Origin of the sequence: Streptomyces sp. NPDC052687 (assembly GCF_040678395.1) — a bacterium.
GTDB lineage: Bacteria > Actinomycetota > Actinomycetes > Streptomycetales > Streptomycetaceae > Streptomyces.
This window is the reverse complement of record NZ_JBFATR010000056.1, coordinates 1-43,381: the sequence shown is the minus strand read 5'-3', so window position 1 is coordinate 43,381 and position 43,381 is coordinate 1. Positions and strand designations below refer to the sequence as shown.

Below are 43,381 nucleotides of genomic sequence, written 5' to 3'. Positions count from 1 at the left end.
GAGGTGTTCGTGGCGGGGGTGGATGTCGACTGGTCGCCGTGGGTGGGCGGTGGTCGGCTGGTGGACCTGCCGACTTACGCCTTCCAGCACCGGCGCTACTGGCAGCCGCCCGTCACGGGCACCGACGTGGGCTCCGTCGGACTGGACACCGTACGGCACCCGCTGCTGGGCGCCGCGGTGGGTCTCGCCGGTGGCGACGACGTCGTCGTGACCGGCCGGATCTCCCGGACCACCCACCCATGGCTGGCGGACCACGCCGTCTTCGGCACCGTCATCCTCCCCGGCACCGCCTTCGTCGAGCTGGCGCTCCGCGCCGGTGACGAGGTCGGCTGCACCGGCGTCCGGGACCTGACCCTGCACGCCCCGCTGGCCCTTCCCGAACACGGCGAGGTCGACCTTCAGGTGCAGGTCGGCGCCGCCGATGTCACCGGCCGACCGGTGGACATCCACTCGCGGCCGCACGGCTCGCGGGAGTGGACCCATCACGCGAGCGGCGTCCTCGTCGAGGAGCCCGCCGCGCCGTCCGGGCTCGCCGGGGAACTGTCCGGTCCCGCCTGGCCGCCCGCCGGGGCACGAGCCCTCGACGCGGTCGCCCACTACGACGCCCTGGCCGAAGCCGGACTGGAGTACGGCCCGGCCTTCCAGGGACTGTCCGACGTATGGCGGTCCGGCGACGCGATCCTCGCCCAGGTCACGCTGCCCGGGCGGCAGGCGGAGGACGCGGCGGCGTTCGCCCTGCACCCCGCCCTGCTGGACGCGGCGCTCCAGGCGGCCGCGCTGGACGGCACCGGGAACGGGCCCGTCCGGACTCGGCTGCCGTTCTCCTTCGGCGCCGTCACCCTGTACGGGCGGGGCGCCAACGAGATACGGGTCCGGGTCAGCCCGAGCGGTCCGGACACGTTCACGGTGGAGGCCGCAGACTCGGCCGGAGCGCCGGTCGTCCGAGTCGACTCCCTGCTGGTGCGTCCCGTGATCGCCGAGGATCTCACCACCCCGGACAGCAGCGCCCGCATGCTGCTGTCCGTAGAGTGGACCGAGGACGACCGGCCCCCGGTCGGCGAGCCCGACACGACCGCGTCGGAGCCGACCCTGCTGAAGGTCACCACCGGCGCCGGCGCCGGTGATCTGTCCGCGCGCGTGCGGACCGTGCTGCACGACACGCTGCGCGCGGTGCAGGAGTGGCTGGCGCAGGACCACCCCGCCGGGGCACGGCTGACGGTCGTGACCCGCCGGGCCGTGCTGACCGGCGCTGAGCCGGAGGGCACGCCGATCGACCTCGCCCACGCCTCGGTGTGGGGCTTGGTCCGGGCCGCTCGCGCGGAGAACCCGGGCCGCATCGTCCTCGTCGACATCGACGCCGACACCGACGGCGCCGACGACCTCGGCGGCGTCGACGAGGAGACCCTGCTGGCCGCCGTCCGCTCCGGCCTGCCCGAGTTGGCGATCCGCGCCGGCCGTATGTACGTGCCGAAGCTGCGCCACCAGACCACGGAACCGGCCGGCGACGCCCTCGACGCCCTCGGCACGGGCACCGTCCTGATCACCGGCGGGACGGGCGGGCTGGGCGCCCAGGTGGCCCGGCACGCCGCCCGACTCGGCGCCCGCCATCTGCTGCTGCTGTCCCGGCGCGGACCCAACGCCGATGGCGCGGCGGCACTGAGTGAGGAACTCGCCGCCGCCGGGGCCCGGGTCACCGTCCTGGCCTGCGACGTGGCCGACCGCGACCAACTGGCGCAGGCGTTGCGGGCGATCCCCGAAGAGCACCCGCTGACCGCTGTCGTGCACTCCGCGGGAGTGCTGCACGACGGGGTGATCGAGTCGGTCGACGCCGACACCCTGGACGCGGTGCTGCGGCCCAAGGCCGACGCCGCCTGGCATCTGCACGAGCTGACGGCCGACACGGACCTGTCCGTCTTCGTGGTCTTCTCCTCCGTCGCGGGTGTCCTCGGCGGGGCGGGCCAGGGCGGCTATGCCGCCGCCAACGCGTTCCTCGACGCCCTGATGGAGCACCGCCAGCGCACCGGCCGGGCCGGTCTGTCGCTGGCCTGGGGCCTGTGGTCCGAGGCCACCGGAATGACCGGGCACCTCGACGAGGCGGACCTCGACCGAATCAGCCGCGGCGGGATCACCGCCCTCGGCACCAAGCAGGGGCTGGCCCTCCTGGACACCGCGCTGACCCGGCACACGAGCGCAGGGGAGGCCGGACCCGCCGTACTGGTGGCGGCCGCGCTCAACCTGCCCGTCCTGCGCAGTACCGAACCGGGCCTGCTGCCCCCGTTGCTGGCCGGGCTGTTCCCACCGCGCCGCAGGGTCGCCGCCCGCGGAGCCGGAGCCCGCGCCGGCGCGCCGGTGGCCCCGACCTCCCGGGAGGCGGTCGTGGAACGACTGCGATACCGGTTCGCCCGCACGATGGGCTTCGGCACCGACGAACTCGACACCGCCGCACCGCTGGTCGGGCAGGGCCTGGACTCCGTGATGGCGATGCAGATCCGCAGCCTCGTCGAGGCGGACTTCGGCCAGGCCCTGCCGGTCGCGGCCATGTTCAACGGCGCGACCATCGAGACCATCGCCGACACCCTCCTCGCCGGAGCGGCCGACGCCGCCGGCGCCTCGGGCGCGGACACGGTCGCCGCCGACTCGACGGACACCGCCGTCGTCGCGGAGGTCGAACGGTATCCCGCCACCCGGGACGTCGTACGACTGCTCCGCGCCGAGCAGCACGGTACCCCCGGCGTCACCCACCACATCGGGCTGGCCGTACGGCTCCCCGAGCCGACCACGCCGGACCGCCTCAGCGAGGCGCTCACCCGGCTCGCCGGGCGGCACGCCGCGCTGCGCACCGCGATTGTCGCGGACGCCGACGGCGGGCAGCGGCTGGAGGTCCATCGCACTCCGGCCGCCGACCTGCTGCGCTGGTCGGCGGTGGCGGACGGCACGGATGCGGACGAGCGGTTGTGCGCGCTGATGGAGCCGCCCTTCGACGTGGCCCGCTCCCCACTGTGGCGGTTCGAACTGCTCGCCTACCCGTCCGGCGACCAGGTGCTCGTCTTCGGCGCGCACCACGCCGTCTCCGACTTGGCGTCGCTGATGCTGGTCGCCCACGGCCTCGGCGCCGAACTCGGCGGTCAGGCACCGCCCGCCGCCGTCACCAACCGGGACATCGAGCTGCTGCTGCGGGCCCAGGCGTCCGGCCCGGCCGACGGGCAGAAGGTCACCGGCGACTGGCGCGCGGACTTCACGGGCGCCCGGCGGCTCGATCTGGAACTGGCCCGCCCGCGCCCCGCGGAGCGGTCCTTCCGGTCGGCCATGCACCTGGCGGACCTGCCGCCGGAGCTGGCGCGGCGGGTCGCGGACCGGGCCACCCGCCTCGGGGTCACACCCGCCGCGTTCTGGCTCGGCGCGCTGACCGTGCACCTCTCCCGCCTCCGCGGACACGACAGGTTCGTGCTGGCCGTACCGGTGGACACCCGCATGCACGTGGGCGCGCTCGACGCCGTCGGCTACTTCGGCCTGCCCATCCCGTTCCCCGCCCAGGTCGCGGCGGGCGACACCGGCACCGACGTACTGCGGCGCACGGACCACCGGCTCAGCCGGGTGCTGGAACGGGGCGTCACCTTCTTCGACGCCATGCCCGCCCTGGTCGAGGAGGGGCTGTACCGCAAGGGCGCGCCCCTGGTCGAGGTGTACTTCAACTACATGCCGCCGCAGGCCGGCGCGGCGGAGGGGCTGCGCATCCTGCCCGCGGGCACTGGCTACTCCGACCTGGACCTGATGGTGACCGTGATGCCGGGGCTCGAGAAGCTGGGACTGGAGTACAACACCGACGTCCTCGACGAGACCAGCTGCGCCGCCCTCGCGGCCGGTGTCCTGGCGCTCGCCGCCGAACTCGCCGACGACCCCGACGCCACCGTCGCCCCGTCCCGCGCGGACACCGCCGCGACGGCCACCGCGGCCGTACCGCTTCCCGGACCCAGGACCGCACCGGACAACACGTCCGCGTCAGGCAGCGGCTCGGAGCCGGACACCGACACCGCTACGGCGCGGCGGACCCAGCGCGGCGAACCCGCCGCCGACGGCGCACCGGCCGGCCGGATCGCGATCGCGGCCACCTTCGCCCTCGGCAACCTCCCGGCCATGGTGGAGGTCGCCCTGGAGGACGCAGGCGTCGACGGCGGGCCCTTCGAGGTGGCCGAGGCGCCCTACCACCAGGTGCTGGCCAGCCTGCACGACCCGGGCAGCGTCCTCGCCCAGCCGGGGACCGCCGCCGCCCTGGTCCTGCTCCGGCCCGGCGACCTCACCCGCTTCGCCCCGGCCGACAGCGACCTGCTCGACCAGCTCGCGCAGGAGTACCCGGCCGCGCTGCGCGCCCTGGCCGAGCGCACCCGCACCCCGCTCGTGGTGGTCTTCCTCCCCGAGCGGGCGCGGGACGAGCGGCTGCGCGAGTGGGAACGGCAGGTGACGCGGCAGCTGGCCGAGCAGCCCGGCATCGCCGTGCTGTCCGCCGACTCCTGGGCCGGCGAGTACCCCGCCGACGGCTTCGAGGACATCTTCGACCAGCACACCGACGACATGGCCCATCTGCCGTTCCAGGAGGAGTTCCAGGCGGTCGTCGCACTGCGCCTCGCCGACGTGGTGTGGAACATCCGCCGCAAGGCGCCCAAGGTCATCGTGGTCGACGGCGACGAGACGCTGTGGGGCGGCATCGCCGGCGAGATCGGCCCCGAGAACGTCGACCTCACCGGCCCCCGAGCACTGCTCGCCCAGCGGCTGCTGCAGTGGCGGGCCGCCGGAGTGCTGCTCGCGCTGGTCTCCAACAACGACGAGGAGACCGTGCACAGCGTCCTCGACCGGCCGGACAGCCCGCTGCACCGCGAGCACTTCGCGGCCATCTCCGCAGCGTGGGAGCCGAAGTGGACCCGGATCCTGCGCATCGCCGAGGAGCTGCGCCTGGGCCTGGACAGCTTCCTGTTCCTCGACGACAACCCGGTGGAGATTGCCGGAGTGCGTGCCCAACTGCCCGAGGTCCTCTGCCTGACCTGCCCGGACGCCGGTGAACTAGCCGACTTCGTCACCCGGTTGTGGCCCATGGTGCCGCGCGCGGCGACCACCGAGGACGCCGCCCGGGCCGAGTTCTACCAGCAGGAGCGGATACGCGACGCGGCCCGGGCACAGTTGGGCTTCACCAAGTTCCTGGAGAATCTCCGGCTCGAACTCGACATCGAGCCGGTGTCCGGCGAAACGGCCCAACGCACCATCCAGCTGAGCCGGCGCACCAACCAGTTCAACCTCCGGCCCCGCCCGCTGGACGCTGCCGCACTGGAGCAACTACAGCAGGACGGCGAGGTATGGACGGCGACCGCGCGCGACCGGTTCGGCTCCTACGGGCAGATCGGCGTGCTCGCCGTCCGCCCGGACGGCGACGCGCTGGAGGTGGTCGCCTGGATGATGAGCTGCCGGGTGCTCGGCCGGGGCGTGGAAGACCGGCTGCTGGCCTGGCTCGCCGACCGGGCGGACGCACTCGGGTGCACCACGGTGCGCCTCGTCGCCGACAACACGCCACGCAACATTCCGGCGCGGCGTCTGGTCTCCCGCCTGGGCGGCGGCGAGGTCGACGCGCCGCGGCTGGAGACGGAGGTGGCACCGGCGCAACTCCGGGAGTTCCGTTCCTGGGACCTCGGATCGGAAACCGCAGCGGAGGTCAGCAATGTCTGAGGCGGGCAGCGGCATCAGCCGCAACCGCAGTGTCAACCGTCGGCCCGACGAGGAGGTGATCGAGCGGCGCGGGGCGGGCCGTACGCAGGCGGCCGATCTGCTTGCCCGCTTCCGCAAGTCGGCGGCCGGGCCCGCCGCGTCGCAGCCGGCCGGCGGGGCCTCGCGGCCCCGCAGCCCCGAGCAGCTCGCCACCGCCATCGCCGACCTGGCCGCCCGCTTCCTGCCGGGCGGCGCGGGCGACGTCGACACGGACCTCTTCGACGCCGGCCTGTCCTCCGTCGACGCGGTGGAACTCGTCGCGCTGATGGCGCGGGAGCTGGACGTCCGGATGAGCCTGGACGACGTCTTCGCGGACGCCCGGCCCCGCCGCCTGGCGCGCCGGGCCGGGACGGCGGGGGCGGACGAGCCGTCCGCCGGCCCCGTCGAGGCCCTTCCCGCGGTCCGGCCGACGGCCCCGTCGGCCGGCCAGGAAGACACGGCAGCGGCCGAGCCCGTGGACGACGAGGAACTGCAGATGATCCTCTCCGACCTCGCGCTGGCCGACCGGCTGCCGTTCAGCCGGCAGGCCGAACGCGTCGAGCCGCGCCGCATCCTGCTCACCGGGGCCACCGGCTTCCTCGGCAGCCATCTGCTGCTCGACCTGCTGCGCCGGGGCGACGCGGACGTGGTGTGCCTGGTGCGCGCCGACGACGACGAGGCCGCCGAACGGCGCCTGGGCGAGGCCCTGGCGAGCTTCGACCAGCCGTGGTCCTTCGAGGTGCGGCGCCGGGTCACGGTGCTCGCCGCGGACATCCGCCGGCCACGGCTCGGCCTGTCCGAGGAGCGCTGGCAGAACCTCGCCCGGGAGGTCGACTCGATCGTCAACGTGGCCGCCGCCGTGGACTTCCTGCGTGGCTACCCCTCCCTGCGGCAGACCAACGTGGTCGGCCCGCTGCACCTGGCCGAGCTGGCGATGACGGGACGGCCCAAGCCCGTGCACCACATCTCGTCCGTCGCCGTCTTCAACGAGGTCGGCATCGCCACCATGGGTGAGGACGACCCGGTCGCGCACGTCGACCGGCTGTTCGCGGGCTACGACAAGTCCAAGTGGGCGGCGGAGGCCGCGCTGCGGCGGGCCCGGGAGCACGGACTGACCGTCACGTTCCTGCGCCCGGGTGCGATCGGCGGCCACACCCGCACCGGCGTGTACAACCCACGCGATCTGAGCACCGGCTTGATCGGGGCGATCTCCCGCTTCCGCACCGTACCGGCGTTCCGGTACATGAACCTGGCGCCGGTGGACTGGATCAGCAAGGTCGCCGCCGCGATCGTGTTCGACCCGCAGGCCTGGGGCCGCAACTACAACCTGACCGGCCGCGCCGAGACCCTGCCGGAACTGGTCAAGGACATGAAGCTGGGCGGCATGAACGTCCGGGCGACCGGCTGGCAGGAATGGCGCGAGGATCTGATGCGCCGCCAGAAGGAGGATCCGGTCCCGGAACTCGACTTCCTGGTGCGGATCCTGAGCAGCCCGACCGCCGTCAAGCTCTTCGAGGCCCTGATGTTCGGCCCCGCGGCCGGCACGGACCGCACCGAGGAGTTCCTGGCCCGCCACCGGCTCCCGCTGCCCGAACGCTTCGGGGCCGAGGCCCAGCTGAAGGCGTTCGAGCGCATGGCCCGGGACGGGGTGGCCCGGCTGCCCAGCCGCGAGGACCCGCCGTACCTGTCGTTCCGGGAACGGATGAAGGGCTACGTCGGACCGGTCGGGGAGCAGCCCGACACCGCCTGCCGGTTCGCGTTCACCCTGTCCATCGCGAGCATGTACCAGGTGGTACGGCACCGCAGGGTCGACGTCCGCGGCGAGGTCACCTGCGAGCGCCTGCACCCGGAGCCGCTGACCGTGCTGGACGGCGAGATCTGGGTCCGCCCCGACGAGGGCATCCCGCAGCGGCACAGCAACGACCATCCGCTGCTGCGCTACCGCCTGACCCTGCAGGACCGCGACGGCGGCCGCTGGTGGCTGGAGGGCTGGAAGACGGCCCGCGCCCGGCACGACTTCTGGAAGCAGACCCGTACGCTGGAGGTCACCATCGGCCGGGAGGGCGAACCGGCGAGCATCGCCGGTGTGCTCCAGGTGCCCGGCAAGAGCTATGTGCCCGACCAGATCGACGGCATCCGGGTCGACCCCCGGCTGTCGTCGCAGGAGCAGCGGCTGGCCAAACTCACCTGGCTGGCGTGGTTCTTCGTCCAGGTCGGCATGGGGCTGGCGGAGCCGTCGATGCGCGCCGCGGCCGAGCTGCTCGACCTGCGGCGGGACGCCATCGACCGGGACAAGGACAAGCTGCAGCGCAAGTTCAGGAAGCTGATGATCCAGAGGGAGCAGATCCGATGACGCTGAGGCCTCTTCACCATGCTCTGGCCGCCAGGGTCGAGGACGTTCCGTTCACGGCCTCCGACGGCACCCGGCTCGGACTGACCCGGGTGGCGGCCGACGACGGCGTCGACCGTCCGGCGGTCCTGGTCCTGCACGGCCTGACCGCGTCGTCGGACATGTTCCTGCTGCCCGAGACCCGCAACCTGGTCGATGTCCTGCTGGACGCGGGCTACGAGCCGTGGCTGCTCGACTGGCGCGGCAGCTGCCGGCTGCCGTACAACGAGGGCCGGACCCGCTACTCCTTCGACGACGTGGCGCTCTACGACATTCCCGAAGCGGTCTCGCTGATCCGGCAGCGCACCGACGGCCGCCCGCTGCTGGTGGTCGCGCACTGCATCGGCGCGATGTGCCTTTCGCTGAGCATGGCGGCCGGTCTGGTGCCGGGACTGGCCGGCGTGGTCGCCCAGGGCGTGTTCCTCACCCCGAAGATGTCCTGGAAAACCCGGGCGCGCCTGCACTTCGGCGGGGAGCTGCTGCGCTCCCGCTTCGTCAACATCCCCACCGACATCAAGAAGGTGGGACTGTGGTCGAAGCACTCCCTGATCTTCGCGGAGGTCTCGCTGGGCGCCGAGTGCAAGGACCCCAACTGCCAGATACTGCACAACGACTCCTGGGGCGTCGGCGGTTCGCTGTTCGTCCACGACAACCTCGACAAGCGCACCCATGACCGCCTGGCCGACCTGTACGGCACCGTGCCGATGTGGATCCTGCCGCACCTGCGCAGCATCGAACTGGCGCACACCATGATGCGGTACGACGACAGCGACGGCCGCTACGCCGCGCTGCCGAAGAACGCGCTGGACAACGCGGACCGTTTCGAGGCCCCGCTGATGCTGCTGTCGGGTGACGACAACCGCTTCTGGTACGACTCCAACAAGCTGTGCCACGAGATCCTCACCAGCCGCCACCCGCAGTTGGACGTCCGCTATGTCGAGGTGCCCGGCTACGGCCACCTCGACGCGTTCATCGGCCGCAGCGCCGCCCTCGACGTGTTCGGGCACATCGTGGACTTCCTCGACGAGTGCCGGGCGACCGGTGACCGCCCCGCGGCCGCCCGTCCCGTCGCCGCACCGGGCGCAGGGGTCCGATGACCTCGGACACCACTCCGTCGGCGGCGGCCGGCACCCGGCGGGGCGATGCTCCGCCGGGTCTCGGCCTGGTGCTGCCCGTCATCGTCGTCGCGGTGTTCACAGTCCCGCTGTCGGTGTCCGGGACGGCCGTGTCCCTGGGCGCCATCGCGGGCGACCTGGGCCCGTCGTCGCTGGGGGAGCAGTGGGCGCTCAACGGGTTCACCCTCACCTTCGCCTGCTCGACGCTCGTCTGGGGTTCCGTCGCCGACGTCGTCGGCCGGTGGCGATCCCTCACGGCCGGACTGGTCGTCTTCGGCATCGGCTCGGCCGTCAGCCTCGTCGCGGTGAACTACCTGATGCTGGACTCGGCCCGGCTGCTGGCGGGGGCCGGGGCGGGCGCCGTGTTCTCGGTGGGCACGGCGATCTTGTCGTCGGTCTTCACCGGCGCGCACCGCACCCGCGCGTTCGCGCTGCTGGGTTCGGTGGCGGGCCTGTCCCTCGCCTTCGGCCCGACCCTGTGCGGCCTGCTCACCGAGGCCTTCGGCTGGCGCCTCGTCTACGGCTTCCAGCTTGGCTTTCTGCTCATCGCCTGCGCCGGCATGCCCCTGATCCGCCGCGCGACCGCGCACGAACGGCGGCGCGCGGTACGGATCGACGCCGCCGGCGGGCTTCTCTTCTGCCTGGCGACGACGCTGCTGCTCGGCGGCATGGTGCTCGGCTCGGAGGCGGGCTGGGGCTCGCTGCCGTTCCTGCTGTGCACGGCCGCCGGACTCGGCTGCTACGGGCTCTTCGGCCGCGTCGAGAACACCGTGCCGAGCCCTCTGCTGAGCCTGCGGACCCTGCGCAACCGGCGGTTCTCCAGCATGACGCTGGTCGTCGCGGTGTCGTCGTTCACCTTCACCAACGCCGTCGCCTACCTGCCGGTGTTCTTCCAGGGGGCCTACGGCTCCTCACCGGGCGCCAGCGGCGCGTTCCTGATGTTCCTCACCCTGCCCGTCCTCGTCGCCCCGCTGATCGCCGGGCGGCTGGTGGCCAAGGGGACGGCCGTCGACCGCATCATGGTCTGGAGCATGGCCCTGCTGGTCGCGGGCCTGGTGGTGACGGGCGCGCTCGCACCGCAGGGTCTGGCCTGGATGGCGCTTCCCATGGCGGTCGTCGGTATCGGCTTCGGCCTCCAGGCCGGCCTCGTCGACGGCGAGGCGCTGGCGCAGCTGCCGGAGACCGAGGCGGGCATGGCCGCCGGGTGGATCAACACCGTCCGGCTCGGCAGCGAGGCCGTGGGCGTGTCCCTGTTCGGCTCCCTGTTCGCCAGCTTCGTCGGCAACACCACGCACGGCGACCCCGAGGGATTCGCCGCGATCACCATCGGCTCCACCGCCCTCGCGGCGGTCGTCGCGGCGGCCGCGGTCGTCCTGATGTGCCGCGACCGCCGGCCTGCCCGCCCGCCGACCGACACGGCGGACGCCGACGACCTCTGACAGACCGCGCTCCGACGACGCCTTTGCTCCTCGAACTCGGTCCACGACGTATACCAAGTCGAGCGCAACAGCGAGGGCGAATAGGCGCAGGCTATCTTCCAGTTCGGGTCGGCCAGGAAGGGCGATCACTCCGTCGGGGCGGCACTGGCGGATGGTGGCGAGGATAAGGATGGTCAGTGCGCTGAGACCTCTACTGGCATGTCGGTGACTGCGCTCGCCACGCATTTGACCTGCTGGCTCTCAGCGAGGACAGCCTTCACCAGTTCGGGAGGAAGCGCGTCCAGGACGTCAACGAGGTCGTCCAGTTCAAGGACGGAATGCTCGCCAGACGCGGACCGTTTTGTCTTCGACGGCCACAGTCTGCACCGTTGAAGCGGCCGTACCACGCATTGACGCCACGCGCGGGTGCCGATTGAGGGCGCCGCGAGGTGATCGTGTCGGCCTCTTCCCCGAAGGCACACAGGCCGGTGGTTGCTGTGGGGAGCGCCAAGCCCAGGTCGGGGCGCAGCCCCAGCTTCTTCGCGGTTCGGACGACCTTGCCGCGCGTCATGCTGAGCGTGATCTCGTCACGGATTGCCGGCAACCACCCGGCCGCGGTGGATGTGGGCTCCGGGCACACAGGGGAGGAATGAGATATGAGCACTCACAGCACCCCCAACCGGTCACTTATTTGTGAGAGTGGGACATGCTGGGCACGAGCGGATTTGGTCGGGTGTGCTGGTGTCCGGGCGGCCTCATTTGTCATCGGCTGATCGTCCGGAACGCGCCCTACCGGGACCCCGGCCCGCGCTCGCGCACGGCCGACGACAACCGCTTCGAGGGGGTGGGCATCCCCGAGGCCAGGCACACGGCCATGGGCTGGCCGGTCGTCCCGCACACCCTGCGCGACCCGCTCACCGGCCTGCGCGAGCGCTACGGGGACGCGCTGCCGCCGGTCCACATCACGGAGAACGGCTGCGCCTAGGACGACGTACCGGCGCCCGACGGAGCCGTCCACGACCCCGACCGGATCTCCTACCTGGACGGCCACCTCCGGGCCGTGGCAGCCGCGATTGCCGACGGTGTCGACGTACGCGGCTACTACGTCTGGTCGCTCCTCGACAACTTCGAGTGGGCGTACGGGTACCGGAAGCGGTTCGGTCTCGTGTACGTGGACTACGCCACCCAGCGGCGTATCCCCAAGGACAGCTACCGCTGGTACCGGGACTTCGTCGCCACCGTCACCGGCGGCGGCTGAGCCGTCGTACGCGACCGGCGGCACCCTGACGCCCGCCGGTCATGTGGTCAGGAGCGGCCGGCGGTGGCGGTCTCGCTGTCGGGATACAGGGGGAAGATCTGGTCCAGGCCGACGATGTGCAGCACGCGCAGCGTGTGGTGCGGAACGGCGGCGAGCGCGATGTCGGCCTGGGCGGCGTCGGCGTGGTTGCGGGCGGCGATCAGGGCGGTGATGCCGCTGGAGTCGCAGAACTCCAGGCCGGCCAGGTCCAGGACGAGGCGCTGGCCCGGTTGGAGGTCGAGCGTGGTGAGCCGGGCGCGCAGCTCGGGGGCGTTGCTGTAGTCCAGGTCGCCGATGATCTCCAGGACGGGACCGGTCCGGGTGTCTCGGGTGGTGATCTTCAGTGTGCTCATGTGGCAGTTCTTGTCGCGGGGCGGGGACGGGCGGGGAGGTCGGCGGGGGCGCCGAGGGCCAGCAGGGCGGTGTCGTCGTCCAGTCCGTCGCCGAACCTGTTCAGCACCTCGGTCAGAGCCTGGACGACGGCGTGGGGGGAGGTGTCGGCGTGGCCGGTGGCGAAGGTGAGCAGACCGTCGTCCCCGTACAGGGTGGAGCGGTCCTTGCCGGTACGGGCCTCGGTGAGGCCGTCGGTGTAGAGCAGGAGGGTGTCCCCGGGCTGGAGGACGGTGCGGGCGGCGGTGAAGCGGGCCTCGGGCAGGACCCCGACGAGGAGGCCGCCGGGGGTGGGCACGTAGTCGGCCGTGCCGTCGCCGCGCAGGAGGAGCGCGGGCGGGTGGCCGCCCGAGGCGAGCCGGACGGTGACCTGCCCGGTCGCGGGGTCGGCTTCGAGCGTGCCGAAGATGGCGGTGCAGTAGCGCGGATCGCCGCCGGCGGCGTACCGCTCGTGCAGCACCTTGTTCAGGGTGGTCAGGGCGGAGACGGGGTCGGCGTCGTGCAGGGCGGCGGCGCGCAGGGTGTACCGGGTCAGCGAGGTGAGCGCCGCGGCCTGCGGGCCCTTTCCGCACACGTCGCCGAGGAAGAACCCGAAGCGTTTGCCGTCGACGGGGAAGACGTCGTAGAAGTCGCCGCCGAGCCGGTCCGGGGAGGCGGTGTGGTAGTAGGCGGCCGTCTCCACGCCGGGAACGGCCGGCAGGCTGTCGGGCAGCAGCGACTGCTGCAGGACGGCGAGCGCGTCCTGCAGCCGGGCGCGGTCGGCCTCCGCCTGCCGGCGGGCTTCCTCGGCCGCCTGCCGGCGGCGCAGCAGTTCCTCCTCGTAGGCGCGGCGGTCCCGGGCGTCGAAGAGGGTGGTGCGGATCAGCAGCGGCTCGCCCGTGCTGCCGTGCTTGATCGTCGCGGAGACCAGCACCGGTATGCGCCCGCCGTCGGCCTGCTTGAGCTCCAGGGCGATGCCGCTGATCTCGCCCTGCATCCGCAGCAGGGGCGCGAAGTGGGTCTCGTGGTAGAGCTTGCCGCCCACGGTCAGCAGGTCGGTGAACCGCATCCGGCCCACCACCGCCTCGCGGTCCATGCCCAGCCAGTCCAGCAGCGTGGCGTTGATCTTCGCTATGGTGCCGTCCATCAGCGTGGACAGGTAGCCGCACGGCGCGGACTCGTACAGATCCTCGGCGCTGTCCTCCAGCAAGGTCGCGAACGCCGCGTAGGAGTCCTTCTCGTCGTCGGCGTCCTGCGGGTCGGGCTGCTGCTCGCGGCACATCATCGCAGGGTCGCCAGCCACTCCGTGATCGCCTGATTGGTGGCCTCGGGCGCGGACAGGTGCGGGCAGTGCCCGGTGGCGTCGAGCGTGACCAGCGTGGAGCCGTCGATCGCCTGGTGGACGAAGGCACCGACCTCGCGGGGGGCGATGGCGTCCTGGGAGCACTCCAGGATCAGCGTCGGGACCCGTACGGTCTTCAGGTCGTCCCGCGAGTCCGACAGGAAGGTGGTCCGCGCGAAGACGCGCGCCATGTCCGGGTCGGTGGCGCAGAAGCTGTTCTTCAGCTCCTCGCCGAGTTCCGGCCGGTCGGGATTGCCCATGATCAGCGGTGCCATCGCGCCCGACCAGCCGAGGTAGTTCGCCTCCAGCGACTCCAGCAGCTCGTCGATGTCCTCGGCGCTGAAGCCGCCCCGGTAGCCGTCCTCGTCGACGTACCGCGGGGACGGCGCGACCATCACCAGCGCGCCGATCCGCTCCGGAGCCAGGCCGGCGGCCAGCACCCCGATCATCGCGCTGACCGAGTGACCCACGAACACCGCGTCGCGCAGGTCCAGGGCCTCGCACACCTCGACCACGTCCCTGGCGTATCCGTCCAGGGACGAGTACCGGTCCTCCGAGAACGCGGACGAGTCGGAGCGGCCCGAGCCGACGTAGTCGAACAGCACGACCCGGTGGTCCGGGGCCAGCGCAGGGACGGTCAGCCGCCACATGTTCTGGTCACAGCCGAACCCGTGGGCCAGCACCACCGTGCGCCCCTGCGGGTTGCCGGTGACGGTGACGTTGTTCCTGCGGACGATATCCATAACGCCAGTGTCGCAGGTGAGCGGCGCTTACCGGCCGCCGGCAAGGGAGGGAGGTCGTGCGCGGAGCGGCCGTCGAGGCGTTCGGACATGCCTGCGGGGCCCGGCCGTACCGGCGGGGCCCACGCAGGGAAACCGCGTTCCGAGGATCGGAACTGTGGGTCAGATCACCATCGGTACCAGCGGCCGCGTCCCCCGTCGGCGCTGGTGGAGCGCATGACGAAGCCGAGGAGCCACAGCACCAGGACGGCGATGGCGACCCACCAGAGGATCTTGACGGCGAAGCCGGCGCCGAAGAGGAGCACGGCCAGAAGCAGAACGAGAAGCAGGGGAACCATAGTCATCGACCTCCTGGCGGAGCGTGTGCCCTGCGATTCCCTGCTCATGCGCCGAACGGGACCTTGTTTCTGCAGGTAAAGCCGCACACGGGAGGAATGCCGGCCGCCGTCCGGGGTATGCGCGGTCTGCCGGGCGCCGGAGGGGCGCCGGTGACACTGAGCGACTGGGAGGGGTTATCTCATGACCGCGACGACGACCGAGCGGACTGCCGAGCGGACGGTGGACGTTCCGGAGATCGCGGACCCGGCCACGGTCGCGCCGCAGGACGCCCGGGAACTGTCGAAGGTGTTCTTCGACCAGCTGACGGTGCTGGAGGAGGGCACGCCGGAGTACCAGTACGCGCGCAACACGCTGATCGAGATGAACATGTCCCTCGTCCGTTACGCGGCCGGCCGGTTCCGCAGCCGCGGCGCGGACGAGATGGAGGACATCGTCCAAGTCGGCATGATCGGCCTCATCAAGGCGATCGACCGGTTCGAGCTGTCCCGCGGAGCCGAGTTCACCTCGTTCGCCGTTCCCTACATCGTCGGGGAGATCAAGCGGTTCTTCCGTGACACCACCTGGGCCGTGCACGTGCCGCGCCGGCTGCAGGAAGCGCGCGTCCAGCTCGCCCGCGCCAACGAGGAACTGCGCAGCCGGCTGGGCCGTAAGCCGACCACCAAGGAACTGTCCGAGCTGATGTGCCTCCCCGAGCACGAGGTGGTCGAGGCCCAGCTGGCCTCCAACGGCTACAACTCGGCCTCCCTGGACGCGGCGATCAGCGGCAGCGAGGACGGCGAGGCCGTGCTGCAGGACTTCATCGGCAACGAGGACGCCGCCCTCGAACTGGTCGAGGACTTCCACGCGCTCGCCCCGCTGATCGCCGGGCTGGAAGAGCGCGACCGGAAGATCATCCACTGGCGCTTCGTGGAGGAGCTGTCCCAGGCCGAGATCGGCGCCCGTCTCGGCATTTCCCAGATGCAGGTCTCGCGCCTGATCAGGCGCCTCCTGGGCCGCCTGCGCGCGGGCATGTCGACCACCGAGGCGTGACCACCGGCTGCTGCCGCTCCCCCCGGTCGGCGGGGAGCGGCAGGGGGCCGGTCAGGGACCGAGGGGGCCGACAGGGTCGACCGGACCGACCGGACCGACCGGACCGACCGGACCGACCGGACCGCCAGCGCCGACAGGACCGCCAGGACCGCCAGGTCCGCCAGAGCTGAAGTTGATGTCGCCGATCGCCTGGAATACCCGACTGTTCCGGCCCACGGCGTACCCGATGTTCGCGTGGGAGCCGCCCGACGGCCGGCGCGCGTCGGGCAAGAGGGGATACAGCCGCTCGTCCCGGACGCGCTCCAGCTCCCGGGTCAGATCGGGATCTCCGGCCACCAGCCGTTGCAGCCGTCGATCCCACTCCTCGGCGAGGCCCTCCTCGGTCCGGCCGTCCTGAGTCCGCCGCGCCCGCAGCACCTCCTCGCGCACCTCGGCCAGCTCCCCTTCGACGGCCGGCACCCGCTCGGGATGCCGCCGCCGCCACAGGTCGAGCACGGCGGCGCGCGCCTGCTGCCAGGCGTCGGTCGCCATCGCCGCGATCAGGGCGGTTCCCGCCGACATGATCATCGGATCCACTGTGTCTCCCCATCCCTCGTGACTCATCGCGCGAGCTGCCAGACGACGGCGTCCACTTCGGCGGCGGGGCTGATGTCGCCCACGATGTCCGTGACCGTCAGCCGGGCGACGCGCCCTTCGTCGGTCCTCACGCACAGCACGGTGCCCTGCCTGACGGGCGCCATCGACGACCCCACGGTGTCCGCCAGCTCGGCGCAGTCCCCATGGCCCGGTTCCCGCCCCGCGTCCTGCCAGGGAGCGACGGTGCCACCGCCGGTCGTCATGGCGTTCAGCGTGCCGAGATATCCCAAGGCGAGGTCGCTGCCGAGCATGGACGTCCCCTTGCTGGGGGGATTCGCGTCCAGCTCCATACCGTCGATGCCGAGCCGTAGGGCGCCGCGCCACTGCTCGCCGGGCGGGGCGTCCGGTGCCGTCTCCGGGGCGGCGTCCGGGGCGGCCTCCGGCGTCGCGTCCGGTGCCGCCTCCGAGGTGCCCTCCGAGGCGGCCTCCGGGGCCTGCCCGCCCGGTCCGCTCCCGGCGGAGGACGCCCGGTCGCCCGAGCCCCCGGCCGTGCGCTCGCCCGCGACGGCGTACACACCCAGTGCCCCCACGGCGGCGGTGACCAGCACCGCCAGGACCACCCAGCCCGTACCGCGGTCGTTGCGGACGTGCGTGACCGTACTGTTGAAGTTGCCGCCGGCCTGGAACACCTGATGTCCCGCCGCCGCACTGTTGGTTCGCCGGACGTCGGACTCGCCACCGGACATGCCGCACCCCCCCTGGGCCTCACGCCTCGTGCGCTGGAAGCGTAGGGCACGGGACTGACACAGGATCAGGTTTTGCCCGAACTCGTCCCGTCCGGCCCCGGCTGCTTGACGCCCAGGCCGGTCCGGCTGCGCGCGTTCATCTCGGCGAGCCGTGCGCGGAGCAGCTCCTCGGCCGTCAGCGGCCGCACGCGCGCCGGGTCCGCGTCCCACTCCCGGCCGCCCGACAGGGGCCGCAGCTGGAGATACGGTCCCTCGTGGCCCATGACGACGCCCACGCGGTCACGGACGGTGTCCCGGACGGCGGTACCGGGAGGCGGCACGCTCACCGAGCGGCACCCTTGGCGATCACATCGGCGAGCGCGCGGGCCACCGGAGCCGAGCAGACACCGAGGTGGATGAGCGCGTACCCGGCGGCGGCGTGCGTGCGCACGTCCATCGCCGGCAGCTGGATACCGGCGGACGTCAGGGCGGCGGCCAGCGCGTCCCGCGCGGCGGTGGCTTCGTGGATCTTCGGTGTCGGCATCGGCTCTGCCCTTCCATGGCGAACGGCCTGCGGGTCCACGCGCGGTGAATTACCGTGCGTAGTTGAGGTGTTACGACAATGCCTCCCGGCCCGTCCGGGACGTGCCGCCGACGCGGTGCGGTTCCCCGCAGGCCGGCGCACGTTCCACACCTTCCACAGTGCTTGAGGGAGTCACCTTGCCGCAGCGACGCCTCGTCACCGGCCGCAGTCAGGAACCACGCAGGCGGTTCGCCGAGGAGTTGCGCACCCTGCGCTCCCAGCGCGGGGAGAGCCTGCGGCAGCTCGGGGAGCGGCTGGGCTGGGACTGGTCGCTGTTCGGCAAGATGGAGAAGGGCGAGACGCTGGGCGGACCCGAGGTCGTCCAGGCGTTGGACCAGTACTACGGGACGCCGGGCCTGTTGCTGGCGCTGTGGGAACTGGCGCGGGCGGACAAGACGCAGTTCCGTGAGCAGTACCGGGAGTACATGGCGCTGGAAGCCGAGGCGGTCAGCCTGTGGCACTTCGCGGTGAGCGTGGTGCCGGGCCTGCTGCAGACGCCGGAGTACGCGGGGGAGCTGCTGGCGGCGGGCGGCTTCAGGGGGCTTGAGCTGGAGGCACAGGTCAAGGCCCGGATGGGGCGACGTGAGCTGCTGGAGGGGGAGGACGCGCCGCCGTTTCGGACGATCCTGTCGGAGGCCGTCCTGCGCACCCCGCTGCGGCACCCACCCGCCTGGCGCGAGCAGTTGGAGTACCTGCTGGAGGTGGCGGACTGGGAAAACGTGACCCTTCACGTGTTGCCGTTCAGCGCCGGCCTCTATGGGCTGGACAGCACGGACGTATGGTTCCTGCGACAGCCCGCCGGACATACGGTGGCTTACACCGAGAACGCACACCGTGGCGAACTGATCGAGGAACACGGCTCCGTCGAGCGCCTTCAACGTGCCTACGATGCGGTACGCGACATGGCCATGTCCCCCGCCGAGTCGCGGAAGTTCATCCTGCGCATGTTGGAGGAAGTACCGTGCGACACCTCGCCTTGAACGCCGCGACCTGGCGCAAGAGTTCCTACAGCAACTCCGACGGCGGCGCCTGCCTTGAGGTCTGCGGCGACTTCGACGCCGTCGTCCCGGTCCGCGACAGCAAGCAGATGAACGGCCCCGTGATCGTCTTCCCCGCCGCCGGCTGGGACTCCTTCGTCTCGGCCGTTCAGCGGGGCGAGTTGCGCGCCTGACCCCGTGCGACCGGCGGAGCCCTCGTCCCCGCCGGTCGGCCGGAGTGTCAGCTGGTCGCGCAGGTGGTGCCGTTGAGGGTGAAGCTCGTCGGGGCGGTGTTCGTGGCGCCCCGGTTGCCGGTGAAGCCGACGGTGACCGAGCCGTTCACCGGGATCGTGGCGGTGTAGGACGCGGCCGCGACCTTCACCGCGGAACCGGTCTGGGTCGGGGTGCCGCCCCACATGTTGGTGATGGTCTGGCCGTCGGGGAACGTGAAGGCCAGCGTCCAGCCGCTGACCGGCGCGGTGCCGGTGTTGCGGATGGTCAGCTCGCCCTGGAAGCCGCCGGGCCACTGGTTGGTCACGCGGTAGCCGACCGCGCAGCCGCTGCCGGGCGTGCCGGTGTCCTTCTCGGTGGTGACGGTGACCGTGGCGGAGCGGGTGGAGCGGTTGCCCGCCGCGTCCTTGGCGTAGACCGCGAAGGTGTACGACGTGCCGGGGGTCAGCGAGGAGACGGTGACGCGGTTGGTCGTGGTGGACGCGGCGGCCGTCTCGGTGGTGCCGCTGACGCGGACCACGTCGTAGCCGGTGACGGCAACGTTGTCGGAGGCGGCGGGCCAGGTCAGGGTGACCGAGGTGGGGGAGACCGCGGAGGCGGTGGGGGTGCCGGGCGCGGTCGGGGCCTGGGTGTCGGGGCCGGTGCCGCCGAAGACCGTGGCCTCGCGGGAGGTCTGCGCGATGCCGTTGGCGCCGTGGAAGATGCGCTGGCCCCAGGAGCTGAGCCGCGCCGGGTCGAAGTCGATGGCCAGGTCGAGGACGGGATCGGTGTTGCCGCTCCAGGACCAGGCCAGGTAGCCGAGGTCGAGCTGTTCGGCGGCGGCCATCATGGTGTCCTCGTCGGGGTCGCCCCACTGGTCGGGCGGTCCGCCGAACTCACCGATGACGATGGGGAGTTCCGCGTTCACGAAGGCGTTCAGGTAGTCGGTGATCTCCTGGGCCGTGTCGTAGACGCTGTACATGTGGATCGAGAAGATCAGGTTGCCCGTGGGGTCGGCGGCGTAGACCGACTGGGCGTTGGCGCGCATGACGCCCTGCCAGTCCTGGCCCCAGTTCGGCGCGTCCACCATGATCGTGTGCTGGAAGCCCGCCGCGCGCAGCTTCTTGACGGCGGCGATCGTCGGCTCGGTCCAGCCCTGCGGGTTGGTGTTGCCCCAGGGCTCGTTGCCGATGTTGACGATGACGTAGTCCTCCTCGCCGGCCAGGACGTCCTTGAGGCTGATCCAGTAGTCCGCGGCGTGGTCGAGGGTTCCGGCGGCGGCCTCCTCGCCGTAGCCGGTGGTGTCGTGCACTTCCAGGACGCAGATCAGCCGGTTGGCCTTGCAGTCGTCGACGACGGCCGCGACATCGGCGGGGCTGTTGCGGGTCCAGCGGTGGCCGTCGGAGAGCACGACCCGGACGGTGTTGGCGCCCAGCTTCTTGATGTCGGCCAGCGACTGGGTCTCGCCCGGGTACCAGGTGTGGGCGTGGTTGACGCCGCGCATCACGAAGTCGTTGCCGTTGCCTTCGAGGAGGCGGCCGCCGGAGATGTGCAGACCGGTGGCGGCGGCGCTCGGGGTGCCGGGGGTGCCGGGGGTGCCAGAGGCGGCCGGCGGGGACTGCGCGTGGGCGGCGGTGGCCGGGGCGAGCGTGAGCAGGCCCAGGAGGGTGGCCAGCGCGGTCAGGGTGGTCAGTACGGCGCTTCTTGTCGTTCTCACTACGACTCCAGGGAGTGAGGCAAGAAACCTGCGGGTGGGGTGGGAGGGAGCCATGAGCATGTGGGAGCGCTCCCATGAGACGTACCCCATGAAGCCATTGCGCCAGGAACACGTCAAGAGTGGCGGAAGAAAGGGGGTGGGGTGGGGGAGGGGTCGTCCATTGCGTACCGCCCGGTTTATTTCCAAGAGCTTGCAAAACCGCCTGGGTGGTTTTATTGTGCCCGTCGGACGCGTGAATTGACCGCTTTCGCGCTCCCGGCCCCGCAGGTCGGGGATGGTTCGGCCGGGCGCCGGCTCATCGCTCCATGCGGGCTACAGGATTACAAACCTTCCGGTCTCTTCTCGGTCCGGGAGGTGACGGAGGGGTGCAGTGGCACAGCAGGAGCGGGCCATCCGTACGCGCCAGAAGATCGTCATGGCGGCGGCGGAGCTGTTCGACGAGGTCGGCTACGAGGCGGCGACCATCGCGGAGGTCCTGAAGAGGTGCGGCGTGACCAAAGGTGCGCTGTACTTCCACTTCTCCTCCAAGGAAGAGCTCGCCCAGGAGGTGCTGGCCGGGCAGGTGTCCGCGCTGCCCCCGGTCCCGCCGCAGGAGCTGTATCTCCAGCAGAGCCTGGACGAGGCGCTGCTCCTCGCCCATCTGCTGCGCATCGGTGACCCCATGGTGCGCGGCAGCATCCGTCTCACCGTGGACCAGGGTTCCCCCCAGGACGGGCTGGACCGCAGGGTGCCGATGCAGGGGTGGATCGACCACAACGGGGAGGTCCTGGCCCGGGCGAAGGCGGCCGGCGAACTGCTGCCGCATGTCGACGTGGACTCCACGGCCATGCTGTTCACCAGCAGCTTCACCGGTGTGCAGGTGTTGTCCAAGATCATGACCGGGCACGCGGACATGGTGGAGCGGGTGACGGACCTGATGCTCAACCTCCTGACCGCCATCGCCGTTCCGGGCGTCCTCGTCCGGCTGGACTTCGCCCCCGACCGCGCGGAGCGGGTCTACGAGGAGGCCCTCCGTCTGCGCGGAGACGAGCAGCCGGCCGCGGGTGCGGCGGCGAGCGCGTGACCTTCGGCCGTATGGGCCGTCAAGTTCTCGACTGGGGAAACCGCGCACCCAGTCTCTTTCCGGGGTGGGCCGGGCGGCCGTCATTGCCGTACCGGAGGCAGGTGACCTGCTCGCTGGGCGGGCGGTAGACCGACCGGGCTGTCGAAGCCGCCGCCCTCGTCTCTTCCCGCCATCATAACCAGACTGCTCCCGCTGTTTCTGAAGCGAGCCTGGATCGGGTGTTGAGCAGCGAGTCTGCGCTGTGTGCGCCCGTTTTCTTCGTGTTTGCCCCCTTTTAGTGATGCCCTGCCGGGAGGTGGTGGCCATTCCGCTGCCGTCGATCCTCACGCCCGCCCTTGACAAACGGCGGCGACGGTTTGTTTTCTGGGAGCCTCGTCACAACCCCGCAAACGGAAGGCGACGTATGTCTGCCGAAGCTCCCGCCCGGCCTGTCGGGTCCCCGCAACGGCCGGGGGTGAAGATGGCACTGCTGGCGTTCTGCATGCTCGTCTTCTCCGTCGACTACAACATCGTGTACGTGGCGCTGCCCGAGATCGGCCGAGAGGTCGGCTTCTCCGCGCAGTCCCTGCAGTGGGTCGTCAGCGCCTACTCCGTCGGTCTCGGCGGCGCCCTGCTGCTCGGCGGCCGCGCGGTCGACCGGCTGGGCGCCCGCCGGATGCTGGTCCTCGCCCTCGCGCTGTACGCGCTCGCCTCGATCGCCGGCGGTCTCGCCACCGAACCGGGCCTGCTCGTCGCCGCGCGCGTCGTGCAGGGCCTCGGCGGCGCGCTGCTCTTCCCGGCCACCCTGTCGCTGATCAACACCAGCTTCGAGGAGGGCCCGGTCCGCAACCGGGCGTACGCGGTCTGGGGAACGGCCGGCGCGTCCGGCGCCATCATCGGCTCCCTGGTCGGCGGTCTGCTCACCGACTACCTGGGCTGGGCCTGGGTGTTCTTCGTCAATGTGCCGCTGTGCGTGCTCGCCGTGGCCGGCTGCTACGCCTGGCTGGCACCCGACGCCGGCAGCGGTGACTCCCGCGCGTTCGACGTCCCCGGCGCGCTGCTCGCCACCGCCGCGTCCACCCTGCTGGTCTTCGGCCTGATCAACGGCCCGGAGGCGGGCTGGAGTTCCGTCCGGACGCTGACCACGATCGCGGTCGGGTTGGTCCTCGGTGTCGCGTTCTTCGCCGTGGAGGCGAAGGCCGGCGACCCGCTGGCCCCGCCGCGGCTGTTCGGCTACCGCGGTCTGCTCACCGCGATGCTGATCATCTTCGTCTTCCAGGGCGCCATCAACACCCTGCACTACCTGTTCTTCATCCAGCTCCAGGACGTCCTCGGCTACAGCCCGCTGGAGGCCGGCCTCGCGTTCCTGCCGATGAGCGCGGTCGCCATGCTCGGCTCCGGCAAGCTGCTGCCGGCCGTCGTCAAGCGCTGGGGCGTCCGCGGGGCGCTGTTCTCCGGCCTGACCGGGGTCGGCGCCTCGATGATCGTCCTGTCGCTGACCATGTCCACCGACACCGGCTTCCTGCCGCTGCTCCCCGCCGTCCTGCTGTGGGGTCTGTTCGCCGGCATGATCTACCCGGCGATGTTCATGGCCGCGGGCTCGGACGCCGCCCCCGACGAGCAGGGTGTCGCGTCCGGCCTCACGCAGACGTCGGCCCAGATCGGCGGCGCGGTCGGCATGGCCCTGCTCATCGCCGTCGCCAACGCCGGCCTGGACCTGAGCGAGGGCGCCGCCAACCCGGTCGGCGACGTGGTCGACGGCCTGCGGCTGTCCGCCCTGGCCGGCGGCATCGCCGCCGTCGCCGGTGCCTTCCTGGCCTTCCGCATCAAGCCCCCACGGGCCGCGCGGCAGGACCGGTCCGCCACCGAGGCACCCCCGGAACCCGAGACCGTCCACTCCGCGTGAAGGTGGCGGTGCCGGGCAGGTCATCCGTCTGCTGGCCGGGTCAGGGTGTGATCGGGGATCACTCCGGGGCGGACCCTGATGTTCGGGCGTGCGCCCGCTGACAGGGTGAGGACATGACCTCAACGCGTATGTCACGAAGGGCCTTCGCGGGCGTCGCCCTGTGGGGGACGGCCGCGCTGGCCACCACCGCGATGCTGCCCGCACGCCGCGCCGACGCCTCGCCCGCACAGCACCCGCCGCTCCCGCCGCTCCCGCCACTGGATCCGATCGCCCTGCGGGCCGCGATCGACGATCTGGAGCATCCGCCGTCCACCGCCGCCCAGTTACGCGTGGGCGGCCCGGCCGGCCGCTGGTACGGCACCTCGGGCGTGGCCGACATCCGCACGCCACGGCCGGTGACGGCCCGTCACAGAGTCCGCATCGGCAGCATCACCAAGGTCTTCGTCGCCACGGTGATGCTGCAGCTGGCAGCGGAGGGCCGCGTCGACCTGGACGCCTCGGTGCGGCGCCTCCTGCCGGGACTGCTGCCGCGCCGCTTCGCGGCTGTCACCGTGGCCCACCTGCTGAACCACACCAGCGGACTGCCCGACCACGTCGGCATACCGGAGCCGAAGACCCCGGAGGAGGTGCTGCGCCACCGCTTCGATCACTGGACGCCGCGGGAGTGGGTGGCGACGGCGACCCACGGTCCGCTGAAGTTCGATCCGGGCACCCGGCAGGAATACCGCGGCATCAACTACGTACTGGCCGCGCTGATCATCGACCAGGTGACCGGCCGCCCGTACGGGGAAGCCGTCAAAGACCGCATCATGCGTCCGCTGGACCTGGCGCACACCGTCGTGCCCGGCGACGACCCGCACATCCACGGCCGGCACGTGCACGGCTATCTGCGCATGACCGACGGCAGCCTGCGGGACATCACCGCCTACGATCCGTCGTCCATGCGCGGTGAGGGCGACATGATCTCCACCACGACCGACGTCGACCGGATGCTCGCAGCCCTGTTCTCCGGCGAACTGCTCCCGCCCGAACCGCTTCGGCTGATGTTCACGCTGCCGCCGAAGGACGTGCGCATGCTGGACGGCTCCCCGGCCCGCTACAGCACCGGCCTGCAGCAGGCCACCGTCAACGGCGTCACGCTCTGGGGCAAGACCGGCGAGACGTACGGCTACAAGAACGCCGCGTTCTCCACCCGGGACCAGCGGCGCCGCTTCGTGCTCGCCTACCATCCGACGACCGCCCGCGACGGCCAGGAGAGCCAGCTGATCGCTCGCGTCGCCGACCTGCTCACCCGCAGCACCAGCGCCGAAGGCACAGCGCTCGGCCTCTGAAGCACCGAGGAAGTACCGAGGAGTACGGCGGCGAAAGACGCATCACTCTCTGTCGCGCACCGTGTCGCTGTTGGGCCGAACGGGTGACTTGGCGTAAGAATTGGCTGGTGCAGGCGATGAGTGCGAGTCAGATCGGGGGGAGCCGGTGAACCGTCACGGTCACGACGTCACCGATGAACAGTGGGAGGGGCTCGCCCAGGTCGTGCCGCTGAGAGGCCGCGACGCGTGGCCGTCCGCGGTGAACCACCGCACGCTGCCCGACGCCGAGACGGAGACGCGCCGCCGGTTCGTGGTGCTGCGGGTCAACGTCTTCGCGGACGCCCGCGAGGTCGCCGAGACCCTCATGTCCGGCATCCCGGTCCTCCTCGACCTCACCGGCGCGGAGACCGAGGTCGCCAAGCGCGTCCTCGACTTCAGCACCGGTGTCGTCTTCGGCCTGGCCAGCGGAATGCACCGCGTCGACCGCAACGTCTTCCTCCTCACCCCTCCCGGTACCGAGGTCCAGGGCCTGATGGAGGGCGCGAGCCTGCCCGGCGTCTGAGCCGGCCCACCCGGTCGCCCGATCGTAGGAAGCCCCCCAAGCGGAACGATTCACCCGCCGACGGGGGGCTACGGTCCGGACATGGCTGTTTCCTCCGGCGCGTCCACGCCCGGCACCCGAGGTCCGTCCCCGTGGGAATCCGGCGCACCGGATCGCCCGCCCCGTCCGCTGCGGCCCCATCTCAGTGAGTTGCGGCTGTCCGCGTTCGCCGGGCACCGGGGGGTCGCGCTGCCGTTGGGGGCGGTGACGTTGCTGGCCGGGCCGAGTGGGGCGGGCAAGAGCAGTGCGTTGCGGGCGTACGAGGCGCTGGCGCGGCTCGCGGGGGGCGTGCCGGTGGGGGAGGTGTTCCGGGAGCCGGTGGCGTGCGTGCCCGAGCGGATGGCGCCGGACGCGCAGGGCAGGCGCGGTTTCCGGATCGGCTGTACCGCCGACGGGCCCGAGGGCCCGGTCCGGCTGGACCTCGCGGTCCAGGCCGAGCCGGAGCTGCGGATCGTGGGGGAGCGGCTCACCGCGCGCGGGGTGGTGCTGCTGGAGACGGCGCTGCGCGACCCGGCCCGGCACGTGGTCCAGGCCGCCTGGCACACGGGCGGTCAGGCCCCGGTCGTCCGTGCCCCGCTGCCCGACGACCGGCTCGGGACCGCGCTGCTGCCGCTGCGCGTCGCGGGCACGACCGACGGAGAGCGCCACGTGCTGGCCGCCGCGGAGCAGATGGTGGTCGCCCTGCGGTCCGTCTTCGCCTGCGATCCGCTGCCCGACCGGATGCGGGCCCCCGTGCCGGCCGGTTCCGGACGGCTGCTCGGCGGCTGCGACAACCTCGCCGACGTACTGTGGCGCACCCGCGCGGAGTGCGCGCGGCGGCACGACCGGTTCGTGCAGGAGGTGGCCGCCGGCTGCGCCGGACCCGTCGTGGACGTGTTCGCCGAACCGGCCGGCCACGGCACCGTGCGCGCCGTGCTCGACCGGGGCGACGGCCTGCGCACCGACTTCGCGCGGCTCGGCGACGGCGAACTGCGGTATCTGGCTCTGGCGTTGGTGCTGCTGACCGGACCCGGTGTCCTGGAGGTCGACCCGCCCGGCGAGGTGCCCGCGGCGCTTCAGGCGCTGACCGTGCTCGCCGACGGCCTCGACCGGCAGGTGGACGCGGCGCAGCGGCGCGCGCTGCTGCGGCTCGCGGCGGGGTCCGCGCGGGACGGGCACATCCGCCTGCTCGGCGCGGTGAGCGACGCGTCCTGGGCGACCGGGCAGAGCGGGGTGACGGTGGTACATCTGAAGGCGTGATCTCCCGAGAACCGCACGAGCAACCCCGGACACCCCGGACACCCCGGACATCTCGAACGCCCGAAGCACCCCAGGCATCTCAGCACCCGCCGCATGAGGGGCAGATGCCTTCGCGTGAACCGCTCGACGTGCCCCGGCTGCAACGCCGGCTCGCCGAGTTCGCCGCGGCCCGCGACTGGCAGCCGTACCACACGCCCAAGAACCTGGTGGCCGCGCTCAGCGTGGAGGCCTCCGAACTGGTCGAGATCTTCCAGTGGCTGACCCCGGAGGAGTCGACGCGTGTGATGTCCGACCCGGACACCGCGCACCGCGTCAGGGACGAGGTCGCGGACGTACTCGCCTATCTGCTCCGGCTCTGCGACGTGCTCGGCGTCGACCCGCTGGCCGCTCTCGACGCGAAGATCGACCGCAACGAGCAGAGGTTCCCCGCCCCGGAATGATCTGATCCGATATTACTCTCCGCAGTCAATATCTGAGGCGAATCCGAATTGTTGTCCACAATTTCCGTCTTCCTCTGGCCTTTTGCCTCGCCGACCCTCACTCTGGGTAGTGAACCAGTGGAGACGGGCGGACGCGCCGAAAGCGCGTCGGGACAGACGGGGAAGCGCATGGAGGCGGTGCGGCTCATCCTGACGAGCAGGCGTGCCCTGGCGGCGAGCGGCGAGGTGCCGCAGATCATGACGGAGGTGTGGCAGGCCCAGGCGCTGGCGCAGGCGATCGGCAGCCGCCTCGCCGTCTTCGGCCCGCCCGAACTACGCGGCGAGGCACTGGGGTTGACGGAACTGGCGGGCCGGGGCTGCGGGGTGCTGGAGACCCCGGATCTCGCCCCGGGCGAACTGCGCGCGGCCCAGCTGACCGAACTGGGCGACGCCCGGCGGGCGCTGACCCACCTCGGCGGACTGCTCGGCGAGGTCGGCATCGCCCTGGTCGGCATCGCCTGCTCCGCGCCCGACGAGGCGACGTACTGGCAGTGCATGGAAGCCATCGACGCGGCGGACGAGTCCCGCGACCGGGTCCGCGAGCTGCTGCGCAGACTGGCGGACCGAGAACAGGCGATACCCCAGCGGGAGGCGGGCTGAGTCCCGCGCTCCCGCGAATCGGCTCCCGCCGGGTGCGGACAGCTGCCCGCCGTGGTGCTCGGCTCGCCATGGTGCTCGGCCGGCCATGGTGCACCGCCCGCCAATGTGCTCCACGCCGTCTCGCGGCGGGTGCGGGCCGTGCGGGGCTGGTCGCGCAGTTCCCCGCGCCCCTGAGGGAGTTCCTGCACCGGAGTGAGAGCGGGACCCCCGAGTGAGAGCGGGACCCCCGAGTGAGTGCGGGACCCCCGAGTGAGTGCGGGACCCCCGAGTGAGTGCGGAACCCCCGAGTGAGAGCGGGACCCCCGAGTGAGTGCGGAACCCCCTCTCCACCCCCTCTCACGCCACGGGAGGCTCCGCCCCCTGGCGGCTCCGTTCCTCGGCGGCCCCCGCCGGCTCGCGGCCCGCCGCCTGGAGGTCCGCGTTCAGCGCGGACAGGTTCGCGTTCAGGGCCGCCATCAGCTCCTCCATCTGCTGCAGCAGCCCTTTCGGCTGGGCGGACCCGTCCTGCTGCGGCTCGGCTTCCTCGGACATGACGGCCTCCTCGGCCCGCGGCCCTCAAGGGGCCGGTACGGGGCGCCCCGGCGACGACACGCCGGTGCGGGAACCGGGCGGTCCGGCTCCGCCCGAGCCAACGATCACCACCAGACCGGGTCACTGGCCCGGGCACGTCCCCGCGCCGCGGTTGACGTTTTTCACCCGCCCGGGGACGACGGGGGCACGGCACGGCGCGGGGGCGCCCACCGGACCCCGCACCACCCCGCCCGCACCCCGGCGAGGCAGGATGGACCCATGGATCTTCGAATCTTCACCGAACCCCAGCAGGGCGCCAGCTACGACACCCTGCTCACCGTGGCGAAGGCCACCGAGGATCTCGGGTTCGACGCGTTCTTTCGTTCCGACCACTATCTGAAGATGGGCTCCGTCGACGGCCTGCCCGGTCCCACGGACGCCTGGATCACCCTCGCCGGACTCGCCCGCGAGACCAAGCGCATCCGTCTCGGCACGCTGATGACCGCCGCCACCTTCCGGCTGCCCGGTGTCCTCGCCATCCAGGTCGCCCAGGTCGACCAGATGTCCGGCGGCCGGGTCGAGCTCGGACTGGGCGCGGGCTGGTTCGAGGAGGAGCACACCGCGTACGGGATCCCCTTCCCGAAGGAGAAGTTCGGGCGCCTGGAGGAGCAGCTGGCGATCGTCACCGGCCTGTGGGCCACCGAGCCGGGCAAGACCTTCGACTTCCAGGGCACGTACTACGACCTCAAGAACTCGCCCGCCCTCCCCAAGCCCGCCCAGCGCAAGCTGCCCGTCCTCATCGGCGGTCACGGCGCCACCCGCACCCCCCGCCTCGCCGCGCGGTACGCCGACGAGTTCAACATCCCCTTCGCCTCCCTCGAGGACACCGCCCGCCAGTTCGGCCGGGTGCGGGCCGCCGCCGAGGAGATCGGCCGCAAGGCCGACGACCTGGTCTACTCCAACGCCCTCGTCGCCTGCGTCGGCAAGGACGACGCCGAGGTCGCCCGCCGCGCCGCCGCCATCGGCCGCGAGGTCGACGAGCTGAAGCTCAACGGACTGGCCGGCTCCCCGGCCGAGGTCGTCGACAAGATCGGCCGGTACGCCGAGACCGGATCGAGCCGGATCTACCTCCAGATCCTCGACCTCGACGACCTCGACCACCTGGAGCTGATCGCCTCGCAGGTCCAGTCGCAGCTGTCGTGACAGCTGTCGTGACGGTGCGCCGGGTACAGCCGGAAATAACCGAAGGCGCAGGTCCGGTCGGGTGTGCGATCGTATGACGGTCGTCCTGCCCAAGCCCCCAGGATCACCACCCTGGGGGCTTTCGCGTACGGCACACCGTCCGACACCGACACCATCCGCCAGCCGGAGAGGCCCTCCGCATGTTCCTGACGATCAGTACCACCGGCACGCCCGGACGCCCGGCCACCGACCTCGGCTACCTGCTGCACAAGCATCCCGGCAAGGCCCAGGCGTTCTCCACCTCCTACGGCACCGCGCACGTCCTCTACCCCGAGGCGGACGAGCAGCGCTGCACGGCGGCGCTGCTGCTGGAGGTCGACGCGGTGGCACTGGTCCGGCGCGGCAAGGGCAAGGGCCGCGGCGGCGCCCCCGACGCGGCGCTCGCGCAGTACGTCAACGACCGCCCGTACGCCGCCTCCTCGCTGCTCGCGGTGGCCATCGGCGCCGTCTTCTCCAGCGCCATGCGCGGGGTCTGCCACGCCCGGCCGGAACTGCCGGAGCAGGCCCGGCCGCTGCGCGTCAAGGTGCCCGCGCTGCCCGCCCGCGGCGGCCCCGACCTGGTCCGCCGCCTCTTCGAGCCGCTGGGCTGGACGGTCACCGCCGAACCCATCGCCCTCGACACCGAGTTCCCGGAGTGGGGCGACTCCCGGTACGTACGGCTGACCCTTGAGGGGCACACCCGCACGCTCGCCGAGGCGCTGCGCCACCTCTACGTCCTCCTGCCGGTCCTGGACGACGCCAAGCACTACTGGGTCTCCGCCGACGAGGTCGACAAGCTGCTGCGGGCCGGCGAGGGCTGGCTGGCCGAGCACCCGGAGCAGAAGCTGATCACCAGCCGCTATCTGACGCGCCGCTGGTCGCTGACCCGGGAGGCGATGAGCCGCCTGGAGCTGGTGCGGCTGGCCGAGACGGACGACACCGAGGTGGAGTCCATCGACAACGCCGTCGCCGCGGAGACCGGGGCCGAGGCGGAGATCGAGGCCGAGGCAGGTATCGGGGCCGAGGCGGGTATCGGGGCCGAGGCGGGTACCGAGGACGAGGCCGCGGTCGTGCCCGACGGCACCACCGAGCCCGCCACCGCCACAGCGGACCCGTCGGACGCCACGGACGCGGCGGACACAGCGCCCGCAGCCGACAAGCCCGTCCCGCTCGCCGTGCGGCGCCGCGAGGCGATCGTCGCCGCGCTCACCGCGTCCGGCGCCGCCCGCGTCCTCGACCTGGGCTGCGGCGAGGGGCACCTGGTGCAGACGCTGCTGAAGAACCCCCGGTTCACCGAGATCGTGGGCGTCGACGTGTCGACACGCGCCCTCACCATCGCCGCCCGCCGGCTGAAGCTGGACCGCATGGGGGAGCGGCAGGCGTCACGCGTCACGCTCCTGCAGGGCTCGCTCGCCTACACCGACAGCCGGCTCAAGGGCTACGACGCCGCGGTGCTCAGCGAGGTCATCGAGCACGTGGACCTGCCCCGGCTGCCGGCCCTGGAGTACGCGGTGTTCGGCGCCGCCCGCCCCCGCACGGTCCTCGTGACCACCCCGAACGTCGAGTACAACGTCCGCTGGGAGAGCCTGCCGGCCGGCCACGTCCGCCACCGCGACCACCGCTTCGAGTGGACCCGCGAGGAGTTCCGCACCTGGGCCGCCGCGGTGGCCGCACGGCACGGCTACGAAGTGGAGTTCCGGCCCGTGGGCCCGGACGACCCCGAGGTCGGACCGCCCACCCAGATGGCCGTGTTCACCCTGACCACCACCAGGAACGAGAAGGAGGCGAAGGCAGCATGACCGAGACCCCGAAGGGACGGGTCCTCCCCGTCACCGACCTCTCCCTCGTCGTGCTCGTCGGCGCCTCCGGCTCCGGCAAGTCGACGTTCGCCCGCAGGCACTTCAAGCCGACCGAGGTGATCTCCTCCGACTTCTGCCGCGGCCTGGTCGCCGACGACGAGAACGACCAGAGCGCGTCGGCGGACGCCTTCGACGTGCTGCACTACATCGCGGGCAAGCGGCTCGCCGCCGGCCGCCGCACGGTCGTCGACGCCACCAGCGTGCAGAAGGAGTCCCGGCGCCAGCTGCTCGACCTGGCCAAGCGGCACGACGTGCTGCCGATAGCCATCGTGCTCGACGTGCCCGAGGAGGTCTGCGCCGAGCGCAACGCCGCCCGCACCGACCGCGCCGACATGCCGCGCCGGGTCATCCAGCGCCACATCCGCGAACTGCGCCGCTCGGTACGGCACTTGGAGCGCGAGGGCTTCCGCAAGGTGCACGTGCTGCGCGGCGTCGCGGAGGTCGAGCACGCCACCGTCGTCACCGAGAAGCGGTTCAACGACCTCACCCACCTCACCGGCCCGTTCGACATCATCGGCGACGTGCACGGCTGCTCCGCGGAACTGGAGGCGCTGCTGGGCAAGCTGGGCTACGTCGACGGCGTCCACCCGCAGGGCCGTACCGCCGTCTTCGTCGGTGACCTGGTCGACCGCGGCCCGGACAGTCCGGGTGTGCTGCGCCGCGTGATGTCCATGGTCAAGTCCGGCAACGCGCTGTGCGTGCCGGGCAACCACGAGAACAAGTTCGGCCGCTACCTCAAGGGCCGGGGCGTGCAGCACACGCACGGGCTCGCCGAGACGATCGCGCAGATGGAGGGCGAGAGCGAGGAGTTCCGGCAGGAGGTGCGCGAGTTCATCGACGGACTCGTCAGCCACTACGTCCTCGACGGCGGGCGGCTGGTGGTCTGCCACGCCGGCCTGCCGGAGAAGTACCACGGCCGCACCTCGGGCCGGGTCCGCTCGCACGCCCTGTACGGCGACACCACCGGTGAGACCGACGAGTTCGGGCTGCCGGTGCGCTACCCGTGGGCCGAGGACTACCGGGGCCGGGCCGCCGTGGTCTACGGCCACACCCCGGTGCCGGAGGCCACCTGGCTGAACAACACCATCTGCCTGGACACCGGCGCCGTCTTCGGCGGCAAGCTCACCGCGCTGCGCTGGCCGGAGCGGGAGCTGGTCGACGTACCGGCGGAGCGGGTCTGGTACGAGCCGGTGAAGCCGCTGCGCAGCGAGGCGCCCGGCGGGCACGACGGGCGGCCGCTGGACCTGGCGGACGTGGCCGGCCGGCGGATCGTGGAAACCCGGTACGCGGGCCGGATCTCGGTGCGCGAGGAGAACGGGGCCGCCGCGCTGGAGGTCATGAGCCGCTTCGCCATCGACCCGAGGCTGCTGCCGTACCTGCCGCCGACCATGGCGCCGACCGCGACCAGCCACGAGGACGGCTATCTGGAGCACCCGGCGGAGGCGTTCGCGCAGTACGCCCGGGACGGTGTCGCGCGGGTCGTGTGCGAGGAGAAGCACATGGGCTCGCGGGCGGTGGCGCTGGTCTGCAAGGACGCGGAGGCCGCGCGGAAGCGGTTCGGGGTGGGCGGCACCTCCCCTGCGAGCGGGGCAGGGCCGACCGGCTCGCTGTACACCCGCACCGGGCGCCCCTTCTTCGACGACGAGACGGTCACCGAGGCGATCCTCGGCCGGCTGCGGGAGGCGATCGACGCCGCCGGGCTGTGGGCCGAGCTGGACACGGACTGGCTGCTGCTCGACGCCGAGCTGATGCCGTGGTCGCTGAAGGCGTCCGGACTGCTGCGCAGCCAGTACGCCGCGGTCGGCGCCGCCTCCGGGGCGGTGTTCCCGGACGTGCTGTCGGCGCTGGAGGGCGCCGCCGCGCGCGGGGTCGACGTGGGCGGCCTGCTGCAGCGCCAGCGTGAACGGGCCGCGGACGCTGCCGCGTTCACCGCGGCGTACCGACGCTACTGCTGGACCACCGACGGACTGGACGGCGTGCGCCTCGCCCCGTTCCAGATCCTGGCCGTGCACGGGCGCAGCCTCGCCGGACTGCCGCACGACGAGCAACTGGCCCTGCTGGACCGGCTGGTGGAGCACGACGGCACCGGACTGCTGCAGACCACCCGGCGGCTCTACGTCGACACCGGTGACCCGGAGTCGGTGCGGGCCGGTGTCGACTGGTGGCTGGAGATGACCGGGCGCGGCGGCGAGGGCATGGTCGTCAAGCCGGTCGGCGCCCTCGTGCGCGACGCGCAGGGGCGGCTGGTGCAGCCCGGCATCAAGTGCCGCGGCCGGGAGTACCTGCGGATCATCTACGGCCCGGAGTACACCCGCCCGGACAACCTGGCCCGTCTGCGGCAGCGGTTCCTGAACCACAAGCGGTCGCTGGCGATCCGCGAGTACGCCCTCGGCCTGGAGGCCCTGGACCGCCTGGCGGACGGCGAGCCCCTGTGGCGGGTCCACGAAGCGGTCTTCGCGGTCCTCGCCCTGGAGTCCGAGCCGGTCGACCCCCGGCTCTGAGCCGGTCCGGCGGCGGTTTCCGGCCAGGTCGCCCTCGTGAAGGGGGCGATCTCGGCCGGACCCGCCGCTCCCGTCGGCCCGGTCCCACTCGTCCCTGGTTAACCGCTGGTTGCCGTGCTAACTTCCGGACGGTCAGGCAGGCGTAACCGGCTCAGGGGGAAAGTCGGTGGTGACAGGCGCGGGTTTCGGTACGGCGGGTGAGCCGGACGACGAGGCCGCGCGCGCCCGGGGCCTGGAGCTTCTCCTACGGCTGACCGACGCGTTCTGCGAACTGGGCTGCATGGCGGACCCACAGGAGCGGACGCAGTTCGCACTGGTTCTCGGCGAGCATCTGAACCGGCCGGTCGACATCCGCGGCGTCAAGCTCCGCGAAGACGTGGTGAGGCTGATACGTGCGGCGCTGAACGTGCCGAACGGCGAGCGCGTGCTGGTCACGGTGGTGAGAATCTTCGAGGGGCCCGCCGCGGCCGACGAGCTCCACCGGCTCATCGAGCCGGCCGCCCCGCCCGCCCCCGAAGTGCCCGGCCCGCTCTCCGGCCACGACGAGGCCACCGCTCGCGCGTTACTGGCCGAGGCCCGGGCCCAGGTGCCCGCGACCCGCCTGCGTGACGGCCTCGTCGAGGAACTCAACGGCCTCCAGCTCCCCGACGGCCTCACGCCCGAACAGCTCTTCACCCATGTCGTCGAGTGGAGCACTCAGCTCGACGGTCTGCCGCCCGCCGTGCTCCTGGTCGACCACGCCGCCCGGCTCGCCCCCGCGCCCCACCGCGCCGCCCTGACCGCCTGGGTCGACGGCTGGGCTCACCGCGCCGGACTCACCGAGGCGATCCGCCGGCGCCGCGCCGACCGGGCCGCCGTGACCAGCGACCCCGACGTCCCCCGCTGTCTGATCATCGCGGTCGAACCCACCCGGGACGGGACCGACCAAGTCGTCGTCCGTACCTGGCTCAACACCGTCGCGGGTCACTGGGACCCCCAGCCCGGGGAACCGTCCGTCACCACTCTGGACGGTCTGGGACGGGCCGTGGAAATAGCGCTCCAGCAGGGCGCCCGGCTCTGGGCCGCACAGCGCGGGCCCGATCCGGGCGGCCGCGACCAGCAGCCGCCGTACATCGAGTTCGTCCTTCCGTACGACCTGCTCAACCATGATGTCGCCGGCCTGCCGGTGCGCTCCGGCGACGGGCGACCACTGCCGCTGGGCCTGAAGTACGGCGTACACCTGCGCAGTCTGGAGCGGATGCGGACGGACGATGTCCTGGTACGAAGCCAGTGGCGCGAGCGCTGGCGGGCCCTGCGCCGGCATGGCGTCGCCGTGCACGGCTGGAGCGGAGCGGACGCACAGCGGCTCGACGCGTGGCAGATGTCCCTCGCCGGGGAATCCAGACACACCGCGGTGGTGTTGGACGCACCGGCGGACGACTTCGCGCGGGAGGCGCTGAAGGCGGCCATCGCGGAGGGGATCGGGTTGGCGGTCTGGGATCGCAGGGGGGTGTTCGTGGAGGAGCGGCGGGAAGTGGTCACAGCCGTCTTCGCCTCCGTACCGACATCGGCACAGATACCGATGGCCATACACCGCCTGCGCCAGAAGGCCGAACTCCACAGCCAGCCGCACCTGCTGGGCAGACACATCGCGTTCTTCTGGGACGACCCGACGCGTCCCGTCGACCTCCACCCCATCGACCACGACGACCTCGCCAGCTAGGAGGCACCGGGATGACCGTGCAGGAGCACACGGAACCAGGCGGCTGGCGCGTCTTCCACGCCACCGGCCGGGCGCCGCAGGTGTCGCCGGCACTGCCCGAACCGCCTCCCTGGCGCCGGTTCCGCGGCGGCCCGCTCCAGCCGGCCCCGCCGGACGACCCGGAGGCCGCCGAGCGCCGGCTCGGCCCCGGCGAGATCACCCCGCAGCTCGGCCCGGACGAGATCGACACCGTCAACGCCGCCCTGCTGCTGCGCCGCCCGTTGCTGGTCACCGGTCCGCCCGGAGTGGGCAAGTCGACGCTGGCCTACGTCATCGCCCGCGAACTGGGGCTCGGAAGGGTCCTGGAGTGGAACGTGGTCAGCCGCACCACCCTGCGCGACGGCCTCTACAGCCACGACGCGATGGGCCGCGCCCAGGCCATCGCCGCCTGGCAGGCCGGACTGCGCGACGCGGCGCCACCGGACTCCGAACACAGCGACGCTCAACTCCCGCCTGTACTGGGCGACTTCATTACGCTCGGCCCGCTCGGCACGGCGCTTCTGCCCTACGATCGACCCCGTGTGCTCCTCGTCGACGAACTCGACAAGAGCGACATCGACCTGCCGAACGACCTGCTGCACGTCCTGGAGAACGGAAGCTATGACGTCCCGGAACTGGTGCGTGACGCCGCCGGGGTCGCCCGCGTCCACACCGACGACCCCGGCGGGTACGCCGTGGTGCGCGACGGGCGGATCGAGTGCCGGGAGTTCCCGATCGTGGTGATCACCAGCAACGGGGAGCGGGAATTCCCGGCGGCCTTCCGCAGGCGCTGTCTGCCGCTGGAGATGCGGGTACCCACCAGGGAGCAACTACTGGCCATGGTGGAAGGACATCTCGGCATGCGTCCGCAGGGCACCGAGGAACTGGTCGACCTCTTCGTCCAGCGGGTCCAGGCAGGGGGCACCCACTCCCTGGACCAGCTACTGAACGCTGTCCATATGACTACGGCGGGTGGTTTCCAGAGCGACGGTCACGGGGTTAGGCTCGTGGAAATGCTCCTCCGCGACCTCGCGAAGGGCCGCTGAATGAACGGCTTTCCCAGGGAGCACGCATCCGGACGCGGCGACAGCGCCCACGCCTCGGGCTCGTCGCCTCCCTCGGCGTACCCGGAGCCCAACGGGTACGCGGGCGAGGACGAAGGCACGCCGCGCGACTCGCCGTACCACGACCACGCACAACCGTACGCCGAAGCGGAGGAGCTTCCGGGCTGGCGTGAGGTCGCCGACGCCGTCTGGCTCGCCGCCTACTGGGACCGCCACGGTGGCCCGACCGGCCCCGGTCGCGAGAACGCGTCCGGCAGGCCAGGCCCCGAAGCGCCCTTCGTCGAGGACGCCGCCCGTCCCCGGACACACCCCTCCGACGGCGCCGAACCGTCCGCCCTCGGCGTCGAACCGGACGTACGCCCCGTCCGGGGGCCCGGCGGGAGGCCGTCCCGCGATCCGGCCGCCACCACCGGCCCGCCGCTGCCGCCGCGTCCAGCACGCCGGTTAGCCGTTCCCGACCCCCAGGTGCCGTTCACGCTGCACGTCGGACGCCCCCTGCTGCCCGAGGCCGAGCCGGCGCCGCTCCCGTCCGGCCGCACGACGTTGCTCGCCCGCGCCCTGCACCGGATGGCCCGCCGCGTGCCCGACCGCGTCACCCTGGAACTGGACGAGGAGACCACAGCCGAGCAGGGGGTCGTCGACGGCTTGTGGCTCCCCTTCCTGCGTCCCGCCCGGACCACCGCCTTCGACCTGGTGCTGCTCCTCGACGACGCCCCCACCATGCGGATCTGGGAGGACACCACTGCCCGCCTCGCCGAGGCCGCCGAACAGAGCGGCGCCTTCCGGGGCGTGCGCGCGGTCCGGGTGCACCTGCCGCGCACCGGTGGTGCCACCCTGCGCTGGGGTGCCGGGCAGGCTGCCACCGACCCCGCCGAACTCATCGACGGCCGCGGCGGGCGCATCTTCCTCGTCGTCACCGACGGGCTCGCCCACGGGTGGGCCGGATCCGCCGCCGACGCCCTCCTGGGCCGGCTCGCCCACGCCGGGCCCACCGCGCTGGTGCATCTCCTGCCACCCCACCTGCGTCACCGCACCTCCCTCTACCCCTACCAGGCGGTACTGGAGGCCGGCGGCTTCGGCGCTCCCAACGACGGCCTCGGACACTGGTCGCCGGCCGACGGACCCGACCCGCTGCGTCCGCTGCCCGCCGGGGGCGACGATTGCGTGCCGGTGCCCGTGCTGTCCATGAAGCCCGGTTCCCTCGCCGCCTGGGCCGACCTCGTCACCGGCGACCGGGGAGTGCGCCGCCCGCTGCCCGTGGTCCTGGCGGGCACCTTGACCAAGGGAGCGCCCGCGCCCGGACTGCGCGCTCCTCGCCGCCCGCGCGCCGCCGTCCGCCGGTTCCTCACCCTCGCCAGTCCCGCGGCGCGCCGGCTCGCCGTCCAACTGGCCGCCGTCCCGCTGGACTTCGACCTCATCGAGCAGCTGCGGCGGCGGACCATGCCCGAGACGGGGCCGGATCATCTCGCCGAGATCCTGATGGGCGGGCTGATCGACTGGGACAGCGACGGCGAGGGCCGCCCCGAGTTCGCCGAAGGGGTGCGCGAGGCGCTCCTCGCCACCGCGACCCGCAGCCAACTCGCCCGCACCGTCAGTCTGCTGGGCGAGCTGCCCGCAGCCGGTGAGCGTGGCGCCGCGCTGCGCGCCGCCCTGCGCGACCCGATGGGCGCGAGCCTGCCCGACCCGGCGCAGCGTGCCTGGGCGCGCAGCGAACTGGCCGTGATGCGAGCGTTGTCGGGGCCGTACGCCGAACGTGCGAAGCGGATCGAACCCAGCCTCTCCGGCACCGGACCCGGGGCCTCCGAACGGGTGGACACCGACAGCTACGCCGGTTTGTCCGCGATTACACCCGGTGAGGTGAACCACCAGGGCGACCGGGGATCATCCGGCGGCGGATCAGGCAGTGATTCAGGGGCGAGTGTCCCCGACCGACCTGATCCACCTGGAGAAACCGTGCCGAGCCCGCTGACCGAAGCGACCCAACAAGAAGCCCCGGAGGCTGAGCCGCTCATGCAGAGCACCACGACCGCAACGCCGGCCCTTCTGGTGAACGTTCCCCTGCGGAACAACTCGTTCGTCGGCCGCCAGGCGCTGCTGCGGGCCGTGGAGGAGCAGCTGAGTGCCCAGGACACCGCGGCAGTGCTGCCGCACGCGCTGCACGGCCTCGGGGGGGTCGGCAAATCGCAGCTGGCGCTGGAGTACATCTACACCCACCAGCACCAGTACAAGGTGGTCTGCTGGATCCCCGCCGAACGCGAACCGATGATCCTGGCCGCGCTGGCCGGCCTCGCCGCTCAGCTCGGGGTCGCGCCGCGCCAGGACAGCGTGGGTGCCCCCACCGCCAACACCGCCGTGCCCGCCGTCCTGGACGCCCTGCGGTCCGGTTCGCCGTACGACAACTGGCTGCTGGTCTTCGACAATGCCGAGGACATCGAGGTGGTACGGAGGTACTTCCCCACCAACGGCCCGGGCAAGGTCATCGTCACCTCCCGCAACCGCGGCTGGGAGCGGGTGGCCACGCCGCTCCCGGTGAACGTCTTCGAACGCGAGGAGTCCATCGAACTCCTCCAGCGGCGGCTGCCCGCGCTCCCGGACGAGGACGCCGACCGGCTCGCCCGCGCCCTCGGTGACCTGCCGCTCGCCGTGGAGCAGGCCGGCGCCTGGCTCGCTGTCACCGGCATGCTCGTCGACGAGTACCTCGACATGCTGGAGCAGCGCAGCCCCGACATCCTGGAGCTGGACACCGGACATCCCGACTATCCGGTCAACGTGGCGGCCGCCTGGGACATCTCCCTGGAGCGGATCGAGGAGAAGAACCCGGGCGCCCGCCAGCTCCTGGACATCTGCGCCAGCATGGCGCCCGAGCCGATCCCGCGGTCCATGCTGCGCGGCAGCCGCGGCATCAGCATCACGCCCGAGGTCGACCCGTTGCTGCGCGAGTCGATCAAGCTCAACCGCGCCATCCGCGACCTGAGCCAGTTCTCACTGATCAAGGTGGACCCGCGCTCCGACACCCTGCAGATGCACCGTCTGCTGCAGACCGTGCTGCTCGCCAAACTCGCCCCCGAGGAGCGGGAGCGGATGCGGGACGCGGCGCACCTGCTGCTGTCGGCCGCCAAGCCGGGCGACTACGGATCCTCCCTGGAGTGGCGCGCCTATCAGCGGCTGCTGCCCCACATCCTCGCCTCGCGCGCGGTGACCAGCACCGACACGTTCGTCCGCGAACTGGTCTACTCGACCGTCCTGTTCCTCTACTACTGGGGAGACCACGAGGGCGCCGCCGACCTCGGGCGGCAGGCATGGACCGCCTGGCTCGCCGCCTCCGGCGAGGAGGACGGGCACGTCCTGCGCATGGCCAAGAGCTATGCGTTCATGCTGCGGCAGATCGGGCAGATCCCCGAGTCCATCCCGATCACCGAGCAGGCTCTGAAAGCCTCCCGGCGCACGGACGTCGACCCCGAGGTCCTGATCGACTCGCTGTGCGAGATGGCCGATGCCCGTCGGTACCAGGGCCGGTTCGCGGAGGCCCGGGACCTCGGCAAGGAGGCCACCGAGCTGGCCCGCTCGCTGTTCGGGCCCGACGACCCCACCACCCTGCGTGCCACCCACAGCTGGGGCGTCGACCTGCGGCTGTGCGGCCAGTTCCGGGAAGCGCTGCCGCTGGACCAGGAGAACGCCCGACAGCGTGAGTTGCTGCTCGGGCCGGCCAGCTTCTTCACCCTGAACACCCTCAACGGGCTCTCCATCGACATGCGGGAGAGCGGCAACTATCCCGAGGCCCGCGATTTCCAGGAGGGCGTCTACCGCAGCGCGCGTTCGGCGTTCGGCGACGAGCATCCGCTCACCCTGCGCATCGCGCGCAACCTCGCGGTGTGCCGGCGCCGGGACGGGGCGCTGGAAGAGGCCGCCGAACTGGCCGCGGAGACCCTGCGGCGCTTCAACGCCCGCTACGGCCCGGACCACGCCGATTCACTCTCGACGGCCGTCAACTACGCCGTCGACCAGCGGCTCGCCGGAGAGCTGGAGAGCTCCCGGCAACTCGGCGAGACCACAGCACGGCGGTATGCGGCACGGCTCGGCGAGCAGCACGCCTACACGCTGCTGACCAAGGCGAACCTCGCAGCCACCCTGCGTGCGCTCGGCGCTCTCGACGCGGCACAGGAGATCGAGGACGACGCGGCGCGACGGCTCGTCGAGACGGTGGGCGCCGATCACGTGACCACGCTGACCGTGGCCATCGGCCAGGCCAACACGGCGTACGCACAGCTGGACTTCGAACGCGCCTACGAGCTGGACGAGGCGAATCGTCCGAAGCTCGCCGAGGTCGCCGGCGAGCACCACCCGTTGACGCTGTCCTGCACCGCCAATCTCGCCCTCGACCTGCGCGGCCTCGGCCGCGGCGCGGAGGCCGACGAGCTCCAGCGCAGAGCGGTCGACGGCTTCAGCCGGGTGCTCCGCGCGAACCACCCCTGGCTGCTCGCCGCTCGCCAGCGGCGGCGGATCGAGTGCGACATGGCGCCGATGCCGCTGTGACCACGGTGGTGGGCGGACGCGCCCCGTACGTGCGATGGCCGCCTGCCCACCGGAGCCCGGTGGGCGGAGGGCCGCGCGGCGGGGCACCGGCCGGCGTCCGGGAAACAGGCGATCCGACGACTCGCCCGGACAACCCCTGACCGGACAACCCCTAACGGGTGGGGGCGGGCGGCTGTACCGCAACCGGTACAGGGCCGGGATGCGGTTGCGGCGCAGGGGCGGCGAAGCGGCGGACCAGGTGAAGCAGAGGCTGGGTGAGCACAGTCGTGGCCAGGGCCATGAAGACCAGCACCGTGTACAGGGGCGCGCTCAGCAGCCCCGCCTGGTGGCCGGCGTTGAGGGCGATCAGCTCGGTCAGGCCGCGGGCGCTCAGCAGCACGCCGACCGTGCGGGCGTCGTCCCGGCCGAGACCGCTCAGCCGCGCCGCCACCGTGCCGCTGCCGACCTTGGTGACCACGGCCAGCACCGTCACCACGAGCAGGGTCAGCCAGCCCGCCCCGTCGACGCCCCGGAGCGTCACCGACTGACCCGAGATCACGAAGAAGAACGGCAGCAGCAGCGAACCGACCTCGTGCAGCGGCCGCACCAGGTCCGGGTCGAGCGTGCCGCCCTTCTCGCGCGGCACCACCACCCCGGCCAGCAGCGCACCGAAGATCACATGCAGCCCCAGCGTGTGCGTCACCCACGCCGAACCCAGCGCGAAGCCGACGAGCAGCGCCAGCCGCAGCGAGGGATCCAGCCGGACCCGCCGCAGCAGCCACCGCAGCGCAGGCCGCGCGGCGAGCAGCAGCAGCGCGACGAAACCCACGGCGAGCAGCGCCCGCCACGCCCAGCCGGACGACTGCTCCCGGCCGCTGTTCATCAGCGCTCCCGCCAGCACCGTCCAGCCGATCACGTCGAGCAGCCCGGCCGCGGACACGGCGACCACTCCGGGGACGGTGGGCGCCAGCCCGTTCTCCCGGACGATGGCGGTCAGCACCGGCACGGCCGTTATCGACAGCGCGACCCCGGCGAAGACCACCATGGACGGCGTGAGCTGCCGGGGCATGCCGAGCCCGTGCAGCCAGTCCTCGAAGAGCAGCGCGCAGCCGCAGCCCACCGCCATCGGCACCAGGAAGGTCGCCAGCGCGGTGATCACCGCCGTACGCGCCCGGTCGCCGAGCAGCTTCAGATCCAGCTCGTACCCGACCGCGAACAGGAAGACGACGAGCGAGAACTGCGCGAAAGCGGTCAGCGCCGGCTGGATCGCGCCGGGGAACAGGGCGTCGTACGCCTCCGGCGCGAGCGCGCCCAGCAGGGTGGGGCCGAGCGCCATGCCGGCCGCCAACTGGCCGACGATGTACGGCTGTTTCAGGCGCCGGGCGAGCCGGCCCCCGGCGTGGGCGGCCACCAGGATCAAGGCCGAGGCACCCACGAAATGCGCGATCATCGCGTCAGAGCTCACGGTGTCTCCCCGGTGTCCGGTGGTCGTCGTCGGGGTAGAACGTGCGTCAACTTGCCTAGAATACTGCCAAGTTGACGTCCGAACGGAAGTCGTACACAGCCCGGGTCCGGGCTCACGGGGGGCACATGACAGCGGTCGTCTTCATCCATGGCACGGGCGTACGCGAACCGGGCTTCTCTGCGCTGGCGGGGCGCGTGGCGGCCGGGCTGACCGCGTCGCGCGACGGATTACGTATCGTGCCGTACTACTGGGGCGGCACGCACGGCGCCACGCTCGCCGCCGACGGCGCGAGTCTCCCGCCGCCCCCCGGCGCCACCGGACGGGGCCCCGCCCTCGCCGAGACCCCGCACCACCCCGACGCCGCCGGCCCGGACACCGACGTCGCCGCCTGGGCCGCCCTCTACGCCGACCCCTACGCCGAGCTGGCCCTCGCCGCCGCGGCCGCGCCGCCCGCGGTCGAACGGCCGCCCGGCCGGCAGCCGCCGGAAGAGCCACTCCGGGCCCGGCTGACCGCCCTCCCCGCCCAAGTGGCACTGGAAGAAGGCGAGTCGGCGGACGGGCTGGCCCGCGCCGCCCGGGAGCTGGCCGGGCACCCGCTGCTCGGACCGGCCGCCGACGCCCTCGCCCCGCAGGAGCTGGCCACCCTCGCGGGCCGCGCGCTGACCGCCCGCGTGATCGCCGACGCCCTCGACGCGGACGCGCCGCTGGTGCCGGCCGGCGACGCGCGCGTATGCCTCAACGCGCCTGTACGCGCAGGTCAGCACCGCTTCCGCCTGTCCCGAAGGACGTATCCACC

General features: G+C 72.2%; 32 protein-coding genes and 2 pseudogenes. 22 read left to right on the top strand and 12 right to left on the bottom strand.

The genetic code is table 11. From position 1 onward, the window contains the following. Positions 1–9 precede the first annotated feature (9 nt). Genes AB0K92_RS29660 through AB0K92_RS29645 form a run of 4 tightly spaced genes read left to right on the top strand, consistent with a single transcriptional unit; the run spans position 10 to position 10,673 of the window. The gene (locus tag AB0K92_RS29660) at positions 10–5,712 is read left to right on the top strand and encodes an HAD-IIIC family phosphatase (RefSeq protein ID WP_365927937.1); all 5,703 of its coding nucleotides are present in this window, start codon (positions 10–12) and stop codon (positions 5,710–5,712) included. After that, the gene (locus tag AB0K92_RS29655; RefSeq protein WP_365927935.1) at positions 5,705–8,083 is read left to right on the top strand and encodes a thioester reductase domain-containing protein; all 2,379 of its coding nucleotides are present in this window, start codon (positions 5,705–5,707) and stop codon (positions 8,081–8,083) included. The genes AB0K92_RS29660 and AB0K92_RS29655 overlap by 8 nt, the downstream gene beginning before the upstream one ends. Beyond that, positions 8,080–9,216 (top strand): alpha/beta fold hydrolase, encoded by a 1,137-nt coding sequence (locus tag AB0K92_RS29650; protein ID WP_365927933.1) that lies wholly within the window; start codon positions 8,080–8,082, stop codon positions 9,214–9,216. Before AB0K92_RS29655 ends, AB0K92_RS29650 begins: the two co-directional genes overlap by 4 nt. Continuing rightward, complete coding sequence (locus AB0K92_RS29645) at positions 9,213–10,673, top strand: MFS transporter (RefSeq protein WP_365927931.1); 1,461 nt, start codon at positions 9,213–9,215, stop codon at positions 10,671–10,673. Before AB0K92_RS29650 ends, AB0K92_RS29645 begins: the two co-directional genes overlap by 4 nt. 256 nt (positions 10,674–10,929) lie before the next feature. Here the strand turns inward: AB0K92_RS29645 and AB0K92_RS29640 are convergent, their stop codons facing one another. Beyond that, positions 10,930–11,223 (bottom strand): hypothetical protein, encoded by a 294-nt coding sequence (locus AB0K92_RS29640; protein ID WP_365927929.1) that lies wholly within the window; start codon positions 11,221–11,223, stop codon positions 10,930–10,932. Positions 11,224–11,421: 198 nt separating this feature from the next. On the opposite strand from AB0K92_RS29640, the pseudogene AB0K92_RS29635 reads away from it, so the two are divergent. Beyond that, positions 11,422–11,910, top strand: a pseudogene (locus AB0K92_RS29635) (family 1 glycosylhydrolase); the annotation flags it as partial. 47 nt (positions 11,911–11,957) lie between these two features. Here the strand turns inward: AB0K92_RS29635 and AB0K92_RS29630 are convergent. The 4 genes from AB0K92_RS29630 to AB0K92_RS29615 form a co-directional block, all read right to left on the bottom strand. Beyond that, positions 11,958–12,302, bottom strand: coding sequence for an STAS domain-containing protein (locus AB0K92_RS29630; RefSeq protein WP_365927927.1), 345 nt, complete (start codon positions 12,300–12,302; stop codon positions 11,958–11,960). Then, positions 12,299–13,600, bottom strand: coding sequence for a SpoIIE family protein phosphatase (locus AB0K92_RS29625; RefSeq protein WP_365927941.1), 1,302 nt, complete (start codon positions 13,598–13,600; stop codon positions 12,299–12,301). The genes AB0K92_RS29630 and AB0K92_RS29625 overlap by 4 nt, the downstream gene beginning before the upstream one ends. Then, positions 13,600–14,403, bottom strand: a complete 804-nt coding sequence (locus AB0K92_RS29620; RefSeq protein ID WP_365927925.1) for an alpha/beta hydrolase — start codon at positions 14,401–14,403, stop codon at positions 13,600–13,602. Before AB0K92_RS29620 ends, AB0K92_RS29625 begins: the two co-directional genes overlap by 1 nt. A gap of 164 nt (positions 14,404–14,567) precedes the next feature. Next, on the bottom strand, positions 14,568–14,738 hold the full coding sequence (locus tag AB0K92_RS29615) for a hydrophobic protein (protein ID WP_166005308.1): 171 nt from the start codon (positions 14,736–14,738) through the stop codon (positions 14,568–14,570). A gap of 181 nt (positions 14,739–14,919) precedes the next feature. Here AB0K92_RS29615 and AB0K92_RS29610 point away from each other — a divergent pair, with 181 nt between their 5' ends. Next, complete coding sequence (locus tag AB0K92_RS29610; protein ID WP_365927923.1) at positions 14,920–15,768, top strand: SigB/SigF/SigG family RNA polymerase sigma factor; 849 nt, start codon at positions 14,920–14,922, stop codon at positions 15,766–15,768. A 51-nt stretch (positions 15,769–15,819) separates the two neighbouring features. Here AB0K92_RS29610 and AB0K92_RS29605 read toward each other — a convergent pair whose 3' ends face one another. The 4 genes from AB0K92_RS29605 to AB0K92_RS29590 all read right to left on the bottom strand — a co-directional run bounded on the left by AB0K92_RS29605 (position 15,820) and on the right by AB0K92_RS29590 (position 17,613). Continuing rightward, positions 15,820–16,335: a hypothetical protein gene (locus tag AB0K92_RS29605; RefSeq protein WP_365927921.1), complete on the bottom strand. Its 516-nt coding sequence runs from the start codon at positions 16,333–16,335 to the stop codon at positions 15,820–15,822. A gap of 32 nt (positions 16,336–16,367) precedes the next feature. After that, on the bottom strand, positions 16,368–17,090 hold the full coding sequence (locus AB0K92_RS29600) for a hypothetical protein (RefSeq protein ID WP_365927919.1): 723 nt from the start codon (positions 17,088–17,090) through the stop codon (positions 16,368–16,370). A gap of 65 nt (positions 17,091–17,155) precedes the next feature. Continuing rightward, positions 17,156–17,353: a hypothetical protein gene (locus tag AB0K92_RS29595; protein ID WP_365927939.1), complete on the bottom strand. Its 198-nt coding sequence runs from the start codon at positions 17,351–17,353 to the stop codon at positions 17,156–17,158. Positions 17,354–17,412: 59 nt separating this feature from the next. Next, positions 17,413–17,613, bottom strand: coding sequence for a hypothetical protein (locus tag AB0K92_RS29590; protein WP_365927917.1), 201 nt, complete (start codon positions 17,611–17,613; stop codon positions 17,413–17,415). A gap of 176 nt (positions 17,614–17,789) precedes the next feature. Here AB0K92_RS29590 and AB0K92_RS29585 point away from each other — a divergent pair, with 176 nt between their 5' ends. Together AB0K92_RS29585 and AB0K92_RS29580 are read left to right on the top strand one after the other, a co-directional pair. Beyond that, positions 17,790–18,632: a helix-turn-helix transcriptional regulator gene (locus tag AB0K92_RS29585; RefSeq protein ID WP_365927915.1), complete on the top strand. Its 843-nt coding sequence runs from the start codon at positions 17,790–17,792 to the stop codon at positions 18,630–18,632. Further along, positions 18,614–18,823, top strand: coding sequence for a DUF397 domain-containing protein (locus AB0K92_RS29580; RefSeq protein WP_365927913.1), 210 nt, complete (start codon positions 18,614–18,616; stop codon positions 18,821–18,823). Before AB0K92_RS29585 ends, AB0K92_RS29580 begins: the two co-directional genes overlap by 19 nt. Before the next feature lie 47 nt (positions 18,824–18,870). Here AB0K92_RS29580 and AB0K92_RS29575 read toward each other — a convergent pair whose 3' ends face one another. Continuing rightward, positions 18,871–20,556 (bottom strand): cellulase family glycosylhydrolase, encoded by a 1,686-nt coding sequence (locus AB0K92_RS29575; protein WP_365927911.1) that lies wholly within the window; start codon positions 20,554–20,556, stop codon positions 18,871–18,873. A 370-nt stretch (positions 20,557–20,926) separates the two neighbouring features. Here AB0K92_RS29575 and AB0K92_RS29570 point away from each other — a divergent pair, with 370 nt between their 5' ends. The 7 genes from AB0K92_RS29570 to AB0K92_RS29540 all read left to right on the top strand — a co-directional run bounded on the left by AB0K92_RS29570 (position 20,927) and on the right by AB0K92_RS29540 (position 27,733). After that, entirely contained in the window at positions 20,927–21,619 is a 693-nt protein-coding gene (locus AB0K92_RS29570) for a ScbR family autoregulator-binding transcription factor (protein ID WP_365927909.1), read from the top strand. 280 nt (positions 21,620–21,899) lie between these two features. Beyond that, positions 21,900–23,504 carry an MFS transporter gene (locus tag AB0K92_RS29565; RefSeq protein WP_365927907.1) on the top strand — a complete coding sequence of 535 codons (1,605 nt, stop codon included), beginning with the start codon at positions 21,900–21,902 and terminating at the stop codon, positions 23,502–23,504. Positions 23,505–23,617: 113 nt separating this feature from the next. Then, entirely contained in the window at positions 23,618–24,835 is a 1,218-nt protein-coding gene (locus tag AB0K92_RS29560; RefSeq protein ID WP_365927905.1) for a serine hydrolase domain-containing protein, read from the top strand. Between the two features lie 145 nt (positions 24,836–24,980). Then, the gene (locus AB0K92_RS29555; protein WP_166002769.1) at positions 24,981–25,376 is read left to right on the top strand and encodes a cell division protein SepF; all 396 of its coding nucleotides are present in this window, start codon (positions 24,981–24,983) and stop codon (positions 25,374–25,376) included. A gap of 81 nt (positions 25,377–25,457) precedes the next feature. Beyond that, positions 25,458–26,654 carry an ATP-binding protein gene (locus AB0K92_RS29550; RefSeq protein WP_365927903.1) on the top strand — a complete coding sequence of 399 codons (1,197 nt, stop codon included), beginning with the start codon at positions 25,458–25,460 and terminating at the stop codon, positions 26,652–26,654. 104 nt (positions 26,655–26,758) lie between these two features. Continuing rightward, positions 26,759–27,094, top strand: a complete 336-nt coding sequence (locus AB0K92_RS29545) for a nucleotide pyrophosphohydrolase (RefSeq protein WP_365927901.1) — start codon at positions 26,759–26,761, stop codon at positions 27,092–27,094. A gap of 168 nt (positions 27,095–27,262) precedes the next feature. Continuing rightward, the gene (locus tag AB0K92_RS29540) at positions 27,263–27,733 is read left to right on the top strand and encodes a DUF6099 family protein (RefSeq protein WP_365927899.1); all 471 of its coding nucleotides are present in this window, start codon (positions 27,263–27,265) and stop codon (positions 27,731–27,733) included. 336 nt (positions 27,734–28,069) lie between these two features. Here the strand turns inward: AB0K92_RS29540 and AB0K92_RS29535 are convergent, their stop codons facing one another. Further along, complete coding sequence (locus AB0K92_RS29535; RefSeq protein WP_365927897.1) at positions 28,070–28,264, bottom strand: hypothetical protein; 195 nt, start codon at positions 28,262–28,264, stop codon at positions 28,070–28,072. Positions 28,265–28,522: 258 nt separating this feature from the next. On the opposite strand from AB0K92_RS29535, the gene AB0K92_RS29530 reads away from it, so the two are divergent. The 6 genes from AB0K92_RS29530 (at position 28,523) to fxsT (ending at position 41,141) form a co-directional block, all read left to right on the top strand. Continuing rightward, positions 28,523–29,446 carry an LLM class F420-dependent oxidoreductase gene (locus tag AB0K92_RS29530; RefSeq protein WP_365927894.1) on the top strand — a complete coding sequence of 308 codons (924 nt, stop codon included), beginning with the start codon at positions 28,523–28,525 and terminating at the stop codon, positions 29,444–29,446. A 179-nt stretch (positions 29,447–29,625) separates the two neighbouring features. Further along, the gene (locus tag AB0K92_RS29525; RefSeq protein ID WP_365927892.1) at positions 29,626–31,263 is read left to right on the top strand and encodes a 3' terminal RNA ribose 2'-O-methyltransferase Hen1; all 1,638 of its coding nucleotides are present in this window, start codon (positions 29,626–29,628) and stop codon (positions 31,261–31,263) included. Then, complete coding sequence (locus AB0K92_RS29520) at positions 31,260–33,824, top strand: polynucleotide kinase-phosphatase (RefSeq protein ID WP_365927890.1); 2,565 nt, start codon at positions 31,260–31,262, stop codon at positions 33,822–33,824. Before AB0K92_RS29525 ends, AB0K92_RS29520 begins: the two co-directional genes overlap by 4 nt. Before the next feature lie 169 nt (positions 33,825–33,993). Continuing rightward, positions 33,994–35,526, top strand: coding sequence for a hypothetical protein (locus tag AB0K92_RS29515; protein WP_365927888.1), 1,533 nt, complete (start codon positions 33,994–33,996; stop codon positions 35,524–35,526). A gap of 11 nt (positions 35,527–35,537) precedes the next feature. Then, positions 35,538–36,590, top strand: coding sequence for an AAA family ATPase (locus tag AB0K92_RS29510; protein WP_365927886.1), 1,053 nt, complete (start codon positions 35,538–35,540; stop codon positions 36,588–36,590). Next, the gene (gene fxsT, locus AB0K92_RS29505) at positions 36,591–41,141 is read left to right on the top strand and encodes an FxSxx-COOH system tetratricopeptide repeat protein (RefSeq protein ID WP_365927884.1); all 4,551 of its coding nucleotides are present in this window, start codon (positions 36,591–36,593) and stop codon (positions 41,139–41,141) included. A 151-nt stretch (positions 41,142–41,292) separates the two neighbouring features. Here fxsT and AB0K92_RS29500 read toward each other — a convergent pair whose 3' ends face one another. Further along, a complete protein-coding gene (locus AB0K92_RS29500; RefSeq protein ID WP_365927882.1) occupies positions 41,293–42,585 on the bottom strand; it encodes a cation:proton antiporter in 1,293 nt (430 codons plus the stop codon). Between the two features lie 125 nt (positions 42,586–42,710). Here AB0K92_RS29500 and AB0K92_RS29495 point away from each other — a divergent pair. Continuing rightward, positions 42,711–43,381: pseudogene (locus tag AB0K92_RS29495) on the top strand (hypothetical protein); the annotation flags it as partial.

What these genes read in the sequence shown, in the direction of transcription:
- AB0K92_RS29530 (WP_365927894.1), top strand. Translation starts at nt 28,523, where the DNA reads ATGGATCTTCGAATCTTCACCGAACCCCAGCAGGGCGCCAGCTACGAC.
- AB0K92_RS29545 (WP_365927901.1), top strand. Translation starts at nt 26,759, where the DNA reads ATGCCTTCGCGTGAACCGCTCGACGTGCCCCGGCTGCAACGCCGGCTC.
- AB0K92_RS29510 (WP_365927886.1), top strand. Translation starts at nt 35,538, where the DNA reads ATGACCGTGCAGGAGCACACGGAACCAGGCGGCTGGCGCGTCTTCCAC.
- AB0K92_RS29600 (WP_365927919.1), bottom strand. Translation starts at nt 17,090, where the DNA reads ATGTCCGGTGGCGAGTCCGACGTCCGGCGAACCAACAGTGCGGCGGCG.
- AB0K92_RS29655 (WP_365927935.1), top strand. Translation starts at nt 5,705, where the DNA reads ATGTCTGAGGCGGGCAGCGGCATCAGCCGCAACCGCAGTGTCAACCGT.
- AB0K92_RS29605 (WP_365927921.1), bottom strand. Translation starts at nt 16,335, where the DNA reads ATGATCATGTCGGCGGGAACCGCCCTGATCGCGGCGATGGCGACCGAC.
- AB0K92_RS29625 (WP_365927941.1), bottom strand. Translation starts at nt 13,600, where the DNA reads ATGTGCCGCGAGCAGCAGCCCGACCCGCAGGACGCCGACGACGAGAAG.
- AB0K92_RS29540 (WP_365927899.1), top strand. Translation starts at nt 27,263, where the DNA reads ATGGAGGCGGTGCGGCTCATCCTGACGAGCAGGCGTGCCCTGGCGGCG.
- AB0K92_RS29630 (WP_365927927.1), bottom strand. Translation starts at nt 12,302, where the DNA reads ATGAGCACACTGAAGATCACCACCCGAGACACCCGGACCGGTCCCGTC.
- AB0K92_RS29595 (WP_365927939.1), bottom strand. Translation starts at nt 17,353, where the DNA reads ATGGGCCACGAGGGACCGTATCTCCAGCTGCGGCCCCTGTCGGGCGGC.
- AB0K92_RS29535 (WP_365927897.1), bottom strand. Translation starts at nt 28,264, where the DNA reads ATGTCCGAGGAAGCCGAGCCGCAGCAGGACGGGTCCGCCCAGCCGAAA.
- fxsT (WP_365927884.1), top strand. Translation starts at nt 36,591, where the DNA reads ATGAACGGCTTTCCCAGGGAGCACGCATCCGGACGCGGCGACAGCGCC.
- AB0K92_RS29615 (WP_166005308.1), bottom strand. Translation starts at nt 14,738, where the DNA reads ATGGTTCCCCTGCTTCTCGTTCTGCTTCTGGCCGTGCTCCTCTTCGGC.
- AB0K92_RS29565 (WP_365927907.1), top strand. Translation starts at nt 21,900, where the DNA reads ATGCCCTGCCGGGAGGTGGTGGCCATTCCGCTGCCGTCGATCCTCACG.
- AB0K92_RS29550 (WP_365927903.1), top strand. Translation starts at nt 25,458, where the DNA reads ATGGCTGTTTCCTCCGGCGCGTCCACGCCCGGCACCCGAGGTCCGTCC.
- AB0K92_RS29610 (WP_365927923.1), top strand. Translation starts at nt 14,920, where the DNA reads ATGACCGCGACGACGACCGAGCGGACTGCCGAGCGGACGGTGGACGTT.
- AB0K92_RS29645 (WP_365927931.1), top strand. Translation starts at nt 9,213, where the DNA reads ATGACCTCGGACACCACTCCGTCGGCGGCGGCCGGCACCCGGCGGGGC.
- AB0K92_RS29620 (WP_365927925.1), bottom strand. Translation starts at nt 14,403, where the DNA reads ATGGATATCGTCCGCAGGAACAACGTCACCGTCACCGGCAACCCGCAG.
- AB0K92_RS29520 (WP_365927890.1), top strand. Translation starts at nt 31,260, where the DNA reads ATGACCGAGACCCCGAAGGGACGGGTCCTCCCCGTCACCGACCTCTCC.
- AB0K92_RS29525 (WP_365927892.1), top strand. Translation starts at nt 29,626, where the DNA reads ATGTTCCTGACGATCAGTACCACCGGCACGCCCGGACGCCCGGCCACC.
- AB0K92_RS29590 (WP_365927917.1), bottom strand. Translation starts at nt 17,613, where the DNA reads ATGCCGACACCGAAGATCCACGAAGCCACCGCCGCGCGGGACGCGCTG.
- AB0K92_RS29560 (WP_365927905.1), top strand. Translation starts at nt 23,618, where the DNA reads ATGACCTCAACGCGTATGTCACGAAGGGCCTTCGCGGGCGTCGCCCTG.
- AB0K92_RS29650 (WP_365927933.1), top strand. Translation starts at nt 8,080, where the DNA reads ATGACGCTGAGGCCTCTTCACCATGCTCTGGCCGCCAGGGTCGAGGAC.
- AB0K92_RS29640 (WP_365927929.1), bottom strand. Translation starts at nt 11,223, where the DNA reads ATGACGCGCGGCAAGGTCGTCCGAACCGCGAAGAAGCTGGGGCTGCGC.